Here is a 48819-nt window from a genome sequence, read left to right as displayed (position 1 = left end):
TGACCCTGGCACCAGAAGGCCGGAAGCTGCTGCGCATCGAGCAGCGCAACGCGGCCACCCCGGTGGAACGCAAACCGGAATGGATCAAAGCCAAAGTCCAGATGGGCCCGGAATTCGTCCAGCTCAAAAACCTGGTCAAAAAAGAAGGCCTCCACACCGTCTGCGAAGAGGCCGGCTGCCCCAACATCTTCGAATGCTGGGAAGACAAGGAAGCGACCTTCCTGATCGGCGGCTCCGAATGCACCCGCCGCTGCGACTTCTGCCAGATCGACACCGGCAAACCCTCCCCCGTGGACATGTTCGAACCCACCAAGGTCGCCCGCTCGGTCCAGTCCATGCAGCTGCGCTACGCCACCGTCACCGGCGTCGCCCGCGACGACCTCGCCGACGAAGGCGTCTGGCTCTACGCCGAAACCGTCCGCAAAATCCACGAACTGAACCCCGGCACCGGCGTCGAACTCCTGATCCCCGACTTCTCCGGCAAACCCGAACACATCGCCGCGATCTGCGATTCCAAACCCGAAGTCTTCGCCCACAACGTCGAGACCGTCCCCCGGATCTTCAAACGCATCCGCCCCGCGTTCCGCTACGAACGCTCCCTGGACGTCATCACCCAGGGCCGGAACCTCGGCATTGACGCCGCGGACCTACTGCNTACGCCACCGTCACCGGCGTCGCCCGCGACGACCTCGCCGACGAAGGCGTCTGGCTCTACGCCGAAACCGTCCGCAAAATCCACGAACTGAACCCCGGCACCGGCGTCGAACTCCTCATCCCCGACTTCTCCGGCAAACCCGAACACATCGCCGCGATCTGCGATTCCAAACCCGAAGTCTTCGCCCACAACGTCGAGACCGTCCCCCGGATCTTCAAACGCATCCGCCCCGCGTTCCGCTACGAACGCTCCCTGGACGTCATCACCCAGGGCCGSAACCTCGGCATGGTCACCAAATCCAACCTCATCCTGGGCATGGGCGAGACCCGCGAGGAGATCTCCGAGGCCCTCCGCGACCTGCACGAGGCCGGCTGCGACCTGATCACCATCACCCAGTACCTGCGCCCCTCCCAACGCCACCTCCCCGTGGACCGCTGGGTCAAACCACAGGAATTCGTGGACCTCCAGCAGGAAGCGGACGAGATCGGCTTCCTCGGCGTCATGTCCGGGCCCCTCGTCCGCTCCTCCTACCGCGCCGGCCGGCTCTGGGCCACCGCAATGCGCAAAAAAGGCTGGGAAATCCCCGCCGAACTCGCCCACATCGAATCCTCCGGCAGCACCCGGCAGGAAGCCAGCTCACTCCTCGCCGCCCACTCCTGACGTCCACGCGACAATCGCCTGAGGTCCTAAGCGGCCCCGGCCCGGCCCCGGCGCGGCCGGTCCGGCTAGGCTGTGGCGCTATGAGCACCAATCCCAGCATGGACCCGGGTATCTTCGCCGCGGGGATCCGGCCGCAGTTCGACGCTTTCCTCGACGAGCACCGGGCCGCCCTGCACGACTGCCTCGACGGGCTGAGCGAAGCGGAGGCCCGGGCTGCGCTGGTGCCCTCGCGCACGACGCTGCTGGGCCTGGTCAAGCACGCCGCGTTCGTGGAAAAGGTCTGGTTTGACGAGGCCGTCACGCGCCGGACCCGGCAGGAGATCGGCATTCCGGCGACCCCGGATGAATCGTTCATCTTGGAGCCGGGCGACACGATCGCCGGCGTCCAGGCCGCGTACCGTGAGGCCTGCAGCGCCTCCCGGGCCCGGACGTCGGCGCCGGGGCTGGACGACCTGGTCACCGGCAACCGCCGCGGGCCCCTGCCGCTGAGGTGGGTCTACCTGCACATGCTGCGGGAACTCGCGCAGCACTGCGGGCACGCGGACATCCTTCGCGAACAGGTCCTCGCGGCGCGCAGGACCGGCTGAGCCTCTGGCTGGACCCCGGGTCAGGCCAGCAGGGTGCCGAAGTCGCCGTCGTTCAAGGACGCGTAGCGGCCGTACGCGGCCAGGACGGCGTCCTCGACTCGCTGCACGTCAATTCCGGGCACCAGGTCGTCGGCGGCGCCCGCCGTCGCCGGATCCCACTCCAGGCCCAGCGCCGCATAGCTGGCCTCCAGTACGGCCCTGATGGGCGCCGAGTCCTGCACGATGATCACCGAGCTGAACAGCCACCCGCCGGAAACCACCCGCTGGGCGGTACCGATGAGCTTGATCCGGTGGGCGGGGTCGGCGGCGTCAGTTCCGTGCACGCTGAACTCCCCCGGGCAATACTCACCGGGGATCTCGCCGACGCCGGCCGCCACGCCGGCGTCGCGCAGCGCCTGGGCCAGCAGTTCGCCGAAGAAGGAGAAGCGGCCCTTGGCCCCGGCGATCGCGTCGGCGTCCGGTTCCAGCTGGTCGATCACGAGCGTGCCCTGGTGGTAGGCGGCGGCCCGGCCGCCGGCCTTTCGCACCAGCGGTTCAAACCCCAGCTCCCGGCAGGCCTGCGCCGCGGCGTCGAAACCCGGCAGGTGGGTGTCCCGCTGGCCGAACGCGACTGTGGGTTCGGGACGGTACAGCCGCAGCATCGGGCCTTGCGCGCCGGTCTTGACCCGCTGCAGCAGCTCCAGGGCGAAGTCCAGGTCCTGCGCGGCGCCGAGGGACTCCTGCTGCCGGTACACGGTCAGGGTCCGGGGTCCGGCCGCGGCCTGCTGCATGTTGTTATGCTCCCTTATGGTCATTCTGCAATTCCTGGTGGTAGCCGCCGCGTTCGCCGTGATCGACGCCATCTGGCTGAAGTCCATGAGCAAGTTCTACCGCCGGCATCTGGGCCACCTGATGGCGGACAAGCCCCATCTAGGGTACGCCGTCGTGTTCTACGTGCTGTACATCGCGGGGATCGTTTTCTTTGCCCTCCGCCCGGCGCTCGACGGCGGCAGCTGGCTGACCGCACTGGGATACGGCGCCGCCCTCGGCGGCTTCGCCTACGCCACCTATGACCTCACCAACGCCGCCACGCTGAAGAACTGGCCGCTGGCGATCGTCGTCGTCGACATCGCATGGGGCATAGTCCTGACCGGTGCCGCCACGCTCATCGGCTGGCTGGTGTTCCACTAGGCTCCCGGCCGGCCGCGCCGCCTGTCCCGGCCGGCCTCAGCCAGCCCCGTTCTCAGGATTTGCGCAGCGTCAGGATCTGCTCGGCACGGCCGAACGGTCCCTGCAGGTCGTGCAGCACGGTCGAAGTCAGGCCGATGCCGTCCGTGCCGAACGAGACCTCGTTGTCCAGGCCCAGCCATTCCCCCTCGGGCCGCCGGTACATGTGGATCTGCAGGTCAAGGTTGGGGAAGGCGTAGCTGCCCTTGCCCGGCGGCACCCGCGCCGCGATGCCGTTGGCAGTGTCTACCAGCCCGACCAGCCGGGCCAGGTCGCTGCTGTCCGCCCGGTCCGTCAGCGGGTGCTCGGTGTGCAGCCAGACCGTGCCGGAACCGGCGCGGTGCCCCTCAGCGATGCGCATCTGCAGCGAGGCGATGTACCCGCCGGGCCAGACCTGCGCGGCGTCGTACGGCTCGCAGTCCTCCGGCGCCGGGATCCGCGGATCCTCGATGGCGGCGACGGCGGAGGTGTCGGAGGTGATCATCCGCCAGGCCGTGGCCCGGATCGCCACCCGGCCGCCGGCAACGAGTTCTGCCTGCAGCAGTTCGATGGTCCGTCCGGGGCGCAGCGTGGTGGTGGTGACCTCGAATTCCCCGCCCGGGATCAGGCCCAGGATTTCGTAGCTGATCCGGGCCATCCGCATGTCGTCGCGCGGCTCGTGCCGGGCCAGGCAGTCGGCCATGATGCCCGACGCCGGCGCCATGTGCTGTTCGTGCGCGTTCCAGGCGCCCTGGGCGTGGATGGTGGAGCGGAAGCGCCCGTCGCCCAGCACCTCGTAGTAGAAGTCGCCCTCGGCGAGCACCGGTAGTTCAGCAGTCAACGTCGACCCTTTCGCCGCACCAAATCAGAGAATCTTCACCACCCTACCGCTCCGGCGGACGTCGCCCGGAACCGCGGCACAGCACGGCACAGTTCCCTCCGGGCGGCCGGGACTGGGTAGACTCGGAAACAGGTTTACCCCGACTATGCTGCGAAGAGGTGCTCCCCCTGATCCGAGTCATCAGTTACAACCTCCGCAAACACAAGGCCAGCGGCGAACTTGAGGCGCTGGCCCGCGATTACGACATCGATGCCCTGTGCCTGCAGGAGTGCGACACCGAAGACCTGCCCGAAAGCATCGCCGGCCTCCACCTTGCCGACGCCACGCGCGGCAACCGGTTGGGCCTGGCGATCTATTACCGCAAGGAACGCTTCACCGCCGGCGAGACCAAGACGTTCGCTTTGAAAAAGTCGCTGCACGACCGTGTGCTGGCACCGGCCCACGAGCGGCTCATCGGCACCCGGGTGGTGGATAACGAGACGGACCACGACCTGGTCATCGCCTCCTTCCATGCGGCGCCGCTTACGGCGTCGAACTCGTTGCGCCGCAACCAGATCCACGCCGCGCACGCGGAGCTGCTGAGCATGGGCGGCGGGCTCATGACGCTCATGGTCGGCGATTTCAACTACCCGTTCTTCACCGAGTACCTCACCCAGCAGATGAAGGACGCCGGCTACGAGCTCTCACTCAGCGACCGCCGGACCTACACCCGCTACAAGGTTTTCAAGGGCCACTTCGACTTCGCGACGTCCCAGGGCCTCATGATTGAGAGTGTCGAAACGCTGCCGCGCGGCGCATCCGACCACCTCCCCATCCTCATTTCGGCGGAGTACGGCCAGGACGCGCCCGGATCGGTGAGCGGGCCGGAAACCGGCACCTAAGCCGGTGCCGCCGTGCCGCGCCGCTGGACCCTGAAGGCACCGCCCGGACTCAGGATTGTCCTGGACTACCGGCGGGCCTGGCTTCCGGCCGACCTCGCCGCGGGAGCCGCCCTGAGCGCGGCGCTGATCCCCGCCGGCATGGCCTACGCCGAAGCGGCCGGGCTGCCGGCAGTCTCGGGCCTCTACGCCTCGGTGGTTCCGCTGCTGGTGTACGCGGTCTTCGGCCCTTCCCGGGTCCTGATCGTGGGGCCGGATTCTTCCTTGGTGCCGATGATCGCGGCGGCGGTCCTGCCCCTGGCCGCCGGCAATCCCGGCCATGCCGTTGCGCTGGCCGGGGTTCTCTCGGTGCTGATCGGCCTGATCCTGGTCGCCGGCCGGTTACTTAGGCTGGGGTTCGTCACCGGCCTGCTGTCCAAACCCATCCGGGTGGGCTACCTGAACGGCATCGCGCTGGTGGTCATCGCCAGCCAGGTGCCGCGGCTCTTCGGACTCCCGGCCGAGGGCGGCAGCCCCGCCGACGCCGTCGCGGCAACCGTCCGGGGACTGGCCCAGGGCGCGGCCCACCCGGTCGCGCTGCTGTTCGGCGCCGGCAGCATCACGATCATCCTGGCCTGCCGGGCCCTGCCCTGGAAGGTTCCCGGCGTGCTGCTCGCCGTGCTGGCGGCGGTGGCGGCCACCGCCGCGGTCGGCTCCGACGCCGTCGGCCCCGTGGTGGGCGCGCTGCCGCCGGGTCCTCCGGCGCCGGAGCTGGGCAGCGTCCGGGCCGCCGAAGTGCTGGCGCTCCTCGGCCCTGCCGCCGGGATCGCGCTGATCGCCTTCGCCGACACGTCCGTGCTCTCCAAGTCCTTGGCGCGGCGGGACGGCACCCATGTGGACGGCAACCAGGAGATGGGTGCCCTTGGCCTGGCAAACGCCGCCTGCGGGCTGCTGGGCGGCTTCCCCGTCTCCGGCAGCGCCTCCCGCACCCCGGTGGCCCTGCAGGCGGGAGCCAGGACCCCGGTGAGCGGGCTGACCGCTGCGGCGCTCGTGGTGCTGTTCATGGTGGCCGCGCCCGGAGTCACCGCTTACCTGCCCTCCAGCACGCTCGCCGCCGTCGTGATCGTCGCGGCCGCGTCGATCATCGATGTCCGGACCCTGGTGCGGCTGGTCAGGATGAGCCGGACCGAGACGGCGCTGCTGCTCGCAACGTTCCTCGGCGTCGCCTTCGTCGGCGTCCTGGAGGGCGTGGTGGTGGCGATCGGCTTGTCGCTGATGGTCTTCGTCCTGCGCGCCTGGGATCCGTACCGCACCGAACTGGGCAGCGTCCGCGGCAGGCCCGGCTACCACGACCTGAGCCGGCACCCGGAGGGCAGCCGCGTGCCCGGCCTGGTGATCGCGCGTTTCGACGCCCCGCTGTTCTTCGCCAACGGCGCCGTCTTTGCCGAGCACATCCGGAACCTCGTGGCGCAGTCCCCCGGCCCGGTCCGCTGGGTGCTGGTGGCCTCGGAGGCCATTACGGACCTGGACACCACCGCCCTCGATGACCTCGTGGAACTCGACGACGAACTCGCCCGCCAGGGCATCAGCCTGGTGTTCGCGGAGATGAAGGGGCCGATCAAGGACCGACTGCTCCGCTTCGGCGTCAGCGGCCGGTTCGGTCCGGACCACTTCTACCCCACCGTGCACAACGCGGTCCGGTCCTACCGGCGCCGGTTCGACCTTCCGTGACGGGTAGTCCGTCACCGGTATCAGCCCCGGAGCGGAATGACCTCCACCCGGCCGCCGGGGCCGGCGACCACCAGGACCCGCTTCGCGCTCACGCCCGCCAGCGCCTCCGCAACGCGGCCGGCGTCGACACCCGGGCCGGCGGCGATGCCCGGTTCGGGAGCTCCGCCGTCGGCCCGGTTCCAGACAGTCACCGCCGCCCCGGTGTGTTCCTCGATGCTGCGGCGCAACCGGCCTGCGTCCTCGCCGGCCACCAGGATCACGTGGCCGATCGTGCGCCTGCGCCCGGCCGCGGCGGCTGTCAGCCGGGACCTGTCCTGCCGCCAGACGGCGAAGTGGTAGCCGGCGGCCAACCCCGTGGCCACCAGCAGCCCCAGCGGCGCGCGGATCCGGTCCACCAGGCTGCCCCCGGTCACGTCGCCGAGGAAGAACTCGAAGATGCGGTAGCCGATCACCAGCAGGGCCACCAGGGCCACCATGGCGCTGAGGCCGAAGACCGCGACCAGGTAGACACGCCGGCCCGCCGGCACCGCGGTGTCCGTCCGGTGCTGCCGCGCGGGCCGCCACGCCAGCCACCAGACGCAGCCGCCCACGGCGAGGGAGCTCAGGCCGCCAAGGAGCAGCGTCCGGGCGTTCCCGCCGGCCAGCGGGGAGACGGCGATGGACAAGGCGGCGTTCACCACCACACCGATGCCGGTCGCGGCCACCGCCAGTGCGACACCGGAGGTCACCAGCGCCCCGGCCTGACGCGTGCGTTCGGAACGCCCGGCCGCCTGGGTGCGGTAGTAGCGCCAGACCAGGGCGCCGACGGCGGCGCCGGCGATAGCGAGGCCCAGGGGTTCCAGCAGGACCATCAGGGAATCCTGCCGGTCACACGCGAGCCGCAGCAGCACGAAGAGAATGGCGCCGGCGCCGGTCAGCGCCAGCACACCCGTCGCCATCACCCCCACGACCACCAGCCCGACGTCGGCGAAGCCGGCCTTGAGGCGCCTGGCCCCGCCGCGGAACCAGTGCCACCACCAGACCAGGGCACCGCCGCCCGCCCAGATCAGGTCGCGAAGGGTGCTGTGCCACCAGGGATCCACGGTCGAGGTCAGCTCCATCGAGCCGCGGATCGCCACATCCAGCAGCCCGCCGAGGGCGGTGACCGCGGCGCCCACGCCAAGGGCCAGGCCGAAGTAGGTGCCGACCACGGCAGGGACGGTCGAGAGCTCGAGCGGGCCGCGGCCGGGGTGGCGCCACATCCTGCGGTGCCACCCCCAGACCAGGGCCCAGACCAGCCCGACGGACAGCGACGAACGCCATTCCGGGTTCCGGGCGCCCACGAACGAGGCCGCCGTCGACAGCAGGGCTGTGACGGACATGATCAGGGAATACGAATAGACCGCCGCGACGTAGAGGCCCCACGACGGCGCCGCCCGCTCTGCCTCCTCGTCCAGCCGGCGCCAGATAAACCACCAGAGCAGGGCAGCCAGCGGGCCGCCGATCAGGGTGAACGCCAGGGACAGGGCCAGCCCCTCGATGCCTTCCCCGGCGAGGACCTGCCCCGCGCGCAGGAACCGCTCCAGGAGACCGCTGAGGCCGTTGGCGGCAATCATCACCAGGGCAAAGAGCAGGATAAAGACAACGAGGCGCCGGACCTTCGCCTGGGCGGAGCCCGGCGCCTGGGCCGGGTGTACTTTTACCGTGCTCACTTTTTCGGCGCTCATTTCTTGGGCACCAGGGACGTGCAGGTCTGCAGGCTGTAGGGCAGGTCGTTGATCAGCCAGGTACCACCGCTCTTGACCAGTCCGATGGCGGCCTCTTCGGCGTACTCGGCCGGGCCGAACGGGCCTTCGCCGGTGCCGCGGACGATGGACACCCGGACGGTTGCTGTTTCCCCGCGCTCCGTCGTCGAGATCAGGACCACGCTGCTGGCCTGGGCCTTACCGTAGTAGTTGTCGCACCGGGAGCGGGCGTCGGCGCTCAGGTACGCGCCGGCGGCGGCGGCATCGCCCTCGATCACCGCCTTGCTGTAGCGTTGCACCACCCCGGCCGGCGAGCCCGGATCCAGCTCCGGGGCTTCCCCCCGGAGGAACACGACCGCAAGGGCGACGACGACCAGGACTCCGATGGCCGCCACGATGCCGAGCAGTACCTTATCCGGCCGGTGGCGGCCCTCACCCGGTACTGCAGCGCCCGGCGCTGCGGCATCCGGGCCGGGCGCCGCCCCTGCGGCGGTTCGGGGGTCCGGGGGCGGCTGGCTCATGCCGTCATTATGCAGGGCCGCAGGAGTTACGTCACGGTGTCTTTCGGCCCGGACCGCCGCCCCGAGGACGTCGCCGGCACGGGCGTCGACGGCACGGGCGGCAGCAACTACTCTGGGGACCCATGGGGACGCACCGGCATCTGGGGAACTCGCACCACCACCTTGACAGCACCGCGAGCACCGCGGCGCGGCTGCTGCTGTTCGTGATCGGCCTGGCAGCCCTGCTGATCGGTCCGGCGCCGGCGGCGCTCGCCGTTCCGCCCACCGACGTCGTCGTGGAAGACCGGGCCGGGGTCCTGGACCGCAACAGCCTGCTGCCGGCGGTGCGCGGCATCGACTTTTACGAACCGACGAAGGTGGCCGTATACACCTACAACGGCACGGCGGCGGACAACCTGAATGAAGAGGTCCTGCGCTTTGCCCGGGCCCAGCACCCGGAGTGGATCAGCGCCGACGGGCAGAAGTGGGCGGACGGGCTCTTCATCTTCGCCCTGGACCCGGTGGGCCGGCACGTCGGCACCTACATGGGCGAGGACCGGAAGGTGTCCCTGGAGCAGCGCAGCGAGATCCAGGATGCCTCGAAGGAACTGCTCCGGGATGCCCAATGGACGGACGGGACGATTGCCGGCATCCGGCGGGGCGCGGAACTGATCAACCAGCCGTGGTACCGCTCGACGGCATTCCTGGCCACGGCCGGGACCGCGGTTGGCGTCACGGCAGCCGGCGCCGGCACCTGGCTGCTGGTGCGCTGGCGCACGCGGGTGGGCGCCCGCCGGGAGATTGCCCGTGCCGACGAGGACTACGCGGAGGTCAGCATGGACCTTCAGGTCACCGAGCTGAACGCCGGTACCATCCCCGACTCCTCCCGGTACGGCAGCACCGTCCTGGAGAAACACCGCACCTTCCTCAGCCGCTACAACACTGCCACCGGGCTCTCCAACCAGGTCCACGCGCTGACAAAGCGGCAGCTCGGCCGGCAGTCGAGCCTCGCGCTGGCCCGCCGGTTCGCCGACGCGGCGGCCGAGCTTGACGCCCTCGACGATGTCATCGCCGACACCAACGCCCTGCTGAACCGGGCCTCCGGCTGGGCGGCGGCCTGGGACCGGCAGCTCGCGCCGTTCCGCGCCGACCTGGCCGGCATTGAAGGCATGCTCGCCAAGAGCCACGGTGAGGGCAGCTCCGCCACGGCCGCCGCCCTGCGGTCGTTCCGCGACCGCAGCCAGCGCGAGATGGAACGCTGGACGGCGGACTTGTCCGAGGGCGCCATCAGCCCCGAAACGGCCCTCGACCGGCTGCGCGACGCCAGGACCGAACTCTCAGAACTGCTCAAGAGCCATGCGGACACGGTGATCGCCGGCTACGCCAGGAACGGGCGGGAGGCCGAGCTCATGCGCAAGAAGATGGAGGAGGCGCAGGCCGGGACGGCCAGGCGGCAGCGGCGCAGCTACGAGCCCAGCATCCTGGGCACCGTGTACCCCTCCTACTACTTCTTCTCGGTCCCCAGTTTCACGACCGGAGTCAGCTCCGGGGTCTCCAGTGTCAGCTCGGCCCGGGGCGGCAGCACCACGGGCTACGGGGGCAGCGGCGGCAGCTTCTCGGGCTCGGGAAGTTCGTCCAGCTTCTGAGAAAAATCTGCCTCGACAAGGAACCTGAGGGCGAGGATCGTTGGCTCCGTAGGCAGTCCTGTTCCTGGTCCACGGCACGCCGGACACCATCCGCCGTCGTGCGCCGGGGTCGATCAATCCCTATCCACAATGCATGGTTCGAAAAGAGGGAGTGCAATGTCCGCAAACGTTGTCACCCAGCTGCAGGTTAAGTCCCACAACTCCCCCGACGAGAAACGCCGCCCCGACAAGACCGAGGTGGACATCGTGTCCGTCGGCGACTACACGATCGGAAGGCTGAGCTTCGAGCCGGGCTGGCGCTGGTCCGACTGCATCAAACCCGTGGTGAACACGGACATGTGCCAGAACAGCCACGTGGGGTTCTGCGTTTCCGGACAGCTGACGGTGGAAACCGCCGACGGCGGCCGCATTAGCATTGCCGCCGGCGATTCCTACACCATTCCGCCGGGCCACGACGCCTGGGTGGAGGGCTCGGAGGGCTTCGTGGGGATCGAGTTCCTCAGCGCCGCCGACTTCGCCAAGTCAGCGGAGTAGACCGGGCGCCTCCGGGGTGGTCAGCCAAGTTCCCGGCGCCTGAACCGCAGTTCACGTTGGGCCCCCCGCAAGGGCGAGCCGGTGAACGGCAGCTGGTCCAGCCGGATGCCCTCCGCTGCCGCCAGCGCCGTCCGGTTGGCGGCCGCGGCGGCCCGCCCCGGCAGGCCCAGGCTGTCGGCGAACTCCGCCCAGTGCCGTGCCTTTAGGTTCCTGGTCTTTCCTGCCACCGGCAGGGCCAGGGTTTCGTCACCGTAGAGCAGGGTGCACGGGACGTCGTAGACCGGGGCCATGACGAATCCGGCGGGGCTGCCGAGGACGGCCAGGTTCTTGGCGTGCAGGTCACCGTTGCCGGTCAGCCAGGCAAAGACGAACTGGAGGTACAGGTTCCGGCTGGCCACGACCGGCGCCCGGCACACCCGGGCCAGGGCCGCGGCAACCGCCTCCCCGTCCACTCCGTACTTGGCCGCGGGCGGCAGGCCGAGCACCTGGCTGCCGTCCTCAAGCGGCAGCCTGCGCCACGTCCCGTCGGCGCCCCTGACCCGGTCGAACCGTTCGACGAGGAGCCCGGCCAGCCCGTTCCGGTCCGCGATCACGGAACTCTTCGCCACCGGGATCTTCAACGCCCTGGCTCCGGCCAAGTGGGCGGCCTCGTTCTCCACCAGGTGCGGATGTTCCGGCGGGTCGAGCTTGAGCAGGTAGCGGTGCCCCCGCAGCGCCAGCGGGGTGGTCAGCATGGAGGCGCTGGTCTTGCGCTGCACCCCGGGGATGCCGTGCAGGTCCACTGCGTTGGCCAGAAAGGAGAAATCCAGTTCCTCGGGGCGGGACGTGTCGGCCAGCGCCGCCGGCTCCGTCGGCGGCTCGCCGGCCGGGACCACCTGGACGTCGCCGGGAACGTCGGCGCCGACGGCGAGGAGCAGGGTGAGTTCGTCGTCGAAGCTGGTCTTCGTCGCATTCTTCAGCACGGTGAGCCGGTGCCCCTCGGGGAGCAGACCTGCGAAGAACGCAGGCAGGGCGCCAGCGGGGGCTTCGACCGCAGCGTCGGAGACCGGCAGGGAAAACGCGACGGCGGGGTTTCCGCCGGAGGTGTAATCCTCGCGGTAGGTGAACCGCACTCCCCCGGTGCCCGTCCGGGCCAGGTGGCCGGCCAGCACGCCGTCCTTGTAGACGTCCGCCGCTCGGACAAACCTGAGGTCTCGAAGCTCTGCGGCCATCAGGACACCGTCACGGCCAGGCCCAGGACGTTGGCCACGGCCACCACGGCGTGCAGTGACGGATTGCCGGTGCCGGTTTCGATGGCGCGCACGGTGCGTTCGGACGTTCCGGCCAGGTGGGCCAGGTCTTCCTGCGTCAGGCCCGCCTCCCTGCGCGTCCGGCGGACCGCCCCGGCGATTCCGGCAATGTCGTCCACGCTCGTTCCCCTTCCGTCCGGCAGGCCCCGCGGCCTCCGGCATCATCCTGCCGGTTTTGCCCTTATAGTCCTACCATCATGGACCGAACCGACCGATTCGGCAATATTCTGCCGGATGAGTCAGCGCGTCAGGCTTTGGGAGCCGCCACGAGCCCGGAACGGCAGGATCCTGCCGGATTCGCTGACGACGGCGCCCCTACCGGGACCCCCGGGCCGGGCGTAGGCTCGGCCCATGCGAAAGATCATCATGGCCGTGCAGGTCTCACTCGACGGGTTCTTTGAGGGACCCGGCCGGGACATCGGCTGGCACCGGGTCGACGAAGAGCTGCACAGCCACTTCAACGAGCAGCTGCGGACGATGGGGGCCTTCCTGGACGGGCGGGTCACCTATGAGCTGATGGCCGGCTACTGGCCGGCGGCCGACCAGGATCCGGCAAGCACCCCGGCCGAGGCGGAGTTCGCACGGATCTGGCGGGACATGCCCAAGTACGTGTACTCCCGGACCCTGCAGGCGGCCGGCTGGAACACCACGGTGGTGCGCGACGTCGTCGCCGCCGATGTCCTGGCGTTGAAGCAGAGCCCCGGCGGGGATCTGGCACTGGGCGGGGCCGAGCTGGCCGACAGCTTCCGCCGCCTCGGGTTGATCGACGAATACTGGATCTACGTCCATCCGGTTTTGCTGGGGAGCGGCCGGCCGCTGTTCAAGACCGCCGCGGACAGGACGGAGCTGACGCTGGCCGGCACCAGGGCGTTCGGCAACGGGGTGGTTCTGCTCCGCTACACCAGCTGAGCGGCACACTCCGACGGCGTTCACCCCGCGGCACCCGCCCTGGCACGCGAAAGCCGGTGGCCGGCTGCCCTGGGCAGCCGGCCACCGGCTTTGAAAGAGGCGCGTGCGCCGCTCTGCGCGGTGGTTATGCTCCGGCGCGGACGAAGGTCACGCCGCCGGTGGCGGTCAGCCAGGACAGCGGGTGCTTGATCGTCTGGTTGGAACCGTTCATGCCGCCACTGATGGCCTGGCCGTCGCCGGCGTAGATGGCAACGTGGCCGGACTGGACGATCATGTCGCCGGGCTGGGGGGTGCTCACGACCTTGCCGTAGTTCATGAACTGCTGCGGACCGAGGTCGCCCACCGGGATGCCGGCAGCGCCAAGGGCCTTCTCCACCATGGCGGTGCAGTCCTGGGTGATGCCGATCTGGCTGTAGGCGGCGGACAGCATGGCGGCGTTCACGCCGCCGGCCTTCGGGGCAGGAGCCGCGGTGGCCTTCGCCTGGACCGTGATCGCCGGCGCAGCCGGAGCGGCAACGGGGGCAGCAGCCGGAACGGCCGGGGCGGGAACAGCTGCGGGGGCCGCAGCCACCGGCTTCGGCTGCTCGATCACGGGTGCCGGCGTGGTGGCCACTGCCGGCCGGTCGAAGCTGATCTGCACAGCAGAATCAGCGGTGACGGGCGTCGAGACCTTGCTGTCGACGTCGACCTTGGAGGCCGGGGCGGAGTCACGTTCGGCCGGAGCTGCGGTGGCCGCCTGGGCTGCCATGCCGCTGGTAAGGACGAGGCCGGAAGCCGCGAAGAGTACGGCGGCCTGGCGGCCGATGGTGCCCGGTTTGACCGAAAACGCTGCGGCCCGTCCGGCGGTGGCGTCGGAACGATGGCGTGCAGAAGTAGTGCTTGAAGACATGAATGTAGCCTCTCCCAATGCCTGCGAGGTGAGCTGTCGGATTCGGATGGGAGGCACCCGGCCGCTGGCCCGTGAGAACAGGCACTGCGCGGCTTCACCCCAAGGCCGGCATAACGCCAGGCCAAAAGTGGTTTCCCCGTCTCTGCCAGATGGTTGCATTCGGATCCCGGGCCGCGGCAGAGTTAGGCAATCGGCTCAGGAGCGCCCGTATCGGATACAAACAGGCACCCATCCACGGTAACGTCATCAGGCCGTAATGTCACATTCAGATAACGGGGTCCGTGTCCTGCGGGCTTTCCGGCCGGGCGTCCGGGCCAAAAACCCCTAGGGGGCCGGCGGCCGTGCGCCTAGCATGGCAGCACCCAGATTTCCGGAGCGGAGGCCCGAGATGTCCAGCCCGTGCGTTGCGATTTGCCAATTGAGCGACCCGGCCCAGCCGGACTTAGATGTCAACACCGAACTGCTTGTCCTCGAGGACAATGAGACCCACGTCTTGACCTGGGATGCCGAGCCGCGCGACGGCGGCTTCGACGTCCACGTCCTCAATGACCGGGTGGACGCGCTCGGGTTCATGGTCCTCGCCGACTGGCAGTTCCTCGACGGAAAAGCCTATGCCGTGGTGGAGCGCCGGCCCGGCCGGTAGCGCCTCCGCTGCCCGGTGGCCTAGGCGCCGTGCCCGGGCGGCTAGGCGCTGCGGTGCCGGCCGAAGGCGCTGCGGACGACCGCCACCGCCTCCGCCACGGGGTCATCGGGCCCCGGCGCGGCCGCCGTCGCCGTCCCCGCCTGCGCAAGGCCTGCCTGCCGGCGGAAGCGGTCCCAGTCGCCTCGGCCGGCCCGCACCTCGCGCAGCGGGGCGAGCAGGGCGGCGCGCCGGAGCCAGGCGTCCGGGTCCTGCAGCCAGCGCCCAAGGACAGCCTCGGCCCGGGCCCGGGGCTGGCCCTTCAGCTCCGCGACCAGCGGCCCGACGACGTCGACGGCGAGCGCGTCGGCCAGTTCGCGCAGGTGCGCGCCGCGGAGGAAGCCCTCGATCCGGGTCAGGTCCGTGTTGTCCAGCACAGCGAGCCGGGACTGCAGCAGCACAACGGCGGCAAGCCGGCGCTCGAAGACGGGCACCGCCCACAGTTCGGAGCTGAGCGCGGTGACGCCGTCGTGGTCCAGGTCCCGGTAGCGGCGAAGCGCGTCCCGGACCGTGCCGCGGACGGCGCCCACGGAGGCGCCGTAGGCCCGCAGGTGGGACCCGAAGCGGGCCTGCGCCTCCTCTGCCCGCTGCCAGGAGCTTTCCCGTTGCAGCGCCGTGTCAATGAACTCCCCGGGCCCGCTCATGGCTCCATTCTGCCCGGTGGACCGTGCCGGGCTTAACCGATGACGGCACCGGTGGCCGAGTACCAGGTCAACTTGCCGCGCTGGAAGTTCGAGGCCCGGCCGACGGAGACCCAGTACTCATCCGAGACCGGGTAGCCCAGCCGGCCCCGTTCCCAGCCCAGGGCTGCCCAGCGGGACCTGATCGCGCCCATCACCGAATGGGCGCCGGTGGCCGGCGACCAGTAGATCGAGCTGCCTCCCCCGCCGCCGCCGGCGAAGTGGTTGTACCGGCCCACCTTGTCCGGGGTCACCATCTCGTCCGTGACGGGGTAGCCAAGCTTGCCCCGCTCCCAGCCCTGCGCGGCCCACTTCGACCTGATCCCGCCCATCACGGCGTGCGCGCCCGTCTTTGGTGACCAGTAGATCGAGCTGCCGCTGCCGCCCCCGCCGGCGAAGTGGTTGTACCGGCCCACCTTGTCCGGGGTCGCCAACTCGTCCGTGACGGGGTAGCCGAGCCTGCTCTGCTCCCAGCCCAGGGCGGCCCAGCGGGACCTGATGGCCCCCATGACCGCGTGCGCGCCGGTATTCGGCGACCAGTAGATCGAGCCGCCGCTGGCGCCCCCACCGGAGAAGTGGTTGTACCGGCCGACCTTGTCCGGTGTTACTTTCTCGTCAGTTGTCGGGAAGCGCAGGACGCCGGCGGCCCCGCCGAGCGCCTTGTAGCGGTCGTAGATCGCTCCGGTTACCACGTGTGCGCCGGTCGCCGGCGACCAACAGATCACGCCCCGGGCATAGTCCTGGCATTTGCCGCCGGCGACCGGGTATTCGAGGGTCAGGGACCTGCCGAGGATCGACCGGGGGTCGCCGGCATTGAGCTGGTAGGCCTTGAGCCCGATCGGATCATCGACGCCCGTGCCGGTAAGCATGACCTTTAGTGCGCCCTGCCCGTCATTGCCGGTCAACAGGTAGAAGGTGTCCTGGGTTCCTGCCTGGCCCGGCACCGTTGGCTTGAAGGTCACGCTCTGGTAGGCGGATTCACCCGGCGGGATGACCAGGCCTTCGGCGATCGGGGTGGTGGTGGAGAAGACGCCCTGCGGTGCCTTGGCTTTGGTGATGGTCAGCGGGATGTTTCCGGTGTTGACAATCGTGAAGTCCCGGGTGGCGGCCGCACCGACGGCCACGTCACCGAAGTCCAGCGACGGCGGCAGCTGAAGGTGCGCGGCGCCGGAGACCGCCGTCGCCGTTATCGGGACCGTCAGCGACCCCCGGTCGCTGGTTACCGTCAGCTGGTCAGCCACCGCGCCCGCCGCCGTGGGGCTGAACGTGATGGACACCGGCACGGAGGTGAGCGGCTGGATTTGTTGCCCGAGGACCGGAGCCGTTCCCGGGTCGACGCCGAGGGCTGCGTTGGCTGGAGGGGTCATCCCGGTGACCGTGGCGACCGTGGTGCCGGTGTTGACGACGTTGACGGTCTGCCGGCTGCTCGTCTGGGTCGGCACGTCGGTGAACGCCAGTGCCGCCGGGGTGGCGCCCAGTCCCTCCTTGGTGCCGACGGCGTGGATGCCGAGGAGGTCTGTTTCGCCGTCGGCGGTCTTGACCGTCAGAGTGCCGTCGACCTGGCCGGCCGCGGTCGGCGCGAACGTCACGGGCACCGCCAGGCTGGCGCCCTTGGCCAGCGCCCGGGGCAGGGGCAGGGCGCCGATCGCGAACGGCGCGGCGGTGGTCACGGCGTTGATGGTGACGGCCCTGGTGGCGGTGACGGTCACGGTGCCGGTCTTTGTCGAACCCACTGCGGCCAGGCCGAGGTCGGTGTTCGATGCCCCGACGGCGGAAGTCGTGGGAGCGCCGAACGCCAGCAGGCGCCCGTCCCGGGTGCCGACGTAGACCCGGCCGTTGTCGGTGGCCACGGACGAGAACTTCGAGGCCGTGCCGAGGGGGGCCGCGAACACCTGCTGCAGTTTTCCGTTGCTGTCCGGCAGGGCGCGGTAGGCCCGCAGTTCGGCACCGGTTCCGGTGGGGCCGGTTGAGTACACCACCCACACGAGTGCCGAGGCGGCATCCGTCCCGTTCGAGGTGACCGACGGCGCGCCGGAGGTGTAGCCGAAGGCGCCCACCGACGTGCCCACCGCGGCCAGCTGCACGCCGCCGGTGCTGGTCGGCACGAGCTTGTGGGCCCGGAGGTAGCCCTTGTTCTCGACGGTGTAGACGTACCCGCCGTTGGGAGTTCCGAGGAACGCGGGCCGGCCCCAGACCCCGCTGTACGGGCCGGCTTCGTCGAGGACTGCGTCGCCGCCGCCGGGGCCCTGGCCCATGCCGCCGAGGTTCGTCCGGTCCATCAGGTAGACGCGGCCGTCCTTGCCCGCGTGAACCAGCAGCCGCGGGTACGCCGCGGTGCCGTAGCCGTCGGGGATGGCGATCGGCGCCCCGGAACCGAGGTCGGCGTCGTCCTGGTCGAGCTTGGCATTGTTGGCCGGGCTGAAGAAGTCGGTGGGCTTGAGGGTGCCGTCCGCGCCCACGGCCAGCCGGACCACGGATTCGGCGAGGGTGGCCGGCGGGGTTTTGCCCGGTCCGGGCTTAGGCGAGATGCCATTACCGGTCGCGAAGAGGATCTGGCCCGGCCCGTCGGAGACCAGGCCGCCGCCGGACTGCCAGATGCCGCCTTCGGCGTTGCTGTTGCCGGATTCGGTGGCCCACATGGTGGTTTGGCGTCCGGCGGTGGAGACACCGACGACGTAGCCGACGAACGGGGCGTAGTCGCAGTGGCTGGCGAAGCCCGCGTACACCACACCGTTCATCAGCAGGAGCCCGGGCCGCTGCATGGCGGTCATCGGATTGAACGGGCGGGACGGGTCGTTGGTCGGGGCGCCGCTGATGAGGACCGGGAAGCCTGGCCGTTCCACGCCGGTGCTGCGGTCGAGGGAATGCATGTACCAGTGCGGCAACAGTGCGCTGGTTCCGTCGTTGGTCTTCGCCAGCAGGAACACGCTGTTCGTCGCGGCGTCGTAGACGGGAGTGGAGGTGACCCCGATGTTGGGGGTGAGGTCCCCGCAGCTGACCGTGGATGCCGGCCAGGCAGGGCCGAGGTTGCGCTGCCAGGTCACCGCACCGGTGGCGGCGTTCACCCCGTAGACATTGTTGTTCTCCGTGGCGGTGATGACGGTGCCGCCCACCACGAGCGGCTGGGCGTAGACCTGTCCGTCGACGGGAGTGGAGAACAGTTTGCCGAAGTTTGAGGAGGCCACCGACGACGGCGTCAGGATCGTCTCGTTGCTGTCCCACCCGGTCCGGAAGACATCGTGGGCGATGGTCCCCACATCCGCGGCGGCGATACTACTGCCCGCGGACAGTCCGGCGGCGCCGAGTGCGGTCGAGAGGAGGAGTGCCCAGGCGCTCCGGAGCCGTAGGCGTGGACGGCCCGCGGGCAGCCTGAAGCCGTCTCTTAAAGTGGAGGATGAGACCGATCCGGCTGTTCCTTCGCGCATGGCTTGAGACCCATTTCTAACCGCAAAAAGCGTTTTCCCTGCCCAGTAGTCAGGAGCCTAGAAGCGCTGCCGATCCAGGGAACGAGTGGGCCTTACCCGTCTTCTGGCCGGCATTTCGTGCTTTGCGCCGGGTACTACTTGCTTCTGCCGAACGCCTACCTGTCCGGCTACCCGGCCTGCGGAGGGGCCCCGCCGACGGCGCCGCCGGGCGGGGGTGGGTTAGCATGCTGACACGGCCAGCCCGCTGCCGCGGCTGCCGCCCGAACCCGACCACCTGCCTTAGGGGACCCCGACCATGCCAGCCACCTCGCCCACGCCCGAGTCCTCCTCCGCTGCCCGCCTCCGCTGGGGCATCCTCGGTACCGGCTTCATCGCGGGCCTGCAGACCTCTGACCTGGTCAACCACGGCTTCACCGTCCAGGCGGTGGGATCCCGGAGCCTGGACACCGCCCTCGACTTCGCGGGCACTTACGGGCTGCCGAACGCCCACGGCAGCTACAAGGCACTGGCCAACGACCCCGAGGTCGACGTCGTCTATATCTCCACGCCGCACCCGTTCCACTACGAGAACGCCCTGCTCGCTCTCAACGCCGGCAAGCACGTCCTGGTGGAGAAGCCCTTCGCCATGAACGCGCGGCAGGCGCAGGAGATTGTCGACCTCGCTGCCGCTAAGGGCCTGGTGGCCCTTGAGGCGATGTGGACGCGCTTCCTGCCGCACATGGTCCGGATCCGTGAGCTGGCCAGCTCGGGCGCGCTCGGCGAGGTCCGGACGGTCCTGGCGGACCACAACCAGAACCTGCCCAAGGACCCCGCGCACCGGCTCAACGATCCGGCCCTGGGCGGCGGAGCACTGCTGGACCTCGGCATCTACCCCGCGTCCTTCGCCTTCGATGTCTTCGGCGCACCCGCCCGGATCCAGGCGGCTGCCAGCATGACCGCCACCGGCGTCGACCGCCAGACGGCGATGATCTTCGAATACGCAGACGGCCAGCAGGCGGTGTTGCACTGCGCCCTGGATACCGCCGGTCCCAACCGGGCGGCTGTCATTGGGACCGCGGGGAGCATCGACGTCGACCCGGTCTGGTACACCCCGACCGGTTTCACCCGCTACGACGACGGCGGGAACGTCGTCGAGCGCTTCGACGAACCGGTGACCGGCCGCGGCATGCAGTACCAGGCGTGGGAGCTCGAACGGCTCGTTGCTGCCGGCGCGTCCGCCAGCGACGTGCTCTCCCCCGCGGAGACGGTCCAGGTCATGGCGGCGCTGGACGCGGTCCGCGGCCAGATCGGGCTCAGCTACGCCAGCGACGACCGGTAACCCGGCCCGCGGCCTTCCCGGCGGCGGCAGGACGTGCTGCGGCCGCTGGTAGGGTCTGCGCATGGATGAAAATTTGGGGAAGTTCATCGATGACTTCGCGCAGCTTGTGCAGCTGGCCCAGGCGGGCCAGCGCCGGGTACCGGCCGGGGAGCAGTTGCTGGCGACGCTGGCCGGGCACTTGGGCGTCGCGGTCGAAACCTTGTCCGTCGTCGCGGAGGAGATCCCGCCGCACCGATTCGCCGACGCTGACATCCAGCTGGCCGAACTGGCGGGCAGGGACCCGGGCTTCCGGCTGGTGGGCATCGGCGGCGGCGACCAGCGCCACCACCATTCACTGAGCGACATGCTGCAGCAGGCCCAGCTCTTTCCCCAGTTCCCGCTCGCCCAGCCGGACTACACCAACCTCGCGGTGGGGCCGGATGAGCAGCGGCAGGCCGTGGCGCTGGGGCTCTGGCTGTTCCGGTTCGGCGGCCAGCCGATCGCCGTGCTGCAACGGGACGCCAACCCCCGGTACGGCCGTCAGGCGGCCTCGCTCGAGGTCCTGGCCGGCCGCGCGGAGACCGCCGCGGCCTTCCTGGCCGAATTCCGCCGGCGGATGCAGCATTACAGCATCCTGAAGGGGCAGGTCATTTCCCTTGTCCTGGGCGAATATGGCGCCAGCTCAGGGGGTGTGACGTTCCACAAACGGCCGGCCCTCGCCGCGGACGAGGTCATCCTGCCGGACGGGCTGCTGCAGAAGGTGGCAGACCATGCCCTGGGCATCGCCGAGCACCGGGACGCGCTTCACGGTTACGGCCAGCACCTCAAACGCGGCGTCCTGCTCTACGGGCCGCCCGGTACCGGGAAAACCCACACGGTCCGGCACCTGCTCAGCGGCAGCGGCGGATCCACCGCGATCCTGCTCTCCGGCGGTTCGCTGGCCCGGATCTCCGAAGCGGCGGCCATGGCCCGCGCGCTGCAGCCGTCCCTGATTGTGCTGGAGGACTGCGACCTGATCGCGGAGGACCGGAGCTTCGGGCACGGGCCACAGCCGTTGCTGTTCGAGGTGCTCGATGCCATGGACGGGCTTGCCAGCGACGCGGACGTGGCCTTCGTGCTCACCACCAACCGGGTCGACATGCTCGAACGCGCCCTGGCCCAGCGCCCCGGCCGGGTGGACCTCGCGGTGGAGATACCGCTGCCGGCCCGGCCGCAGCGGATGGCCCTGCTCGAGCTGTACTCGCGTGACATCCCGTTCAGCGCGGCCGCCCTGGCCGAGGCCGCGGACCGGACGGCCGGGACCACGGCGTCCTTCGCCCGCGAACTGGTCCGCCGTGCCGTCGTGGCCGCCGCCCTGGCCGGCAGACCGCCCGTGGATGCCCACCTCCGCACCGCCGCCGAGGAGCTGATGGCCGACGGCGAGGCGCTCACCCGCAGCCTGCTGGGCAGCGAGTGACCGCCTCGATCCCTACGCGTAGGCCAGGCTCACCAGGAGGGCCTTCAGCTGGGCGTACCGTTCCGTGGCCATCCATGCGCGGGCTTCACCCCGGTTGGCGAAGGCAGGTTCGCCGAAGTGGACCCGCGTGATCAGCCCGCCGTTTTCCGTCGGCACGAGGTTGCACCAGGATGAGACGCCGTCGCCCTGTTCCAGGGACCGGGGGTCGGCCAGTCCCATGTTGTAGTAATCCTTCCCGGCGATGGATTCGACGGCGAACCCGAACGCTGGCTTCGTCCCGTCCGGGGCGGCCATGGCCGGGACCGTGGCCTGGTCGAGGACCCGCCGCGACGCGGGGCCGCCGGCGCACCCGGTTCCCACGCCATTGGCGAGCGACACCACCTCCCGGCCTGCCTCGTCCGCGACCACCGCGTCGACACCCGGCAGGCCGGCCGGCGGGTACTGCGTCCGCACCGTCCACGCGGCGGGGTAGCTGAAGGAGATATGGCCGTCCGGGAAGGTGAACGTTTTCAGGTTGTGGGATGACTCCGTCGGCGGTGTGGGCGTGCGGGCCGTCGATGCTGCCGCCGGCGCCGCCGTCGTACCCTTTCCGGCAGCCGCCGTCGTCGCCCCGGACACCCTGACGGTTGAGGCTGCGGCCTCCGACGCCGCCGGGCCGCCGGGTTGCGCTCCGCAGCCGGCCAGGACAAGGCCGGCGGCCAGGCCCGCCGCCGACATGGTCAGGAAACGCCCCGTGTGCGTGGTCTTCATGGTGTACCCCCAAGGTGCTGTAACGGCGGGCGAGGTACCCGCTCACCCTCAAAGTTTCCGGAACACCGCCAAGGGTTACAGAGGGGCCCGAAAATCTTTTGCCGGCACCGGGAACGCGGTGGGTTATCGTGGTGCCATGCCCAGCCAATTAGCCTCCGTTGCCATCGACGCTGTCGACCCGAAGGTGGTGGCCGATTTCTGGTGCGCCGTCCTCGGCTGGAACATCATCGAGGAGACCGGCGATGACGACGGGGAACTCATCAGCATTGGCCCCCGTGACAACTCCGCCCCGTCCATCGACGTCATCGCCGTGCCCGGGGCGAAAACCGTCAAAAACAGGCTGCACTTTGACCTGCGCGCCGACGGCGTCTCGACGGCCGAAGAACTGGAGCGGCTCCTGGCGCTCGGGGCCCGTCGCACCGACGTCGGGCAGGGCCCGGATGTCAGCTGGGCGGTGCTGGCAGACCCGGAAGGCAATGAATTCTGCCTGCTGTCCCGCTCCGTCCAGGATGTTGAGGCCGAGGAAGCCCACCCGGCGGAACCCGGCCAGGCCTAGGATCGGCGGCGGCTGCGGAGCAGGCTGACGAAAGGGGCTTCGGTGGCACGCATCTTTATCACCGGCTCATCGGCCGGCCTGGGCCTCGACGCCGCACGCACCCTGCTCGGCGAGGGCCACGACGTCGTCCTGCACGCCCGCAACCCCGCCCGCGCCGCGACGCTCCGGGCATTGTCCGGCGCGGCGGCAGTCGTCGTCGGCGACCTCAGCAGCGCAGCGGGAACCCGGTCCGTCGCCGAGCAGGTGAACCGCCTGGGCCGGATGGACGCCGTCATCCATAACGCCGGCACCTATCGTGAGCCGGACCGCGGCAGCACCCCCGAAGGGCACGCCCGCACACTGGCCATCAACACCCTGGCGCCGTACCTGCTGACCGCCCTGCTAGACCGTCCGGACCGGCTGGTCTTCCTCAGCAGCGGCCTCCACCGCGGCGGCGGCACCTCGCTGGCGGACATCGACTGGACCGGGAGGCGCTGGAACGCCGGCCAGGCCTACGCCGAGAGCAAGCTGTACCTCACGGCGCTGGCGCTCGCGGCCGCCCGCCGATGGCCGTCGGTGCTGAGCAACGCCGTCGACCCCGGCTGGGTACCCACCAGGATGGGCGGCCCCGGGGCGCCTGACGATTTGGAACTGGGGCACCAGACCCAGACCTGGCTGGCGGCCAGCCACGATCCCGCAGCCCTCACCAGCGGCGGCTACTGGCACCACCGGACACTGCGCGCCCCCGCCCCCGAGGCCGCCGATCCCGGTTTCCAGGACCGGCTGCTGGCCCGGCTCGCCGAACTGACCGGCGTCCGGCTGACCTGACGCCGGAGCTGACGCCGGCCGCCCGGCGCCCGCATAGGTCCCCGCTCAGTCCCAGCCCAAGGCCGGGCGCAGCCCGGTGGAAATCGCCTCGAGCAGCCGGACGTTAAAGTCCACGCCCAGCTGGTTCGGGACGGTGACCAGGAGGGTGTCCGCCGCGGCGACCGCGGCGTCGCGGGAAAGCTCGTCCGCCAGTTGCTCTGGTTCGCCGATGTAGCTGCGACCGAACCGGGCCAGGCCGCCGTCGAGGTAGCCCACCTGGTCCCGTGCGTCCGCCTGCGCGCGCACACCGAAGTAGCGCCGTGACTCGTCGTCAATCAGCGGAATGATGCTCCGCGAGACGGACACCCGCGGCGCGCGCTGGTGCCCGGCCGCGGTCCACGCCTCCCGGTAGCCGGCGATCTGCTCGGCCTGCAACTGGTCAAACGGCACGCCGGTGTCCTCCGTCAGCAGGGTCGAGGACATCAGGTTGAGGCCCTGGTCCGCCGCCCACCGCGCTGTGGCGCGGCTCCCGGCGCCCCACCAAATCCGCTGGGGCAGCGTGGCGGACCGCGGCTCGATTGGAACGCTGGCGCCGCCGATCCCGAACCGGGGGTTGGCCCGGGCAAGGCCGGCGCCGGCGATGGCGCTGCGGAAACGGTCGGTGTGCCGTCGGGCCAGGTCCGCATCGGTCTCCCCCGGGGCGGGCACGTGCCCGAAGGCCTCGTAGCCGGCCAGCACCGATTCCGGCGAGCCCCGGCTGATGCCCAGCTGCAGCCGCCCGCCGCTGATCAGGTCGACGGCGGCGGCCTCCTCGGCGAGGTGCAGCGGATTCTCGTAGCGCATGTCGACGACGCCGGTGCCTACTTCGATCCGGGACGTACGGGCGGCGATCGCGGCCAGCAGCGGCAGCGGCGCCGCCTGCTGCTCGGCGAAATGGTGGACGCGGAAATAGGCGCCGTCCACGCCGACTTCCTCCGCGGCCACGGCCAAATCGATGGCCTGCAGCAGCGCATCCCGCGCCGAGCGCACGCGCGAGCCCGGGACATCGCCCCAGTGGCCAAAGGACAGGAAGCCGATCCGTTTCATCGTGGTCACCCTCTCACAGTCGTTCGGGCTGCCGGAAGCGGGCCTGGGGCCCCGGGGCAGCGGGCGCCGCCGCGTTGGCCGGCGCGACCGCCAGGACCACCAGGGCCAGCGCGATGATGCCCAACCCCGACCAGCCGGCCGCGCTGAGTCGTTCGCCCACGACGGCGACGGCCAGGACGGCGGCGACCGCCGGCTCGGTCAGGGTGATCGTCGTCGCCGTGCTGGCAGGAACACAGGCCAGCCCGTAGCCGAAGAGCACGTAGCCGGCGAACATCGGTACCAGGGCCATGTAGGCGGCGACGGTGAACGCCTGGGTGCTCGCGAGCAGCGGTGCGCCGGTCATCAGAAGGACGGGCAGCAGCAGCAGGCCGCCGGCGCCAAAGACCGCGCCCATCGACGCGGCGCGGCCGACGCCGTCGTTCATCAGCCGCCGGGCGCACCAGGAGTACGTGGCGTAGGTGGCGCCGGCGACCAGTCCCAACCCGATGCCGGCGAGCGCGGAACCACCGCCGGCGGGGTCGCCGGTCATCCTGGCCAGGCACAGCAGGATGCTGCCGGTGACCCCGAGCCCCGCCGCCAGCAACCACCACCGGCTCAGCGGGGCGCGCCGGGTCACCCGTTCCAGCACCCCGGAAGCCAGCGGCGCCGAGGCGAGGGAGACGACAGTGCCCAGGGCGACACCGGCCAGATGCATCGAGCTGTAAAAGGCCAGCGGATAGATCGCCACCGCCGCGGCCCCGACGGCCACCAGGCTCAGCCTGGCCCGCAGCTGCCCGGCGGCGGCACGGAGCGCGGGAAGGGCGATGAGGGCCTGCAGGATGCCGCCGACGGCCAGGGCGGCCGAACCGATCGCCAGCGGCCCGGCCGCCGGGGCGAAGGTGGCCGCGGTGCCGGTGGTCCCCCACAGGATGGAGGTCAGGGTGATGGCGCCGATGGCCATCAGTTGCCGCCGCCGTACACTCCCGTCCGGGCCGGCGACCGGCAGCACCTCAGCGTCATTCTTGAGTTCCCGCACCGCCGCCGCCCTTTTCCAGAAGTAGGTAGCCCAGTCTAGCTACTTCGTCGTGGGCAGCGACTAGCTGTCCAGCGACCTCCGGGGTTCGGCCCCCGGCAGCTCGCTTTTCGCTTCCTGGTTCTGCGCCGAGGCGGCCTGCAGGAAGAGTTCCCGAGAAGCTATGTTGATCCCCAGGGCGGTCGCGGCGATATCCTCCAGCGCATGCTGTATCCACAGCACAGCGGTCTCGCTGGCGGGATCCTCGACAAGGGCAGAGGGCTGGGCCGCCCGTAAAGACGCGTACCGGGCCACCTTTTTCCTCAGCGTTTCAGCGAGGTCCTCGACCTCGGCCAGCAGTGCATCCCGCCAGGCGTCCGGATCGTGGGTGGTGCCGCCGGTATCGGCCGAAGAAAGGTGGTCGAGTCCGGGCTCTTGCCGCTTCCACAGGAAGTCCGCCAAGGCGTTCGCCTGCGAAGGGGCCGACGCAGCCTGGGGTTTTGGGTTGCCTGACATGAAAGATCCTCTGGGTAGTTCGCCGAAAGATGGGGCGCTACCAGGGTCCGGGGCAACAATGCCACTCTACGTGGGTTTGCCCCAAGAGGCTAGAGCACAAATCGCGGGTCCAAGGGCACAGGCGGACGGGCCGGTCGCTGGAGTAAGATTCCGGCATGGCTGAACGTAGCCGTGCCGAACGCATCAGCTCCGCTTTCGTGAAGATGGCGGACACCCTCGTTGTCGACTATGACGTGTTCGACCTCCTCCACACCCTCGTGGACGAAGCTGCCGCCGTTCTCGACGCCGCTGCTGCGGGACTGCTGCTCGTAGATCCCGACGGCAGCCTGCAGGTGATGGCGACGACGAGTGCGGAGTGCCAGGTGGTGGAAGAACTCCAGGTTGAATCCGGGACGGGTCCGTGCGTGGACTGCTACCGGACGGGAACGCCGGTGGCCGTCGATGACAGCGAAGACCAGCCACTGGCCCGCGTTCGCGGCCTGCGCCCTGTCCCAGGGTTTCGGGTCCCTGCTTGCCGTCCCCATGCGGCTGCGCAGTCGAACCGTCGGTTCCCTGGCATTGTTCAGCCACGGGACGGGGCCCGCCACCGCCGAGGACGCCGCTATCACCCAGGCCTTCGCCGACATGGCAACTATCGCCCTTCTGCAGGAACGCGCTGCGAGGGAGAGCGTCCTGATAAACGAACAGCTCCAGCGCGCCCTGAACGGACGAATCCTGATCGAACAAGCCAAGGGCATGATCGCCCACACTTCCAATGTCGACATGGGCGCGGCTTTCGCGCTGCTGCGCGACTACGCCCGCTCGCATAACCAGACGGTCTACGAGACGGCGGACAGGATGATCAACAACCGCGAGTTCTCGGTCTAGTCCGGATGGTGTGGTCCCCGTTTTCCGATCTGTTTCCCTGCCCCGGCGGAGGGGTTTAGTGCACACTGGTGCCGTGAGCGGAATCCCATGGGTGCTGCATGTTGATCTGGACCAGTTCATAGCGGCCGTGGAAGTGCTGCGGCGGCCCGAGCTGGCGGGCCGGCCCGTGATTGTCGGCGGCCGCGGCGATCCCGCGGAGCGTGCCGTGGTCTCCACCGCGTCCTACGAGGCCAGGGCTTTCGGCGTCGGCTCCGGAATGCCACTGCGGGTTGCCGCCCGGAAAGTGCCCGACGCCGTCATCCTGCCGGTCGATCAGGAGGCCTACCTCGCCGCCTCCGAAACGGTGATGGCCACCCTCCGCGCGCAACCCGGCGCCACCGTGCAGGTGCTCGGCTGGGATGAGGCCTTTGTCGGGGTCGCGACGGAGGACCCGGAAGCCTACGCGCGGCAGCTCCAGGCCGCCGTCCTGGAGCGGACCCGGCTGCACTGCAGCGTCGGCATCGGCGACACCCTGGTCCGGGCCAAAGTCGCGACCGGTTTCGGCAAGCCGGCCGGCGTCTTCCGCCTCACCGCCGCCAACTGGCTCGAGGTCATGGGCGGCCGGCCCACCAAGGAGCTGTGGGGCGTCGGAACCAAAGTCTCGGCGAGGCTGGCCAAGCTCGGCATCACCACGGTTTCCCGGCTCGCCGCGTCCGATCCCCAGGACCTGGTCCCGGAATTCGGTCCCCGGATGGGCCCCTGGTACGCGGAACTGGGGCGCGGGGACGGTGCCGGCGTGGTGGACGACACCCCTTGGGTCGCCCGCGGGCACAGCCGGGAGACCACGTTCCAGCAGGACCTGACCGAGCCCGCGCAGGTGGATGAGGCGTTGCGGGAGCTGACGTCGCAGGTGCTCGAGGACGTTGCGGCCGAGGGCCGGCCCGTCGTCGGCCTTACCCTGAAGGTCCGCTACGCACCGTTTGTGACCAAGACGCACGCACGGAAGATTCCCGAGACCTTCGACCGCGCCGACGTCCTTGCCCGGGCCTTGGAGCTCGGCGCCGGTATCGAGCCGGGCCGGCCCATCAGGCTCCTGGGCCTCCGCGCGGAGATGGCCATGCCGGAGGACGCCCGGATGGGGCACACGCCCACGCGCGGCGGCTGGTGACGCCGTTGTCGTCCGGCCCGGCGGCAACCACGCCGGAGCGCCGCTGAGGCGGAAACGCACGCCCTTCATCACCTAACGTTGGCAGGGGCCGCGGCCGCGGCTACCGGTTTTCGACGGAGGACAATCGTGGAATACATCAAACTCGGCAACACCGGCCTGGACATCTCACCGCTGGCCCTGGGGTGCATGACCTACGGGGACCCGGAGCGGGGCCCGCACCCGTGGACGCTGCCCGAGGACCAGAGCCGGCCGCTGATCCGCCAGGCCGTGGAGGCGGGGATCAACTTCTTCGACACCGCCAACGTGTATTCCAACGGCTCCAGCGAGGAGGTCGTGGGCCGGGCGCTCGCCGAGTTCACCCGCCGGGACGAGACCGTCATCGCCACCAAGGTGCACGGCGTGATGCGCCCGGGCCCCAACGGGCGCGGACTCTCACGCAAGGCCATCTTCGCCGCACTCGACGCCAGCCTGGCGCGGCTGGGGACCGACTATGTCGATCTTTACCAGATTCACCGGTGGGACCCTGCGACGCCCATCGAGGAGACGCTCGAGGCCCTGCACGACGTCGTCAAGGCCGGGAAGGTGCGCTATATCGGCGCGTCCTCGATGGCGGCCTGGCAGTTCAGCAAGGCGCTGTACCTGCAGCAGCTCAACGGCTGGACCCGGTTCGTCACGATGCAGGACCACTACAACCTGGTCTACCGCGAGGAGGAGCGCGAGATGTTCCCGCTCTGCGCGGACCAGAAGATCGGCGTCCTGCCCTGGAGCCCGCTGGCCCGCGGCAAGCTCACGCGCGACTGGGACGAGAAGACCAACCGCTCGGAAAAGGATGAGTTCGGCAAGACCCTGTACAGCGCCGAGGGCAGCGACCGGGCTGTGGCGGACGCGGTGCGGGCCATCGCGGAGCGCCGCGGCGTGCCCCGCGCCCAGGTGGCCCTGGCATGGGTCCGCTCCAACAGCGTGGTTAGCGCCCCGATCGTCGGCGCGAGCAAGCCCGCCCATCTGGAGGACGCCGTCGCATCGCTGGAACTGACGCTGACGCGGGAGGAGAAGGCGGAGCTGGAGACCCCGTACGTGCCGCACGAGGTCGCCGGGTACTGACAACGACGGCGGTGCGGGGGCGGGTGCGGGGCGGGCGACCCGGCGGCGTCGGGCGCGGGGCCTTGCAGCCCGCGCTTAGGGCGCGCCACCCGGGCGTGGGACAATGGGAAGGATGACTTCCTCAACTTCCTCCTCCGACGCCCCCGACCGCACCCGCGCAAAGGACGCCGGCGACGCCGCACGCCCGCAGGTCCGCCCGACGGCGGAAGGCTGGGAGCAGGCGCGCACTGTCGAGGGCCGGCCGGTACTCCAGTTCGCCTCACCGCGGGTCAAGCAGCCGCCGGCGCACCTGGCCGACCTGACCCTGGCCGAGCGTGCCGCGAAGCTCAAGGAGCTCGGCGTCCCCGCCTTCCGGGCGAAGCAGCTCTCCACGCACTATTTCCAGCACTGGACCACGGATCCGGAAGCGATGAGCGACCTGCCGAAGGCCGGCCGCGAAGAGCTCGTGGCAGAGATGTTCCCCCCGCTGCTGACCGAGGTCCGCCGCCTCCGTACGGACAACGGGGACACCATCAAGTTCCTGTGGCGGCTGTTCGACGGCGCCCTGGTCGAGTCGGTCCTGATGCGCTACCCCGGCCGGATCACCCTGTGCGTGTCCTCGCAGGCCGGCTGCGGGATGAACTGCCCGTTCTGCGCTACCGGCCAGGCCGGGCTGACCCGCAACATGTCGACGGCGGAGATCGTGGACCAGGTGGTCGCCGCGAACCGTGCGATCGCCGCGGGCGAGCTGGGCCCGAAGGAGCACGACGACGAGCGCGTCACCAACATCGTTTTCATGGGCATGGGCGAGCCGCTGGCCAACTACAAGCGCGTGATGGCCGCCCTGCACCGCTTCGTCGACCCGGCGCCCGAGGGCCTGGGCATGTCGGCCCGGAACATCACGGTCTCCACCGTCGGCCTGGTCCCCGCCATCCGCAAGCTGGCCGACGAGGACCTGCCGGTCACCTTCGCGCTGTCCCTGCACGCGCCCGACGACGAACTCCGCGACGAGCTGATCCCGGTCAATAACCGGTGGAAGGTCGACGAAGCGATCGACGCCGCCTACGAGTACTACCGCAAGACCGGCCGCCGCGTCAGCATCGAGTACGCGCTGATCAAGGACATGAACGACCACGCCTGGCGTGCGGACCTGCTGGCGAAGAAACTGAACCAGCGCGGCCGCGGCTGGGTCCACGTGAACCCGATCCCGCTGAACCCCACCCCCGGTTCCATCTGGACCTCTTCGGAGAAGCCGGTGGCGCAGGAGTTCATTGCCCGGCTCCGCGCGGCCGGGGTGCCCTGCACCCTGCGCGATACCCGCGGCAAGGAGATCGACGGCGCCTGCGGCCAGCTCGCCGCCGCGGACTAGGCGTTTCGGGCCGGTAGGGGGAACGAATCATGGAGCTCAACCGCTTGCTACAGATCCGGCGCATCTATGCCCAGCCCGCCGCATTGGAGCTTCCCCGGGGCAAGGAAATCGTCACACGCTGGCCGGACGCCGACGTCGTCCCTGTCGATAGCCACTGGAACATCCCTGAAGTCCACGGGGATGAAACGAACGTGCCGCGCTGGTCCAGGATCAAGACGGAGGCGCTGGTCCTCGGCGTCAAAAAAGCGCTGACCGTTAAGCCCAACGGCCGGTCAGCGGATTTCATTGCACCCTCGACGGCGAACGGCTGCGCCATGGCATGCGCCTACTGCTACGTGCCCCGGCACAAGGGGTACAGCAACCCGGTCACCGTGTTCGCGAACATCGACGACATCGCCCGGGCGCTGGAGCGGCATGCCACGCGGCAGGGCATAAAGCTGGAGCCCAACCAGTGCGACCCGCAACTCTGGGTGTACGACATCGGCGAGAACAGCGACTGCTCCGTCGACGCCCTCATCAGCGACAACGTGGAAGACTTGGTCACGCTTTTCCGGGACCTACCTACCGCCAAGCTATCTTTTGCCACCAAGTACGTGAACCCGGCGATGCTCGGGTGGGACCATGGCGGCCACACCAGGATCCGTTTCTCCTTGATGCCCGCGGCCTTGGCGAAGTCGATTGACGTCCGGACCTCACCCATGGCTGAACGAATGACCGCCATCAACGACTTCGTCGAGGCCGGCTACGAGGTGCACGTGAACTTCTCCCCCGTCATCATCACGGACACCTGGCTCCACGATTGGGAGGAGCTGCTCCGTCGGCTCGACGCCACCCTGACCGACGCCGCCAAGGCCCAACTTGCGGCGGAAGTGATCTTCCTGACGCACAACGAGGGGCTCCACGAGGTCAATCTGGGCTGGCATCCCCAGGCTGAGAAGGCACTCTGGCGTCCGGATTTGCAGGAGGCGAAGGTCTCGTCGAACGGCTTCACGAACGTCCGCTACCGGTCGGGACATAAGGCGGGCTATGTGCGGCAACTGACGGAGCTCATTGCCGAAATCACGCCGTATTGCCGGGTCCGCTACGCGTTCTGAGGGAGGCTCGGGGGGATGGTTGACAGCTCCCTTAGGACCAGGAATGTTCCAGCCGGATCTCCTCGGTGATTTGTTCGATGTTGTCCGGGCGCCCGGCTTCCCTCGTGAAAAGGGACACGGTCGCCGTGGCGCAGCCTCGAATGAAGCGGCCGCTTCCTGCCGGGACAGTGAGGACCACTTCGGCCGGCTCGCCCGTGCAGGTCAGCGGCCCGGAACCGGCGCCGCCAAAGGGAGCGCGTCCATGGTGTTCGGCCTGGGCGAGGAAGATTCCCACTCCCGCCGTCTGCCCGACCGGGCATTCATAGGTAACGTACACCTGGACCCGGGAGCCGTGCCTGGACAACTCCCCGTCGTCGACGCCCAGCCCTCCTCCGGCGTCGGCTCCGGCGGGTGCGGCCGCAGCCAGCAGGACGAAGGCGACAGCGGCAACACTGCCAGCCAATGTGGAGGCCCGGCGCCGCGAGGGCCTGCCATGGCGCCGGTTGCGGCGGTGCTGATCCTCGCTCACGATTCCCACTTCCCTTGGCCGATCCATTTCACCGGGATAAGCGGGTTGGAACCAGGGAAGAAAATCCCGGCAGGGGTTTCCGCGTCGGCGTGCATCAGGTGCCGTTCCAGGCTGTCCAGGACCTGCCCCAGCGACCGCCGCTGCTCGCTGGTCAGGGCGGCACCGTCCTGCAACTGCTCGAGCAGCCCGGCGCCGGCCGTCTCTACTTCCTTAAAGGTGCGCAGTGCCGGCTGCAACAAAGGACCGACCCACGTCCGTTCATGATTCATTTTCGACCTGTCCCCTCGGCCGAGCCCCTCCCCCGCCTTCGAGCCTAGCCGCCCGCCGCCGCAAGAAAAAGCTACCCGCCGGTACCGTGCGTGTCCGCTAAAACCGCTGAGAACCCCGGTCCACTTTGCCGGGTAGACACCCTCTGCGGGCGCACCCCCGCATGCGGAATATCAGCAACTAGAGGGAGTAATCCAAACTTTTCCACGTAACCATCGGCCTCAACGTCCCGGACATTGAAGAGGCCTGCGTCCGGGTATAAATGTCGGTGGTCGGTCTTAGTGTGAAGACATGGAGAGCGGAGATGCTTTCACAGCGGACATCAGGGCGGCAGCAGCGGCCCTGAGGCAGTCCGCCGCCGCGTTGGAGGCTCTCCTTGATGGTCCCGGTGCTGCGGAGTCCAACGCCGACGCCGATCCGGTGCGGCTGCGTGCCGACGCCTGCCTGGACGGTTTGTCTGAGGCGGCACGGGTGGAGTCACGGGTCGCGGCGCTCAAGGTCCGCCTCGCTGCCGGCTATGTCCATCTGGCCGAGGTTCTTGCGGGGCCGGCTGCCACGCCGCAGGACTGGACGGCCCGGGAGATGAGCACCGTGGCGGAGGTCGCGGGGGTGCTGACAGTCAGTGAGCGCTCCGCCTCGGCGCTGATTTCGGATGCGCTGGCCCTGACAACGTCGCTTCCCCTGACGCTGGACGCTTTGGGCTCCGGGAGCGTGTCCTGGCAGCACGCCCGCATCATGGTCAATGAGGCTGCAGGCCTCTCTCCCGCCGCGGCGGGATCTCTGGAGGCCCATTTCCTTGACCCGGACGCTCCTTCGCCGGCCCGTGGCTGTCTTGCGGGAGAGCTGGTTCCGGGGCGGTTCCGGGCCAAGGCCAGGACCTGGCGTGAGCGGCACCATCCGCTCAGCATCGAGGCCCGGCATGTCCGCAGCGCCGCCGACCGGCGGGTGGAGTTCGTTCCCGACCGGGACGGGATGGCCTGGTTGAACGCGTACCTGCCGGCAGCGACCGCGGCGGGGATCTTCGATCGACTCACCACCGCCTCCCGCGCGCTCCAGGGGCCGGCCGAGGCACGGACCCTGGCCCAGCTCCGGGCGGACGTAGCGGCGACGCTGTTCCTCAGCGGAGAGGGCGCCGCCGGCAGGGTCCATGCGGCCGGGACCGGGGATGCCGACACCCCGCTTACCACGGCCGGTGTTCCCATGCCGCGGGCGCAGGTATTGGTCACGGTCCCGGTGCTGTCGCTGCTCGGGGTGACTGACGAGCCGGCGATGCTGGATGGGTATGGCCCGATCCCACCGTCAGTGGCCAGGAAGCTGGTGGCGGGCGGGGCGGATTCGTTCTACCGGGTGCTGACCGATCCGCGGGACGGGGCTCCCCTGGAAATCGGCCGCACGAGCTACCGGATCCCGAGGGCGATGCGGCACTGGCTCCGGCTGCGGGACGCCAAATGCAGCTTCCCCGCCTGCAACAACTCATCTCTGGACACCGAGGCCGACCACCTGCTCGCGTGGGCCAACGGCGGGACCACCGGAATCAGCAACCTGGGCCAGCCCTGCCGCAAACACCACCGACTCAAACACACCACCACCTGGACTCCCACCCCGGCGACCGGGCATGAACCACCGGCATGGATCTCCCCCACGGGACGGCGGTACCGCAGCGAACAACAGGACTGGGAACCACCCCACCTGCCCGACACGCCGTCGGCCTTCCAGGCAGCCGCATGGTCCCGCCTGCCTTCCGTGCCGGCCACGCTTCGACGTCGCTGGTCCTCCGAGGCGCCGCGGCCCAGCAAATTGGGGGCGGCCGCGCCCGCAGGAAACGGCCTGACATCGTCCGCGCCAACCCGGGGTGAACAGCTCCCGAATGCCGGATAAAGCGCGGCGCGTGCGTGGCCGATCCGCAGCCTCGCGGCCCTAGCGTGGGTGACCGTGATCGACACCAAGCGTCGTCACCGCGCAGTTATCAACCCTGGAGAACCCATGAAGTACACAAAGCTGCTGACCGCGGCTGCCATCACCGCCGGCCTCGCCCTCGGAACAACTCTTCCGGCCAAGGCCGCTGACACCAACCCGAACGGCACCGACAACCACTTTGACCTGCAGGCGCACCGCGGCGGCATCGGCCTCACCGTCGAATCGACGCTGGCCTCGTTCGCCAAGGGAATCGAGACCGGCGTTAGCACCCTCGAGATGGACCTGCAGATCACCAAGGACGGCCGCGAAGTGATCACCCACGACCGGAAGATCAACGGGGACAAGTGCCGCGACACGGCCCCCGTTACCCCAGGCGACCCGCTGTTCCCGTATGTGGGCAAGTACATCAAGAACCTCACCTTCGCGCAGGTCCGCAGCTTGGACTGCGGTTCCTCCACGCTGCCGCAGTTCCCGGGCCAGCAAGCGTCCCCCGGCGCGAAGATGCCGACCCTCGCCGAGGTCTTCGATCTGACGAACCGTTACCGGGCCAGCCAGGTCAAGTTCAACGTCGAGACCAAGGTAGAAGCCGGCGCCCCGGAAGAAACCGCCCCGCGCGAGCAGTTCGTCGACGTCGCGCTGCGCGAAATCAACAAGGCGCACATGGCCGAACGCGTCTCCATTCAAAGCTTCGACTGGGGCTCGCTGCGCCTGGTCAAGGAACGCCAGCCCGGCATCCGCACCGTGGCCCTGACCAACAAAGACTTCCTGCAGGCAGGACAGCCCGGCAAGTCGCCGTGGCTCGGCGGCATCGATGCTGACGACTTCGGCGGTGACCTGGTGGATGCGGCCGCGTCCCTGGGATTCGACGCCATCTCCCCGGTCCACGGCACTCCGCAGAACGGGACCGTCAGCGACGCCAACTACGTCCCCTACGTCACCGCCGACATGGTGTCCCGCGCCCACGCCAAGGGCATGCAGGTCATCCCGTGGACCGTCGATGACAAGCCGACGATGCGGGCCCTCATGGATTACGGAGTCGACGGACTCATCACCGACTACCCGAACCGGCTCCGCGAGGTCATGGCCGAGCGGTCGATGAAGCTTCCGAAGCAGTTCGCCCTCGAGCCCGGAGCGTCAGCACACGCAAGCTGACCGAGCAATGCAGAACGGCCCCGCACACAATTGTGTGCGGGGCCGTTCTGTCTCGTCTGTGGAGAGGCGGACCTAGAAGTCCCAGTCCTCATCCTCGGTATTGACAGCCTTGCCAATCACATACGACGAACCCGACCCCGAGAAGAAGTCGTGGTTCTCGTCGGCGTTCGGCGACAGGGCCGAGAGGATCGCCGGGTTCACGTCGGTGACGGAGGCCGGGAACATGGCCTCGTAGCCCAGGTTCATCAGGGCCTTGTTGGCGTTGTAGTGCAGGAACTTCTTGACGTCCTCGGCCAGGCCGACGGAGTCGTAGAGGTCATGCGTGTACTGGACCTCGTTCTCGTACAGCTCGAAGAGCAGTTCGAAGGTGTAGTCCTTGATTTCCTGGCGCTTCTCCTCGGAGACCTTCTCCAGGCCCTTCTGGAACTTGTAGCCGATGTAGTAGCCGTGCACGGCCTCATCGCGGATGATCAGGCGGATCAGGTCGGCCGTGTTCGTCAGCTTAGCCCGCGAGGACCAGTACATCGGCAGGTAGAAGCCCGAGTAGAACAGGAAGCTCTCCAGCAGGGTGGAGGCCACCTTGCGCTTCAGCGGGTCGTCGCCCTGGTAGTAGTCCATGACGATCTGGGCCTTCTTCTGAAGGTTCTCGTTCTCGGTGGACCAGCGGAACGCCTCGTCGATCTCCTTGGTGGAGGCCAGCGTGGAGAAGATGGAGGAGTAGCTCTTGGCGTGCACCGACTCCATGAATGCGATGTTCGTGTAGACGGCCTCTTCGTGCGGGGTCAGGGCGTCCGGGATGAGCGAGACGGCGCCGACGGTGCCCTGGATGGTGTCCAGCAGGGTCAGGCCGGTGAACACGCGCATGGTGAGCTGCTGCTCGGCCGGCGTCAGGGTGTTCCACGACTGGACGTCGTTGGACAGCGGCACCTTCTCCGGCAGCCAGAAGTTGTTGACCAGGCGGTTCCAGACGTCCACGTCCTTGTCGTCCTGGATGCGGTTCCAGTTGATCGCCTCGACGTGGCTCAACAGCTTGACCTTCTCGGTCATGTCATCCCCTCAATGTTGGGTTGGTTCTCTAAGTTAAAGCGTACGACGGCGGGCGGGCGCCCGCCGTCGTACTCAAGCCTTCAGCGGCTGGTTACAGCATGCAGCTGACGCAACCCTCTACCTCGGTCCCTTCCAGCGCGAGCTGGCGGAGACGGATGTAGTAGATGGTCTTGATGCCTTTCTTCCAGGCGTAGATCTGGGCCTTGTTGATGTCGCGCGTGGTGGCGGTGTCCTTGAAGAACAGCGTCAGGGACAGGCCCTGGTCCACGTGCTGCGTGGCCGCGGCGTAGGTGTCGATGACCTTCTCGTAGCCGATCTCGTACGCGTCCTGGTAGTACTCCAGGTTGTCGTTCGTCAGGTACGGCGCCGGGTAGTACACGCGGCCCAGCTTGCCTTCCTTACGGATCTCAATCTTGGACGCCACCGGGTGGATTGAGGAGGTGGAGTTGTTGATGTAGGAGATCGAGCCGGTCGGCGGGACGGCCTGCAGGTTCTGGTTGTAGATGCCGTGTTCCATGACGGAGGCCTTCAGCTCGCGCCAGTCATCCTGGGTGGGGATGTGGATGTTCTGGAACAGCTCGGCAACCTTCGCCGTCTGCGGGACCCATTCGCGGTTGATGTACTTGTCGAAGAACTCACCGCTCGCGTACTTGGACTTCTCGAAGCCGCCGAACGTCTGGCCGGTCTGGATGGCCAGCTTGTTGGAGGCACGGACCGCGTGGAACAGCACCGAGTAAAAGTAGATGTTTGTGAAGTCCAGGCCCTCTTCGGAACCGTAGTGGACCCGCTCGCGGGCCAGGTAGCCGTGCAGGTTCATCTGGCCGAGGCCGATCGCGTGGCTCTGGTCGTTGCCGCGGGCGATCGAGGGCACCGAGGTGATGTTGGACATATCCGAGACCGCGGAGAGGGACCGGATGGCCGTCTCAATGGTCAGGCCGAAGTCCGGTGAGTCCATGGTCTTCGCGATGTTCAGCGAACCCAGGTTGCAGGAGATGTCCTTGCCGGTCTGGTCGTACGACAGGTCATCGTGGTACGTCGTGGGCTGGGAAACCTGGAGGATCTCCGAGCACAGGTTGGACATGATGATCTTGCCGTCGATCGGGTTTTCCCGGTTCACGGTGTCCTCGAACATGATGTACGGGTAGCCGGATTCGAACTGGATCTCGGCGAGGGTCTGGAAGAACTCGCGCGCCTTGATCTTGGTCTTCTTGATCCGGGAGTCGTCCACCATCTCGTAGTACTTCTCGGTGACCGAGACATCGGAGAACGGCATGCCGTAGACCTTTTCGACGTCGTACGGGGAGAACAGGTACATGTCCTCGTCCCGCTTGGCCAGCTCGAAGGTGATGTCCGGGATCACGACGCCGAGCGAGAGGGTCTTGATGCGGATCTTCTCGTCCGCGTTCTCACGCTTGGTGTCGAGGAAGCGGTAGATGTCCGGGTGGTGCGCGTGCAGGTACACGGCGCCGGCGCCCTGGCGGGCACCGAGCTGGTTGGCGTAGGAGAAGCTGTCTTCGAGGAGCTTCATCACGGGGATGACGCCGGAGGACTGGTTCTCGATCTGCTTGATCGGCGCGCCGACCTCACGGATATTGGTCAGCGCGAACGCCACGCCGCCGCCGCGCTTGGACAGCTGCAGCGCCGAGTTGATGGACCGGCCGATCGACTCCATGTTGTCTTCGATCCGGAGCAGGAAGCAGGAGACCAGCTCGCCGCGCTGCTTCTTGCCGGCGTTCAGGAAAGTCGGGGTGGCCGGCTGGAAGCGGCCCTCGATGATCTCGTCGACCATCTGGGTGGCGAGCTTCTCGTCGCCGCGGGCCAGGTGCAGGGCCACCATGCAGACGCGGTCCTCGTAGCGTTCCAGGAAGCGCTTACCGTCGAAGGTCTTCAGCGTGTAGGAGGTGTAGAACTTGAACGCGCCGAGGAAGGTCTCGAAGCGGAACTTCTTCTTGTACGCGCGGTTGAAGAGCTCGCGGATGAAGTTCATCGTGTACTGGTCGAGGGTTTCGCGCTCGTAGTACTCGTTCTTGACCAGGTAGTCGAGCTTTTCCTCGAGGTCGTGGAAGAACACGGTGTTGTTGTTCACGTGCTGCAGGAAGTACTGGTGCGCGGCCTCGCGGTCGGCTTCGAACTGGATCTCGCCGTTCGGGCCGTAGAGGTTCAGCATGGCGTTGAGCTCGTGGTAGCCCAAGCCCTGGTAGGCGGCCGGCAGGGCCGGCTTCTCCCCGGGGACGGTGTGCTTCTCGACGGCGGTGTTCGCGGCGGAGCCGGTGGCTACTTCTGTGTCTGCGACAGTCGTGTCCAAAATTCTTCCAATCCTTGTTGTACTCGGCTGACGTCTTCCGGCGTCCCCATGAGTTCGAAACGATATAGGTGCGGGACCTGGCACTTGGCGGCGACGATGTCGCCGGCCATGCAGTAGTTGTCCCCAAAGTTCGTGTTGCCCGCCCCGATCACTCCACGGAGCTGCTGCCGGTTCCTCGGATCGTTCAGGAAGCGGATGACCTGCTTCGGAACGGATCCCTCTCCCCCGGTTCCTCCGTAGGTGGGAAGCACCAGGACGTAGGGCTCGGTGGCCAGCAGTGCCGGTTCCCTCGGGTGGAGGGGGATGCGGGCCGCCTCGACACCCAGCTTCTCGACGAAGCGCCTGGTGTTCTCGGAGGTGGAGGAGAAGTAGATGAGGTGGCTGGCTGTGGTGCGGACCGCATCGGAGCCTGCCGCGGCTGAGTCCACGGTGTCCGCTGCGAGCGGCGGGCCGGCGGTTGCCGGTGCTGCCATGCGAGTCACCTCATCCGTCGTGGTGCTGTGCGACGGCTTTCAGGCAACCGCGACGGCGGCAGCCTGTGCCAGTTCTTCGATCTTGTCCGGGCGGAAGCCGGACCAGTGGTCCTGGTCGGTGACGACGACCGGAGCCTGCATGTAGCCCAGGGACTTGAGGCGCTCCAGGGCTTCGGCATCCTGGGAGATGTCAACGCTCTGGTAGGCGATGCCCTTCTTGTCGAGAGCGCGGTAGGTGGCGTTGCACTGTACGCAAGCCGGCTTGGTGTAAACCGTAACGGTCATGTCCTGGTCCCCTTTGTTGAAGTCTGTGGTTCGTGTCCGGTGGGGCCCGACGGGAACAGGAATCCTTATCCGTTACTGGCCTCGCCCTGCGGTCTGCAACCGCTCCGCTCGAACTGTATGTCGATACTACATGTAGTGCAAGAGCCCGGCGCGGACCCCAAGATGATGTATTACAAGTATGTCATTTAACCCACTTTTAATCCACAGCCGGGGACCTTCAAAATGTCCGGATTCCAGCCGTTTTCGAGGACGAAATCCACATCCTGTGGAGTAGTTAGGCACAATTAACGGCCCGGCGTGTCGCTATCCGACGGCGTGTCGCACCTAGCTGCCCTAGGGGCCGTGGCCGGGCATCCGGGAGATGACCGTCCGCCGCGGGATCAGTCGGCCGGGCGCAGGGACGTGATGGTTTGACGCACCTCGTCGTACTCCTCTGTGGCTGTGTAGGCCTCGGGAGTGTCGACGTCGGGGGTGTCGCCGGGCGCCGCGACGACCGGGTTGTAGACGCCGCTGAATGCCGCCAGTCCCGAGCCCCAGTCGAAGAACTGGAAGATGGGGCACGCGCTGGGTCCGACCGGCGGCGGCGCCGAGGTGATTCCGTAGGCCAGGGAGGCCGGCCGGGTGGGATACGACCCATGGTCGTCCCTGCCCTCGAAGATGAACCGGGGAGCCGCGCCGTCCTGTTTCAGGGCCGGCAGAACCTGGGAGTCCATCAGGGCGTAGGGGTACTTCGCCGGACAGTCCGGCTTGGTTTGGATATTGGTGCGCAGCGTGGCCATCGACTTGCCGGCGCCGCTGAGGACCTCCACGAACACTCCCCCGGGCGCTGCCTCGCGGGCCCGGTCCTTGACGTTCCAGTCCGGCGGGTAGTCGAAGGCCAACTGGCCGTCCGGCGTCGTGTAGGTTTTCCACTCCGCCTGCGCCGACGGGCGGGCAGTAGCCCGGACTGCCGGGGTCAGTGCCGCCTTGGACAGCGATGGCGTCGCCGACTCGGAAACGACGGGCGGCCCGGTCGGAGCAGAACAGGCGGTCATCAGCACCGCAGCGCAGGAAAGAGCGAAAACTGCTTTTCGGGTTGGCATGGACCGCCGCATGGCGCCCTCCCCTTGTGGGTGCAAACTACTGCAAATGATTCTTCCAGCTTCCAGGGCGGATAACAGGGCCTTACGGCCCCGCGGCCGCAGCACGACGGGATGCCGGCAACGGCTCGGGCAGCAGAAAGGGGTGCCGGCGGACCTCGCCGGCACCCCTCTGTCCACCCTGGACGCCCCGGCTACCGCCGGGAGTCCTGGTGCGTCCTAGCGCTTCAGCAGCGTGTTGCCGTAGCCGGCGTCGCACTTGCCGTCGTGGATCACGCCGGCGCCGGGCGCCACGGCGTAGTCGCTGGCGGGGTTGAAGACCGCGGTGCGGACATTGGTGACCTTGCTCGCGCAGGCATCGGCGCCGTCGGAACTCATGCTCTGGCCACCGATCCACATGTCGATCCAGATCGTAGAGTTGGTGCCGTTGACGTTGGTCCCCTGGTGGCACGGGCCGCCCTGGGGCTCGTCGCCGTCGCCGCAGCTGTCCTCGACGATGAAGTAGCGGCGCACGTCCGGCAGGTAGATCCGGGTGCCGGCCGGGACATCCAGGACGTCCTTGCCGGTAGCGGTGGAGTGGCCGACGGCGATCGTGATCGGGTCCTGGTAGGTACCGGTGCCGCCCGCGGTCTTGTGCAGGATCGGGTGGCTGATCGTGGCCGACCCGGCGGGGGTGTTGTCATACCAGGTGTAGGCCGTCGTGTACGTGGTGTGCACGACCCGCTCGGAGGAGGCCGGAACAACCGGAGCCGGCTTCGGCGCGGCGGGAGCCGCGGCAGGGGTCGACGGAACAACGGCCGGCACCTTGGCGGCGGCCTGTGCTTGCGCTGCCGCCTCCTGTGCCGCTGCGGCGGCGGCTGCCTGCGCGGCCTTCGTCTTCGCCGCCGCGGCCGCCTTGGCGTCGTCGGCCTTGGCCTTGGCAGCGGCCTTGGCCTTCGCCTCGGCCTGCGCCTTGGCGGTGGCCTTGACCTTCTCAGCAGCGGCCCGCTGCGACGTGCCGATCTCGGCGGAGCTGTCGGTGCCGGATTCGAAGCCGGCGCTGGCCGAGCCCGTGGACTGTGCGGATGGGTTCTGGGCACCGGCCCCGCACGCCGAGGTGGCGAGCAGGACGGAGAGCATGCCGGCGGCAAGCAGACTATTTCTGCGCATGGAAAATAAAGCCTCTTCATGGAAATGCGGAAACAGGCAGGCACCAAAGGGTATCCCTGCCCGGGATTGGTCACGGTTTGCGGAGCGCGGGACGACGCCGCCACGGGACTTAGCACACGCAACGGCGTTCAGAACGCCGTGTCGGGGCGTGTATGCCAACCGGTGACCTAAACGTTACCGGAGCGTCAACTAAAAGGCCGAATCCTCGGCGCGCCGCGGATAAAGCCGCAGGCCAGAGGCTTTCGGCCCGGATTCGTCCGGCGCCCGCGGAGGGTTGGTGCCCCCCGCGTATGCCTGCCTGACGCCGCCGGCCCTCAGCGCGGCGGGGTTGAACCGGGCGATGCCGTCACGAGCTGGTTGCCGTAGCCGCTGTCGCAGATGCCGTCGTGGATCACGCCGTCCCCGGGGGCGACGACGAAATTGTCGGCCGGGTGGAAGACTGCCGCACGCACTCCCGTGACCTGCTCCGCGCAGCGCTGGGCAAACGATTCACCCTCCCCCTCGCCGCCGATCCAGGCGTCAAGCCAGGTGCTGGCCCCGCCATGCCTGGCCGCGTCAGCATGGCACGGGCCCTCCTCCGGCGCCGGCCCGTCCCCGCAGGTGTCTTCCACGATGAAGTAGCGCCGCACGTCGGGCAGGTAGATGCGGGTGCCCGCCGGGAAATCCAGGACGTCCTGTCCGGTCTCCAGGGAATGCCCGACGGCGATCGTCACCGGGTCCGCGTAGGTCCCCCTGCCGCCGGCCTTCTTGTGCAGCACGGGGTGGCTGATGTCCGGGGAGCCCTCGGGGGTGTTGTCGTACCACGTGTAGGCCGTGATGTAGGTGTCCGGCGTCACGGTCAGCGCAGTGGCTGTGGGAGCCGGCGGCGGCGGAACGGCGTCGCACGCGGCCACGGCAAGCAGTACCGCCAGCACGCCGGCTGCCGCTCCGACTCCCCTGCGCATGCCGCACCCGCCTCCACTGACTCCCGGACCGTATCCCGTACGCTACCCGGCCTCCGCCCGGCGCGGTAGCCACCGCCGACGCCCTGTTGCGCTGCGCGGCGCAGCCCTCCCCGGGGCCCCGGACGGCCCCTGCCGCGCGTACCGCGGCGGTACCGGCTTACTCGCAAAACACCCGGTCGGTACTCGGTAATCGGCATCAAAAACCAAGTAGCACCGTCGCGAAAACGCGCGTGTTTTCTACGCGTGCGCCCCGTTCCCGAGCGCTCCAAACTCGAAAGCAGAAAGGGATACGCCGGGATCCGGCGGCTCAAGAAAGTTCAGGGAGAAGTCGCATGAGCGCCAATTTCTCCCGTCGAAAAATGGTCGTCCGTTCCGGGTCGAATCCCCGTCGAACAGCGGCGGCGCTCCCGCCCTGGTCTCCGTCAGGGCTACTGCACCATCGATTCTCCGGCGAGGCAATCCATGACGAAAAAATCTCCCATTTCCGGCACGGCACCCGTCTTCTTTGATCCAAGTGGCAAGCGCTGGCGGCGCATCCTTATTGCGTTCGTTGCCAGCGCCTTGCTGATCGTTTTTTCGGTCGTTTGGATTCTGCCCGCGGCCAGTGCCCCGGTCTGGAAAGGGCAGGAAAACCAGAACGTGGAATACCCGCGGAAGCTGCTCTCCAGCCATGACCTGCGCAATATCCCGCGGATCGGCCCCGAGGGCGGGTTCGCCTTCGACCGGATTGCGCTGATCGAACGCCGGAACGGCAAAGTTTTCCTCAAGGACCCGTTCAGTTCGACAATTTGGCGTGAGGCCACCGCCGAGGAAATCGAACTGATCGGTGACAGTCCGTACGCAATGGAAACTTTCGGCAAGCCGGCGGACCACACCCTCATGCTGACCTTCGACGACGGCCCTGACCCGAGGAATACGCCGCAGATCCTGGATTTGCTGTCCAAGGAAGGCGTCCCGGCCACCTTCTTCACCGTGGGTGACAACATCGTCAAATACTCCGATATCTTCCGGAGGATGACGCAGGAAGGCCACATGGTCGGGAACCACACCATGTCGCACATCGATTTCTGGGCCCACGATGACCTTTTCAACCGGCAGCAGGTCATCGGCGCGGACCGGATCATGCGTGCCTCGGACAATTACGCCAGCCGGCTCTTCCGGATCCCGACCGGCGACCCCGGCAACAATTCACTGGCACTGCTGCAGTCCCAGCAGCTGGGATTCCTGCACATCAATATGGACTTTGATACCCGTGACTGGTCGTACGCGCCCGGGGTTCCGATCAAGGCGCAGAAACTCGACGGCCAGGGACACATTGTCCTGGTCCACGACGGCGGCGGTGACCGCAGCGCCACGATTGAAATGCTGAAGTCCTTTATCCCGATGGCCAAGGCGCAGGGCTATACCTTTACCACCGTGGAGCCGCTGCTGCCGCCGGAATTTGTCCCGGCGAAGAATGTTCCCGGTGCGGTCGAGGACAACGCCACCCTCGCCGCCATGACGACCTACCTGGTCACCCCGAACGTCATCCTGACCTGGCTGTTCTGGTTCGGCATTGGCTCGCTGACGCTGCTGACCTTCCTCTACGTCGTGCTGGCGGTCATCAACAACCGGCGCCAGAAGAAGCGGCTTTGGGCGGAGATTAAGGAAGAAGACTGGCCGTTTGTCAGCGTCGTCCTGCCGGTTTTCAATGAGGAACTCGTGGTGGCGAAAACATTGGACGCGCTGCGGGCCAGCGACTATCCCCGGCTGGAAGTCGTGGCCGTCAATGATGGCTCCACCGACGGCACGCTGAAGGTATTGTCCGAATACGCAGAAAAGTGGCCCCAGCTGCGCGTCATTGACCAGCCCAACGGTGGCAAGTCGGCCGCCAGCAACCATGGAATTGCCCAGTCCCGCGGCGAAGTGGTGGTCACCCTGGACGGCGACACCATGTTTGAGCCGCAGACAATCAAGATGTTCGCCCGGCATTTCCTGGCCCCGCGCAACGGCAAGGTTGTCGGCGCGGTCGCAGGGCATGTGAAGGTGGGCAACCGGCGCAACCTTTTGACGGCCTGGCAGAGCCTGGAATACCTCTCCGGCATTTGCGTCACCCGGATGGCAGAAGGCCTGATGGGCGCGATTTCGATAGTTCCCGGCGCCTGCGCCGCCTGGCGGCGTGAAGCGCTCCTGGCGGCGGGCGGCTATTCCCACGACACCCTCGCCGAGGATGCGGACCTGACCCTGTCCCTGCAGCAACTGGGGTACAGCATCGTCCAGGAAAACAACGCCGTGGCCTGGACCGAGGCGCCCATGACGCTCCGGGGCCTGTTCAAGCAGCGGCTGCGCTGGACTTACGGCAACATCCAGACGCTGTACAAGCACCGGTCCATGCTGTTCAATCCCAAGTTCGGAGCCCTGGGCATGCTGACCATGCCCTACGCCTTGATCTCGGTGCTGGTCCCCCTGGTGTTCATGCCGCTGACGATCATCGTGGCGATCAGCAGCCTGGCCCACGGCGAATGGCAGGCCGTCGCGTTGTTCTCGGCGTTCGTCGCCGGGACCCACATGATCATTTCCATCGTGGCGGTGGTGATGGTCAAGGAGAGCCCGATGCACCTGCTGATCGTTCCGATCTACCGGCTCATCTACGAACCGCTCCGGGCCTACGTGGTCTTCGGCTCGGCCATCCTCGCACTGCGGGGCACGGCGGTCGGCTGGTACCGGCCCGAACGCACCAACAGCGTCGCCATCCCCGCCGGCCACGGCGCGCTGGGGGCGCTGGCTCCGGTGCCGGCGGACCAACTGGCCCACTCCTAGCCGGCAGACGGGGACGGTAAGGTGCCGGACCGGCGGAGGCGGCGACACGGCAGCGAGGCAGGCCGGTCCCCCGCGCCCCGCGGCTGGGGCGCGGCCCTGGCGGTCTCCGCCGTCGTCCTGGCGGCCGCCGCCTGCACCCCGCTTCCGCCCGGGAACTACGGCCAGGAAGAAGGCAGGAGCCGGCCCCCGTTGAGTCCGCCGTGGTTCGGGGGGTACCTGGACGTCACGCTCACCCCCAGCCTCCGGCTCCAGGACCTGCCTCCGAACGGCACGGTCACCACGGTGTTGTCCTTTATCGGCGCGCATCCGAAGAAACCCTGCGAGCCATCCTGGGACGGCTTCTACACCCTGGACGAGGCCAGCAGGCGGATCGACCTGGCCGGACAGCTGAAGTCCTTCCGGGCCGCGGGCAACAGCGCAGCCATCTCCTTCGGCGGGCAGCTCGGCAAGGAGCTGGCGGGAGCGTGCGCCACCGAGGATGCACTGGTGACGGCCTACTCGACAGTGATCTCAAAATACGGCGTGGACACGGTCGACTTCGACGTCGAGGGGGACGGACTGAAGGACGCGGCGGCCGCGGCCCGGCGCGGTGCTGCGGTCGCCAGGTTGCAGGCCGGACGCCCCGCGGACCATCCGCTGAAGGTGTGGCTGACGCTGCCGGTGTCCTCCGAGGGCCTGACATCCGACGGTGAGAAGACGGTCGCGGCCATGCTTGACGCCGGGGTCGACCTCACGGGCGTCAACATTATGGTGATGGACTTCGAGCCGCTCGACCCGGGCCGGACGATGTTCGACGCAGCCGTCAGCGCCGCGGAGGCCACGCACCGGAGCCTGTCCAAGCTCTACGGGGCGGCCGGCGAGCAGTTGGATTCCGGCCAGGTGTGGCACCGGATCGGGCTCACCCCGATGATCGGTGAGAACGATGTCAAAGGCCAGGTCTTCAGCCTCGCAGATGCCGAACGGCTGAACAGCTTCGCGGTTGAACGCGGCATCGGCCGGGTCTCCATGTGGTCCCTGAACCGCGACGCTGCCTGCGGCGCCGGGGCCCAGCGGCAGGTCGGCAGCGCCGCGGCGAACAACTGCAGCGGGGTGAAGCAGGAGGCCGGCCAGTACGCGAGGCTGCTCGGCAAAACCCTCACGGTCTGATGCCGGGACCCGCCGGGCCGGGTCACCCCGGCCCGGCGCAGGCGCCGGTCAGCCGGGCCGGCTGCAGAGGATCTGCTCCACGCCCATCCGCCCCTCGGCGAAACTGCGGAGCGCCCCGACCAGGTACAGCCGCCAGACGCGGGCGATTTCCTCGCCCATCATCGCCACGGCCGCGTCGTGGTTCTCCTCGAACCGGGCGTACCAGGCTTCCAGGGTGCGGACGTAGTCCCGGCGCATGGCCTGCACGCCTTCGACTTCGAAGCCTGCGTCCTCCAGGAAGCCCAGCGTCTCGCCGACCGGGCGCATGTGCATGTCCGGGGCGATGAAGGACTCAATGAACGGCCCTCCCCCGGGGTGCTTGCCGCGCCGGGACATTTGCTGGACCAGGACCTTGCCGCCGGGCACCACGTTGGTGAACAGCGCCGAGGCGTAGACCGGGTAGTTGCGCTGCCCCACGTGCTCGCCCATTTCGAGGGAAGCGACGGCGTCGAACGGCCCGTCCGGTATCTCGCGGTAGTCCTGCACGCGGATTTCGACCCGGCCCTCGAGCCCGCGTTCCTTGATCCGCGCGTCGATGAAGGCCTTCTGCTCCACCGACAGGGTGACACCCACGACGTCGGCGCCGTAGTACTGCGCCGCGTGCAGGCTCAGTGAGCCCCAGCCGCAGCCGACATCAAGCAGCCGCATTCCGGGTTTCAGGCCGATCTTGCGGCACACGAGGTCCAGCTTGTCCCGCTGGGCGTCCTCCAGCCCGTACCCCTCGGAGGAATCGGTCCAGTATCCGCTGGAGTATGCCATCTGCGGGTCGAGGATCAGCGCGTAGAAGTCGTTGCTGAGGTCATAGTGGTGGCTGATCGCGGCCCGGTCGCGCAGCAGGCTGTGCAGCCGCCCGGTCACGCGGGCCTGGCTGGCGGGCGGGGCGGGCGGTGCGCCCAGGGCTCCCGCGGCCCGGGCGATCCGCGCCACGCCGGCGAGCACCGACGGCGTCGGCCGGACTCCCGAGAGCCCGCGGTCCCGCACCACCTTCCAAAGGTGCTCAAGCGCGGAGTTGAGGTCGCCGTCGACGTCGAGCTCCCCGGTCACGTAGGCCTGGGCCGCGCCGAGCTCCCCCGGCGCCCACAGCAGCCGGCGGATGGCGTCCGGGGAGTTGAGCCGGACCACGGGTGCTCCCGCCGGACCTGCTTCGCTGCCGTCCCACACCACCAGCCGGACCGGCAGTTCCCCGCCGGCCACCGGCCGCAGGACCTCCGCGATGGTGTCCGCCAGCCCCGCCGTCACTGACCGCTCCGGCCGGCCGTGGCGGGGCGGGCCACTTTGGCGCCGGCCGCGCCTGTGGCCCGGGCCGGCACCTTGTCCAGCACGATCTGCTGCACGTCCAGGTACCCCGTCTCGAAGCCGGCGCGGGAGTAGCACAGGTAGAAGAGCCACATGCGCTGGAAAACTTCGTCGAAGCCCAGTCCGCGCACCTCCGCGGCGCGGGACATGAAGCGTTCCTCCCAGAGCCGCAGTGTCTGGGCGTAGTGCTCGCCCATGGCCAGCCGCTCGCGGACCCGAAGGCCCGTCTGCTTCTCGGTGACTTCCTCGATGGCCCGCACCGAAGGAATGACCCCGCCCGGGAAGATGTACTTGTGCACCCAGGTGTAGCTGGTCCGGGTGGCGATGAGCCGGTCGTGGCCGATTGTGATCGCCTGGATGGCCACCCTTCCGCCGGGGGCCAGCACGCGTTCGATCGTCTGGAAGTAGGTGGCCCAGTATTCGTAGCCGACTGCTTCGATCATTTCGACCGAGACGACGGCGTCGAACTCGCCCTCGACGGCGCGGTAATCCTTGAGCTCGATCGTGACGGCGTCGGCGTAGCCCGCCTCCGCGACGCGCTGCCGGGCCAGTTCCTGCTGTTCGCTGGAGAGGGTTACCGAGTACACGCTTGCCCCGCGGGCGGCGGCGCGGAGGGCGAGTTCGCCC

General features: G+C 68.6%; 46 protein-coding genes, 2 pseudogenes and 1 riboswitch (1 of these 49 running past the window's edge). Of the genes and pseudogenes, 24 read left to right on the top strand and 24 right to left on the bottom strand.

Going from position 1 to position 48819, the window contains the following annotated elements:
- From ASG71_RS09825 to ASG71_RS09815, 3 genes and pseudogenes are all read left to right on the top strand, one after another.
- A pseudogene (locus ASG71_RS09825) lies at window positions 1-654 on the top strand (lipoyl synthase); the annotation flags it as partial.
- 1 nt (window position 655) lies between these two features.
- On the top strand, window positions 656-1315 hold a 660-nt coding region (locus tag ASG71_RS09820), incomplete at its 5' end, for a lipoyl synthase (RefSeq protein ID WP_056738735.1).
- 80 nt (window positions 1316-1395) lie between these two features.
- Window positions 1396-1902, top strand: coding sequence for a DinB family protein (locus ASG71_RS09815; protein ID WP_056738462.1), 507 nt, complete (start codon window positions 1396-1398; stop codon window positions 1900-1902).
- Between the two features lie 20 nt (window positions 1903-1922).
- Here ASG71_RS09815 and ASG71_RS09810 read toward each other — a convergent pair whose 3' ends face one another.
- Window positions 1923-2672, bottom strand: a complete 750-nt coding sequence (locus ASG71_RS09810) for a biotin/lipoate A/B protein ligase family protein (protein WP_056738460.1) — start codon at window positions 2670-2672, stop codon at window positions 1923-1925.
- 16 nt (window positions 2673-2688) lie between these two features.
- Between ASG71_RS09810 and ASG71_RS09805 the strand changes: the two genes are divergently transcribed.
- Window positions 2689-3072 carry a DUF2177 family protein gene (locus tag ASG71_RS09805; protein WP_056738458.1) on the top strand — a complete coding sequence of 128 codons (384 nt, stop codon included), beginning with the start codon at window positions 2689-2691 and terminating at the stop codon, window positions 3070-3072.
- Window positions 3073-3124: 52 nt separating this feature from the next.
- Here ASG71_RS09805 and ASG71_RS09800 read toward each other — a convergent pair whose 3' ends face one another.
- A complete protein-coding gene (locus tag ASG71_RS09800; RefSeq protein ID WP_056738456.1) occupies window positions 3125-3928 on the bottom strand; it encodes a thioesterase family protein in 804 nt (267 codons plus the stop codon).
- Between the two features lie 170 nt (window positions 3929-4098).
- Here ASG71_RS09800 and ASG71_RS09795 point away from each other — a divergent pair, with 170 nt between their 5' ends.
- Both ASG71_RS09795 and ASG71_RS09790 read left to right on the top strand, forming a co-directional pair.
- On the top strand, window positions 4099-4809 hold the full coding sequence (locus tag ASG71_RS09795; protein ID WP_056738733.1) for an endonuclease/exonuclease/phosphatase family protein: 711 nt from the start codon (window positions 4099-4101) through the stop codon (window positions 4807-4809).
- Between the two features lie 12 nt (window positions 4810-4821).
- The gene (locus tag ASG71_RS09790; RefSeq protein ID WP_056738453.1) at window positions 4822-6516 is read left to right on the top strand and encodes a SulP family inorganic anion transporter; all 1695 of its coding nucleotides are present in this window, start codon (window positions 4822-4824) and stop codon (window positions 6514-6516) included.
- 20 nt (window positions 6517-6536) lie between these two features.
- Here ASG71_RS09790 and ASG71_RS09785 read toward each other — a convergent pair whose 3' ends face one another.
- On the bottom strand, window positions 6537-8222 hold the full coding sequence (locus tag ASG71_RS09785) for a DUF5671 domain-containing protein (RefSeq protein WP_235563964.1): 1686 nt from the start codon (window positions 8220-8222) through the stop codon (window positions 6537-6539).
- Entirely contained in the window at window positions 8219-8761 is a 543-nt protein-coding gene (locus tag ASG71_RS09780) for a hypothetical protein (RefSeq protein WP_235563963.1), read from the bottom strand. The genes ASG71_RS09785 and ASG71_RS09780 overlap by 4 nt, the downstream gene beginning before the upstream one ends.
- Before the next feature lie 122 nt (window positions 8762-8883).
- Here ASG71_RS09780 and ASG71_RS09775 point away from each other — a divergent pair, with 122 nt between their 5' ends.
- Window positions 8884-10386 carry a DUF5129 domain-containing protein gene (locus ASG71_RS09775; RefSeq protein WP_082574996.1) on the top strand — a complete coding sequence of 501 codons (1503 nt, stop codon included), beginning with the start codon at window positions 8884-8886 and terminating at the stop codon, window positions 10384-10386.
- 156 nt (window positions 10387-10542) lie between these two features.
- Window positions 10543-10920: a cupin domain-containing protein gene (locus ASG71_RS09770; protein WP_056738450.1), complete on the top strand. Its 378-nt coding sequence runs from the start codon at window positions 10543-10545 to the stop codon at window positions 10918-10920.
- Between the two features lie 20 nt (window positions 10921-10940).
- Here the strand turns inward: ASG71_RS09770 and ASG71_RS09765 are convergent, their stop codons facing one another.
- Both ASG71_RS09765 and ASG71_RS09760 read right to left on the bottom strand, forming a co-directional pair.
- Window positions 10941-12131, bottom strand: coding sequence for a type II toxin-antitoxin system HipA family toxin (locus ASG71_RS09765; protein ID WP_056738448.1), 1191 nt, complete (start codon window positions 12129-12131; stop codon window positions 10941-10943).
- Window positions 12131-12328 carry a helix-turn-helix transcriptional regulator gene (locus ASG71_RS09760; protein ID WP_056738437.1) on the bottom strand — a complete coding sequence of 66 codons (198 nt, stop codon included), beginning with the start codon at window positions 12326-12328 and terminating at the stop codon, window positions 12131-12133. The genes ASG71_RS09765 and ASG71_RS09760 overlap by 1 nt, the downstream gene beginning before the upstream one ends.
- A gap of 232 nt (window positions 12329-12560) precedes the next feature.
- Here ASG71_RS09760 and ASG71_RS09755 point away from each other — a divergent pair, with 232 nt between their 5' ends.
- Window positions 12561-13118: a dihydrofolate reductase family protein gene (locus tag ASG71_RS09755; protein ID WP_056738436.1), complete on the top strand. Its 558-nt coding sequence runs from the start codon at window positions 12561-12563 to the stop codon at window positions 13116-13118.
- 124 nt (window positions 13119-13242) lie between these two features.
- On the opposite strand, the gene ASG71_RS09750 is transcribed toward ASG71_RS09755, so the two are convergent.
- On the bottom strand, window positions 13243-14007 hold the full coding sequence (locus tag ASG71_RS09750; protein ID WP_056738435.1) for an NlpC/P60 family protein: 765 nt from the start codon (window positions 14005-14007) through the stop codon (window positions 13243-13245).
- 4 nt (window positions 14008-14011) lie between these two features.
- Window positions 14012-14206, bottom strand: a riboswitch (cyclic di-AMP (ydaO/yuaA leader).
- A gap of 219 nt (window positions 14207-14425) precedes the next feature.
- Here ASG71_RS09750 and ASG71_RS09745 point away from each other — a divergent pair.
- Window positions 14426-14650 (top strand): hypothetical protein, encoded by a 225-nt coding sequence (locus tag ASG71_RS09745; protein WP_235563962.1) that lies wholly within the window; start codon window positions 14426-14428, stop codon window positions 14648-14650.
- Window positions 14651-14691: 41 nt separating this feature from the next.
- On the opposite strand, the gene ASG71_RS09740 is transcribed toward ASG71_RS09745, so the two are convergent.
- Window positions 14692-15330, bottom strand: a complete 639-nt coding sequence (locus ASG71_RS09740; RefSeq protein WP_056738433.1) for a DNA alkylation repair protein — start codon at window positions 15328-15330, stop codon at window positions 14692-14694.
- A gap of 32 nt (window positions 15331-15362) precedes the next feature.
- Complete coding sequence (locus ASG71_RS09735; RefSeq protein WP_056738431.1) at window positions 15363-18623, bottom strand: choice-of-anchor D domain-containing protein; 3261 nt, start codon at window positions 18621-18623, stop codon at window positions 15363-15365.
- Between the two features lie 463 nt (window positions 18624-19086).
- Here ASG71_RS09735 and ASG71_RS09730 point away from each other — a divergent pair, with 463 nt between their 5' ends.
- Together ASG71_RS09730 and ASG71_RS09725 are read left to right on the top strand one after the other, a co-directional pair.
- Window positions 19087-20109, top strand: coding sequence for a Gfo/Idh/MocA family protein (locus ASG71_RS09730; protein WP_056738430.1), 1023 nt, complete (start codon window positions 19087-19089; stop codon window positions 20107-20109).
- Between the two features lie 61 nt (window positions 20110-20170).
- Window positions 20171-21544 (top strand): AAA family ATPase, encoded by a 1374-nt coding sequence (locus ASG71_RS09725; RefSeq protein ID WP_056738427.1) that lies wholly within the window; start codon window positions 20171-20173, stop codon window positions 21542-21544.
- A 12-nt stretch (window positions 21545-21556) separates the two neighbouring features.
- Here the strand turns inward: ASG71_RS09725 and ASG71_RS09720 are convergent, their stop codons facing one another.
- Window positions 21557-22294: a hypothetical protein gene (locus tag ASG71_RS09720; RefSeq protein ID WP_157366322.1), complete on the bottom strand. Its 738-nt coding sequence runs from the start codon at window positions 22292-22294 to the stop codon at window positions 21557-21559.
- Window positions 22295-22430: 136 nt separating this feature from the next.
- Here ASG71_RS09720 and ASG71_RS09715 point away from each other — a divergent pair, with 136 nt between their 5' ends.
- Entirely contained in the window at window positions 22431-22850 is a 420-nt protein-coding gene (locus tag ASG71_RS09715) for a VOC family protein (RefSeq protein ID WP_056738423.1), read from the top strand.
- A gap of 42 nt (window positions 22851-22892) precedes the next feature.
- Window positions 22893-23657, top strand: coding sequence for an SDR family NAD(P)-dependent oxidoreductase (locus ASG71_RS09710; protein WP_056738421.1), 765 nt, complete (start codon window positions 22893-22895; stop codon window positions 23655-23657).
- Between the two features lie 45 nt (window positions 23658-23702).
- Here ASG71_RS09710 and ASG71_RS09705 read toward each other — a convergent pair whose 3' ends face one another.
- The 3 genes from ASG71_RS09705 to ASG71_RS09695 all read right to left on the bottom strand — a co-directional run bounded on the left by ASG71_RS09705 (window position 23703) and on the right by ASG71_RS09695 (window position 26229).
- Entirely contained in the window at window positions 23703-24722 is a 1020-nt protein-coding gene (locus ASG71_RS09705) for an LLM class flavin-dependent oxidoreductase (RefSeq protein ID WP_056738419.1), read from the bottom strand.
- A gap of 13 nt (window positions 24723-24735) precedes the next feature.
- Window positions 24736-25662: an EamA family transporter gene (locus ASG71_RS09700; RefSeq protein WP_056738723.1), complete on the bottom strand. Its 927-nt coding sequence runs from the start codon at window positions 25660-25662 to the stop codon at window positions 24736-24738.
- A 135-nt stretch (window positions 25663-25797) separates the two neighbouring features.
- The gene (locus ASG71_RS09695) at window positions 25798-26229 is read right to left on the bottom strand and encodes a hypothetical protein (protein WP_157366320.1); all 432 of its coding nucleotides are present in this window, start codon (window positions 26227-26229) and stop codon (window positions 25798-25800) included.
- Between the two features lie 155 nt (window positions 26230-26384).
- Between ASG71_RS09695 and ASG71_RS16930 the strand changes: the two are divergent.
- The 6 genes and pseudogenes from ASG71_RS16930 to ASG71_RS09670 all read left to right on the top strand — a co-directional run.
- Window positions 26385-26642 (top strand): annotated as a pseudogene (locus tag ASG71_RS16930) (transcriptional regulator); the annotation flags it as partial.
- Between the two features lie 109 nt (window positions 26643-26751).
- Entirely contained in the window at window positions 26752-27096 is a 345-nt protein-coding gene (locus tag ASG71_RS16925) for an ANTAR domain-containing protein (protein ID WP_235563961.1), read from the top strand.
- Between the two features lie 91 nt (window positions 27097-27187).
- Window positions 27188-28243: a DNA polymerase IV gene (locus tag ASG71_RS09685; protein WP_056738416.1), complete on the top strand. Its 1056-nt coding sequence runs from the start codon at window positions 27188-27190 to the stop codon at window positions 28241-28243.
- Between the two features lie 126 nt (window positions 28244-28369).
- Window positions 28370-29344: an aldo/keto reductase gene (locus ASG71_RS09680; RefSeq protein WP_056738413.1), complete on the top strand. Its 975-nt coding sequence runs from the start codon at window positions 28370-28372 to the stop codon at window positions 29342-29344.
- A 112-nt stretch (window positions 29345-29456) separates the two neighbouring features.
- On the top strand, window positions 29457-30692 hold the full coding sequence (gene rlmN, locus ASG71_RS09675; protein ID WP_056738411.1) for a 23S rRNA (adenine(2503)-C(2))-methyltransferase RlmN: 1236 nt from the start codon (window positions 29457-29459) through the stop codon (window positions 30690-30692).
- A 29-nt stretch (window positions 30693-30721) separates the two neighbouring features.
- The gene (locus tag ASG71_RS09670; RefSeq protein WP_056738409.1) at window positions 30722-31786 is read left to right on the top strand and encodes a spore photoproduct lyase family protein; all 1065 of its coding nucleotides are present in this window, start codon (window positions 30722-30724) and stop codon (window positions 31784-31786) included.
- Window positions 31787-31817: 31 nt separating this feature from the next.
- On the opposite strand, the gene ASG71_RS09665 is transcribed toward ASG71_RS09670, so the two are convergent.
- Window positions 31818-32294 carry a hypothetical protein gene (locus ASG71_RS09665; protein ID WP_157366317.1) on the bottom strand — a complete coding sequence of 159 codons (477 nt, stop codon included), beginning with the start codon at window positions 32292-32294 and terminating at the stop codon, window positions 31818-31820.
- Window positions 32291-32533 carry a hypothetical protein gene (locus ASG71_RS09660; protein WP_056738404.1) on the bottom strand — a complete coding sequence of 81 codons (243 nt, stop codon included), beginning with the start codon at window positions 32531-32533 and terminating at the stop codon, window positions 32291-32293. Before ASG71_RS09660 ends, ASG71_RS09665 begins: the two co-directional genes overlap by 4 nt.
- A 319-nt stretch (window positions 32534-32852) precedes the next feature.
- Here ASG71_RS09660 and ASG71_RS09655 point away from each other — a divergent pair, with 319 nt between their 5' ends.
- On the top strand, window positions 32853-34439 hold the full coding sequence (locus ASG71_RS09655) for an HNH endonuclease signature motif containing protein (RefSeq protein WP_056738402.1): 1587 nt from the start codon (window positions 32853-32855) through the stop codon (window positions 34437-34439).
- Between the two features lie 105 nt (window positions 34440-34544).
- Entirely contained in the window at window positions 34545-35630 is a 1086-nt protein-coding gene (locus tag ASG71_RS09650) for a glycerophosphodiester phosphodiesterase (RefSeq protein WP_056738400.1), read from the top strand.
- A gap of 72 nt (window positions 35631-35702) precedes the next feature.
- Here ASG71_RS09650 and nrdF read toward each other — a convergent pair whose 3' ends face one another.
- The 7 genes from nrdF to ASG71_RS09615 all read right to left on the bottom strand — a co-directional run bounded on the left by nrdF (window position 35703) and on the right by ASG71_RS09615 (window position 42912).
- A complete protein-coding gene (gene nrdF, locus ASG71_RS09645; RefSeq protein WP_056738398.1) occupies window positions 35703-36677 on the bottom strand; it encodes a class 1b ribonucleoside-diphosphate reductase subunit beta in 975 nt (324 codons plus the stop codon).
- Between the two features lie 91 nt (window positions 36678-36768).
- A complete protein-coding gene (gene nrdE / locus ASG71_RS09640; RefSeq protein WP_056738721.1) occupies window positions 36769-38889 on the bottom strand; it encodes a class 1b ribonucleoside-diphosphate reductase subunit alpha in 2121 nt (706 codons plus the stop codon).
- Between the two features lie 62 nt (window positions 38890-38951).
- The gene (nrdI, locus tag ASG71_RS09635; RefSeq protein WP_056738396.1) at window positions 38952-39455 is read right to left on the bottom strand and encodes a class Ib ribonucleoside-diphosphate reductase assembly flavoprotein NrdI; all 504 of its coding nucleotides are present in this window, start codon (window positions 39453-39455) and stop codon (window positions 38952-38954) included.
- A gap of 39 nt (window positions 39456-39494) precedes the next feature.
- Entirely contained in the window at window positions 39495-39740 is a 246-nt protein-coding gene (nrdH, locus tag ASG71_RS09630) for a glutaredoxin-like protein NrdH (protein ID WP_018773329.1), read from the bottom strand.
- A 380-nt stretch (window positions 39741-40120) separates the two neighbouring features.
- A complete protein-coding gene (locus ASG71_RS09625) occupies window positions 40121-40822 on the bottom strand; it encodes a hypothetical protein (protein WP_235563960.1) in 702 nt (233 codons plus the stop codon).
- Between the two features lie 216 nt (window positions 40823-41038).
- Window positions 41039-41968 (bottom strand): hypothetical protein, encoded by a 930-nt coding sequence (locus ASG71_RS16820; protein ID WP_200947962.1) that lies wholly within the window; start codon window positions 41966-41968, stop codon window positions 41039-41041.
- A gap of 314 nt (window positions 41969-42282) precedes the next feature.
- The gene (locus ASG71_RS09615) at window positions 42283-42912 is read right to left on the bottom strand and encodes a hypothetical protein (protein WP_157366315.1); all 630 of its coding nucleotides are present in this window, start codon (window positions 42910-42912) and stop codon (window positions 42283-42285) included.
- Between the two features lie 639 nt (window positions 42913-43551).
- Between ASG71_RS09615 and ASG71_RS09610 the strand changes: the two genes are divergently transcribed.
- Both ASG71_RS09610 and ASG71_RS09605 read left to right on the top strand, forming a co-directional pair.
- Entirely contained in the window at window positions 43552-45711 is a 2160-nt protein-coding gene (locus ASG71_RS09610) for a bifunctional polysaccharide deacetylase/glycosyltransferase family 2 protein (RefSeq protein ID WP_235563959.1), read from the top strand.
- A 21-nt stretch (window positions 45712-45732) separates the two neighbouring features.
- On the top strand, window positions 45733-46857 hold the full coding sequence (locus tag ASG71_RS09605) for a chitinase (protein ID WP_157366313.1): 1125 nt from the start codon (window positions 45733-45735) through the stop codon (window positions 46855-46857).
- 48 nt (window positions 46858-46905) lie between these two features.
- Here ASG71_RS09605 and ASG71_RS09600 read toward each other — a convergent pair whose 3' ends face one another.
- Window positions 46906-48135, bottom strand: a complete 1230-nt coding sequence (locus tag ASG71_RS09600) for an SAM-dependent methyltransferase (RefSeq protein ID WP_056738389.1) — start codon at window positions 48133-48135, stop codon at window positions 46906-46908.
- A protein-coding gene (locus ASG71_RS09595) for a class I SAM-dependent methyltransferase (RefSeq protein ID WP_082574993.1) crosses the window boundary here: on the bottom strand, window positions 48132-48819 show its final stretch. 827 nt of this gene lie beyond the right edge of the window; only the last 688 of its 1515 coding nucleotides appear in the window; the start codon falls outside the window, past its right edge — the gene reads right to left on this strand; it ends in the stop codon at window positions 48132-48134. The genes ASG71_RS09600 and ASG71_RS09595 overlap by 4 nt, the downstream gene beginning before the upstream one ends.

Origin of the sequence: Arthrobacter sp. Soil763 (assembly GCF_001428365.1) — a bacterium.
Lineage (GTDB): Bacteria > Actinomycetota > Actinomycetes > Actinomycetales > Micrococcaceae > Arthrobacter.
This window is presented reverse-complemented; position numbering and strand designations above follow the sequence as displayed.

Excerpts from the sequence above, each read along its gene's own strand:
- ASG71_RS09810 (WP_056738460.1), bottom strand. The coding sequence starts at position 2,672 with ATGCAGCAGGCCGCGGCCGGACCCCGGACCCTGACCGTGTACCGGCAG.
- ASG71_RS09725 (WP_056738427.1), top strand. The coding sequence starts at position 20,171 with ATGGATGAAAATTTGGGGAAGTTCATCGATGACTTCGCGCAGCTTGTG.
- ASG71_RS16925 (WP_235563961.1), top strand. The coding sequence starts at position 26,752 with ATGCGGCTGCGCAGTCGAACCGTCGGTTCCCTGGCATTGTTCAGCCAC.
- ASG71_RS09655 (WP_056738402.1), top strand. The coding sequence starts at position 32,853 with ATGGAGAGCGGAGATGCTTTCACAGCGGACATCAGGGCGGCAGCAGCG.
- ASG71_RS09765 (WP_056738448.1), bottom strand. The coding sequence starts at position 12,131 with ATGGCCGCAGAGCTTCGAGACCTCAGGTTTGTCCGAGCGGCGGACGTC.
- ASG71_RS09670 (WP_056738409.1), top strand. The coding sequence starts at position 30,722 with ATGGAGCTCAACCGCTTGCTACAGATCCGGCGCATCTATGCCCAGCCC.
- ASG71_RS09625 (WP_235563960.1), bottom strand. The coding sequence starts at position 40,822 with ATGCCAACCCGAAAAGCAGTTTTCGCTCTTTCCTGCGCTGCGGTGCTG.
- ASG71_RS09705 (WP_056738419.1), bottom strand. The coding sequence starts at position 24,722 with ATGAAACGGATCGGCTTCCTGTCCTTTGGCCACTGGGGCGATGTCCCG.
- rlmN (WP_056738411.1), top strand. The coding sequence starts at position 29,457 with ATGACTTCCTCAACTTCCTCCTCCGACGCCCCCGACCGCACCCGCGCA.
- ASG71_RS09740 (WP_056738433.1), bottom strand. The coding sequence starts at position 15,330 with ATGAGCGGGCCCGGGGAGTTCATTGACACGGCGCTGCAACGGGAAAGC.
- nrdI (WP_056738396.1), bottom strand. The coding sequence starts at position 39,455 with ATGGCAGCACCGGCAACCGCCGGCCCGCCGCTCGCAGCGGACACCGTG.
- ASG71_RS09650 (WP_056738400.1), top strand. The coding sequence starts at position 34,545 with ATGAAGTACACAAAGCTGCTGACCGCGGCTGCCATCACCGCCGGCCTC.
- ASG71_RS09785 (WP_235563964.1), bottom strand. The coding sequence starts at position 8,222 with ATGAGCGCCGAAAAAGTGAGCACGGTAAAAGTACACCCGGCCCAGGCG.
- ASG71_RS09755 (WP_056738436.1), top strand. The coding sequence starts at position 12,561 with ATGCGAAAGATCATCATGGCCGTGCAGGTCTCACTCGACGGGTTCTTT.
- ASG71_RS09700 (WP_056738723.1), bottom strand. The coding sequence starts at position 25,662 with ATGGCCATCGGCGCCATCACCCTGACCTCCATCCTGTGGGGGACCACC.
- ASG71_RS09805 (WP_056738458.1), top strand. The coding sequence starts at position 2,689 with ATGGTCATTCTGCAATTCCTGGTGGTAGCCGCCGCGTTCGCCGTGATC.
- ASG71_RS09715 (WP_056738423.1), top strand. The coding sequence starts at position 22,431 with ATGCCCAGCCAATTAGCCTCCGTTGCCATCGACGCTGTCGACCCGAAG.
- ASG71_RS09770 (WP_056738450.1), top strand. The coding sequence starts at position 10,543 with ATGTCCGCAAACGTTGTCACCCAGCTGCAGGTTAAGTCCCACAACTCC.
- ASG71_RS09720 (WP_157366322.1), bottom strand. The coding sequence starts at position 22,294 with ATGAAGACCACGCACACGGGGCGTTTCCTGACCATGTCGGCGGCGGGC.
- ASG71_RS09775 (WP_082574996.1), top strand. The coding sequence starts at position 8,884 with ATGGGGACGCACCGGCATCTGGGGAACTCGCACCACCACCTTGACAGC.
- nrdH (WP_018773329.1), bottom strand. The coding sequence starts at position 39,740 with ATGACCGTTACGGTTTACACCAAGCCGGCTTGCGTACAGTGCAACGCC.
- ASG71_RS09615 (WP_157366315.1), bottom strand. The coding sequence starts at position 42,912 with ATGCGCAGGGGAGTCGGAGCGGCAGCCGGCGTGCTGGCGGTACTGCTT.
- nrdF (WP_056738398.1), bottom strand. The coding sequence starts at position 36,677 with ATGACCGAGAAGGTCAAGCTGTTGAGCCACGTCGAGGCGATCAACTGG.
- ASG71_RS09750 (WP_056738435.1), bottom strand. The coding sequence starts at position 14,007 with ATGTCTTCAAGCACTACTTCTGCACGCCATCGTTCCGACGCCACCGCC.
- ASG71_RS09730 (WP_056738430.1), top strand. The coding sequence starts at position 19,087 with ATGCCAGCCACCTCGCCCACGCCCGAGTCCTCCTCCGCTGCCCGCCTC.
- ASG71_RS09695 (WP_157366320.1), bottom strand. The coding sequence starts at position 26,229 with ATGTCAGGCAACCCAAAACCCCAGGCTGCGTCGGCCCCTTCGCAGGCG.
- ASG71_RS09780 (WP_235563963.1), bottom strand. The coding sequence starts at position 8,761 with ATGAGCCAGCCGCCCCCGGACCCCCGAACCGCCGCAGGGGCGGCGCCC.
- ASG71_RS09815 (WP_056738462.1), top strand. The coding sequence starts at position 1,396 with ATGAGCACCAATCCCAGCATGGACCCGGGTATCTTCGCCGCGGGGATC.
- ASG71_RS16820 (WP_200947962.1), bottom strand. The coding sequence starts at position 41,968 with ATGCGCAGAAATAGTCTGCTTGCCGCCGGCATGCTCTCCGTCCTGCTC.